The following is a 57,134-nucleotide window of genomic DNA, read 5'->3' on the forward strand; positions in this document are numbered from 1 at the left end:
ACTTGTGATGCTGATAATCTTGGCGACGATCAGTCCATACTCACAAGCACCCACACGAATTGCTTGATTCGATTGTTAAAGAGCGATTTGGTTAAGAGCGTTGTCTCAACCGAGGCCGCGCATTCTACGCTTTCCTCAAAGTCTGTCAAGCGTTTATTTCGAAGTTTCTTACGAGAAAGTCGTTCAACTTCAACCGCTTAACACGCTGCGATCTCTCGTAGCGGGAGGCGAATCATACAGCGTTAAAACCTGCTGTCAACTGCCTTTTTCACCGCTGCCGATCTGTGAGACCGAAGCCTTCCGATACTACCTGAACCGTTCAACTCATTGAATCTCAAGGAGTTTTGCGTTTCGACTGCGTCGGAAGTGGGGCGCATTATAGGCCCCTGAAACGGCGCGTCAACCGTTATTTTCAAAAAACTTCGATATTGCCGAAAAACAAAGCGGGGAGGCCTACCGGCCTCCCCGCTTGCGTCGCCTCTCTATATAGAAGCCATCTTCATTCAGCTTTCAGAGTAATGCGCGCGAAAGCCTTCTTGCCCGCCTGGCACACATGGGTGGCGCCGACCGCGAAGACAAAGCCACGATCGACCACGGCGCCATCCACCTTGACCCCACCAGCATTGAGCAGGTCGCGCGCAGCCGCCGAGTTCTTCACCAGGCCAGCCTTGTTCAGCACGGCAGCAATCGGCATATCCTCCGAGGCGGCCACTTCAACCTCCGGCAGATCTTCCGGCAGCTCACCATCCTTCATGCGGTTACCCGCAGCACGGTGAGCATTGGCCGCGGCCTCTTCGCCATGGAAGCGTGCCACGATCTCCTCAGCCAGCTTGATCTTGATATCGCGCGGGTTTGCACCTGCTTCGACATCGGCACGGAACTGGTTGATCTCGTCCATCGAACGGAAGCTCAGCAGCTCGAAGTAACGCCACATCAAGGTGTCTGGGATCGACACCAGCTTGCTGTACATCACCCCAGGCGCTTCCTGGATACCCACGTAGTTGCCCAGGGACTTGGACATTTTCTTCACGCCGTCGAGCCCTTCGAGCAGCGGCATGGTCACGATGTTCTGCGCCTCCTGCCCATAGGCGCGCTGCAGCTCGCGCCCCATCAACAGGTTGAACTTCTGGTCGGTACCACCCAGCTCGACATCAGCCTTGAGCGCTACCGAGTCGTAGCCCTGAACCAACGGATACAGGAACTCGTGGATCGCAATCGGCTGGTTGCTGCTGTAGCGCTTGTCGAAATCGTCGCGCTCGAGCATGCGTGCCACGGTGTATTGCGAAGCCAGGCGAATGAAGTCGGCCGGGGTCAGCTTGTCCATCCAGGTGGAATTGAACGCCACCTCGGTCTTGGACGGGTCGAGAATCTTGAACACCTGCTGTTTATAGGTCTCGGCGTTGTCCAGGACCTGCTCGCGGGTCAACGGAGGACGCGTGGCGCTCTTGCCGCTCGGGTCGCCGATCATGCCGGTGAAGTCGCCGATCAGGAAGATGACCTGGTGCCCCAGGTCCTGGAACTGGCGCAGCTTGTTGATCAGCACGGTGTGCCCAAGGTGCAGGTCCGGCGCGGTCGGGTCGAAACCCGCCTTGATACGCAGGGGCTGGCCGCGCTTGAGCTTCTCCACCAGTTCCGACTCGACCAATACCTCTTCCGCACCGCGCTTGATAAGCGCCAGCTGCTCTTCAACCGACTTCATAGACAGACCCGCAAGGCTCAGATTCAAGGGGAGCCAACCATACAAGATCGGCCGTCAAATACAAGTTTCGCAAAGGAATGTGACCCGAAAGGCGTATCGCGGCGTCTACGCGCCCTTGCGCGAAAATGGATTTGGTTATATTTTATACAGTTATTTCATCTTCATCATGTCATTCATCTTTTCCATTTCACTTTTTCAAAGTCACCTCACCTATGACCAACGAGACGCCTAAAGCGCCCCCGCTTTATCCGAAAAGCCATTTGTTGGCCGCCAGCGGCATCGCCGCCTTGCTCAGCCTGGCTTTGCTGGTATTCCCTTCCAGCGAGGTCGAAGCCAAGAAGACCACCCTTAGCCTCGAGCTGGAAACCCCGGCAGAGCAGCTGAAGGACGAGTCCAAGGCCGCCCCCCTGGTCCAAACCGAAGGCGACAAAGGCTCGCCCTTCGCCCAGATCGAGAACGCCGAGCCTGCGGCCACGCAAACCGCCGAACAGGCACCCGCTGCCGAGGAGAAGGCCGAGCAAAGCGCCGACGCCAAGCTTCCCGGTCATCGCGAAGTCACCGTCGCCCGTGGCGACACCCTGTCTACCTTGTTCGCCAAGGTCGGGTTGCCGAGCAATGCGGTCCATGACGTCCTGGCCAGCGGCAAGCAGGCCAAGCAGTTCAGCCGGCTCAAGCATGGCCAGGTACTGCAGTTCGAACTCGACAAGGACGGCCAGCTGGCCAGCCTGCACAGCAAGGTCAGCAACCTCGAGACCATTCGCCTGACCAAGACCGCCAAGGGCTACAGCTTCGATCGCGAGATCAGCAAGCCAGTGGTACGCACCGCCTACGCCCATGGCGTGATCAAGAGCTCGCTGTCGGCCTCGGCCAAGCGTGCTGGCCTGTCCCACAGCCTGACCATGGACATGGCGCGAGTGCTGGGCTACGACATCGACTTCGCCCAGGACATCCGCCCAGGCGACGAATTCGACGTGGTCTACGAGCAGAAGGTCATGGATGGCAAGGTGGTCGGCACCGGCAATATCCTTTCCGCCCGCTTCACCAACCGCGGCAAGACCTACACCGCCGTGCGCTACACCAACAAGCAGGGCAACACCAGCTACTACACCGCCGACGGCAACAGCCTGCGCAAGGCGTTCATCCGCACGCCGGTGGACTTCGCCCGCATCAGTTCGCGCTTCTCCGCGGGCCGCAAGCACCCGATCCTGAACAAGATCCGCGCGCACAAAGGCGTCGACTACGCAGCCCCTCGCGGCACGCCAATCAAGGCCGCTGGCGACGGCAAGGTCCTGTTGGCAGGCCGTCGCGGCGGCTACGGCAACACCGTGATCATCGCCCACGGCAACTCCTACAAGACGCTCTATGGTCACATGCAAGGCTTCGCCAAGGGCATCAAGACCGGCAGCTCGGTCAAGCAAGGTCAGATCATCGGCTACATCGGCACCACCGGGCTGTCCACCGGGCCACACCTGCACTATGAGTTCCAGGTCAACGGCGTGCATGTCGACCCGCTGAGCCGCAAGCTGCCCATGGCCGACCCGATCGCCCGTTCCGAGCGCCAGCGTTTCCTGCAGCAGAGCAAGCCCCTGATCGCCCGCATGGACCAAGAAAAGGCCACCATGCTCGCCGCCAACAAGCGCTGATCCATGGCGCTCTATCTGGGTGTGATGTCCGGAACCAGCCTCGACGGCCTGGACATCGCACTGATCGACCAAGGCGAGCAGACCCGTCTGCTCGCCACCCACTACACCCCCATGCCCGCCGACCTTCGCCAGGACCTGCTCGCCCTTTGCGCCAGCGGCCCTGACGAAATCGCCCGTGCCAGCCTCGCGGAAAACCGCTGGGCCACCCTCGCCGCCGATGGCATCGGCCAGCTCCTGGCCAGCCAAGGCCTGGAGGCCGGCGCCATTCGCGCGATCGGCAGCCACGGCCAGACCATCCGCCACGAACCTGCGCGCGGCTTCACCGTACAGATCGGCAACCCGGCCCTGTTGGCAGAGCTCACAGGCGTGTGCGTAGTAGGGGATTTCCGGCGCCGCGATGTGGCAGCAGGCGGCCAAGGCGCTCCCTTGGTGCCGGCTTTCCACGAAGCACTGTTCGGCCATCTGGGCCAACAGGTCGCCATTCTCAACGTCGGAGGGTTCAGCAACCTCAGCCTGATCGAGCAGAACAAGCCCGTTCATGGTTTCGACTGTGGCCCGGGCAATGTGCTGCTCGATGCCTGGATCGAACGCAAGCGCGGCAAGGCCTACGATGCCGATGGCCAGTGGGCAGCCAGCGGCAACGTTTGCAATGCCCTGCTCGCCCGCCTGCTCGCCGACCCGTTCTTCGCCGGAACCGGCCCCAAGAGCACCGGCCGTGAGGTGTTCAACCTCCCCTGGCTGGACACTCACCTGGCGGCACTGCCGAACTACCGGGACGAAGATATCCAGGCGACCCTACTGGAACTGACTGCCCGCAGCATCATCGATTCGCTACGCAGCGCCCAACCCCACACCGAAACCCTGTTGGTATGCGGGGGCGGCGCACGCAATGGCGCGTTGATGCGTCGGCTGGCAGCCTTGCTGCCATCGGCCCAGGTAGCTAGCACCGCGGCCTACGGCGTCGATCCGGACTGGGTCGAGGCCATGGCCTTCGCCTGGTTGGCCCATTGCTGTCTCGAAGGCATTCCAGCCAACCGCCCGAGCGTCACGGCGGCCAAAGGGCTGCGCGTACTCGGCGCGATCTACCCGGCTTGAAACCCACGCAGAAAACAAAACGCCGCGCATAAGCGCGGCGTTTTCATGACAAGCCCAGGCTCAGATCGAGAACGACGAGCCGCAGCCGCAGGTGGTGGTGGCATTGGGGTTCTTGATCACGAAACGCGACCCTTCCAAGCCTTCCTGATAGTCCACCTCAGCGCCCGCCAGGTACTGGAAGCTCATCGGGTCCACGACCAGGGAAACACCCTCGCGCTCGACCACGGTGTCGTCTTCGGCCACTTCCTCATCGAAAGTGAACCCGTACTGGAACCCCGAGCAGCCGCCGCCGGTCACGAATACACGCAGCTTCAGGCGATCATTGCCCTCTTCGGTGACCAGGGTCTTCACCTTGTGCGCTGCACCTTGGGTGAATTCCAAAGCCGTGGGGGTGAAGGTTTCGACGCTCATGTTGACTCTCCCGGCGCAGTGCCGCCATAAAACTCGATGACGCGCATTATCCGCTTCTCCGAGAAAATCGGTCAAGAATTGTGCGGCTTTGGTCGTGCTCGGCAAAAATGGGGGCGTTATGCCCCCATCACCTGTGGCTCGAGCCGTCGATCAGGGCAGCAGGCCCGCGTGCCCCAGGCCCATGCGCTCGTCCAGGCCGAACAGAATGTTCAGGTTCTGCACTGCCTGGCCGGAAGCGCCCTTGACCAGGTTGTCGATCACCGACAGCACGACCACCAGATCGCCGCCCTGTGGCCGGTGCACCGCAATGCGGCAGACATTGGCGCCGCGCACGCTGCGGGTCTCGGGGTGGCTGCCGGCCGGCATCACATCGACGAACGGCTCATCGGCATAACGCTTCTCGAACAGCGCCTGCAGGTCGACGCTGGTATCGGCGACGGTTGCATAAAGGGTGGCATGGATACCACGGATCATCGGCGTCAGGTGCGGGACGAAGGTCAGGCCGACGTCCTTGCCTGCAGCCAGGCGCAGGCCCTGGCTGATCTCCGGCAGGTGACGGTGCCCCTTGACCGCATAGGCCTTCATGCTTTCGCCTGCCTCGCAGAACAGCGAGCCCACTGCCGCGCCACGACCTGCGCCGCTGACCCCGGACTTGCAGTCGGCGATCAACCGCGATGGATCAGCCAGGCCGGCTTCCAGCAGCGGTAGGAAGCCCAGCTGGGTGGCAGTCGGGTAGCAACCCGGCACGGCGATCAGGCGTGCCTGGCGGATCTTCTCGCGATTGACCTCGGGCAAGCCATAGACCGCATCCTTGAGCAGCTCCGGCGCACCGTGGGGTTGGCCGTACCACTTGCCCCACTCCACCGCATCCTGGAGACGGAAGTCGGCAGACAGGTCGATGACCTTGGTTCCGGCTGCCAGCAGCTCGCCGGCCAGAGCATGGGCAACACCATGGGGCGTGGCGAAGAACACCACGTCGCAGGCGCCCAGGGTCTTGCTGTCCGGCACGCTGAAGGCCAGCCCGTCGTAGTGGCCGCGCAGGTTCGGATACATGTCGGCGACAGCCACGCCCGCCTCGGAGCGCGAGGTGATGACCGCGACCTCGGCCTGAGGGTGCTGTGCCAGCAGACGCAACAGTTCGACGCCGGTGTAACCCGTGCCGCCGACGATACCGACCTTGATCATAACGCTTGCCCCTTATCAACGAGCCAACTGGAAAACGCACGATAATAGGGGGCTGGGGTCTCTGTAACAACTCTTCGGATGCCCCGTCGAGCGCTTGGCCTTTACTATCTGACGACCGTGAAACCTGAAGGAACTTCCCAATGCTCTATCTATGGATCAAGGCCCTGCACATCATCAGTGTCGTTTGCTGGTTCGCCGGCCTGTTCTACCTGCCGCGGCTGTTCGTCTACCACGCCCAAAGCCAGGACAGCATCAGCCAGGAGCGCTTCATCACCATGGAGCGCAAACTGTACCGAGGCATCATGAACCCGGCCATGATCGCGACCTATGTCTTCGGCGGCTGGATGCTGTACCTCAACCCGGGCTGGCTGAGCCAGGGCTGGCTGCATGCCAAGCTCACCCTGGTGGCATTGCTGACCGTGTACCACCACATGTGCGGCACCCAGCGCAAACGCTTCGCCGCGGGCAGCAATACCCGCAGCCATGTGTACTACCGCTGGTTCAACGAAGTGCCGGTGCTGTTCCTGCTGGGCATCGTGGTGCTGGTTGTGGTCAAGCCGTTCTGAAGCCGCCCGTTCCGACCCAGGCGGCCGGGCCTGGCGCCAGGCCGGCCCTGACTGCATAAAGGCACCACCTTCCCTGGCCAAGCTGTACACTAGGCGCCCTCTTCAGCCCCCAGGAGCCTTGCATGACCCGTTACGCCATGATTACCGGAGCTTCCAGCGGCCTGGGCCTGGCCCTGGCGGAAGCACTGGCACGGCGCGGGCGCAACCTGATCCTGGTGGCTCGCCACCGTGAAACCCTCGAGCCTGTGGCCATCGAGCTGACCCAGCGTTTCGGTGTCGAAGTATTGTTCCGCGCCTGCGACCTGAGCCAGCCCCTGCGCCTGTCGGGCTTCGTGCTCGAGCTGGAGGAAGGCGAGCGGCGCATCGACCTGCTGGTGAATTGCGCGGCCCAGCGCACCTATGGCCCCTTCCTGGCCCATGAATGGGCAGACGAACAGGACCTGCTCGAGGTCAACATCCTTGCCCTGAGCCGCCTGTGTCACGCCATCGGCAACCTGATGGCCGTGCAGGGCGGCGGGCAGATCCTCAACGTCGCCTCCCTGGCCGGTGCGGCGCCAGGCCCCTGGATGGCTGCCTATGCGGCCAGCAAGGCGTATGTGGTGAGTTTCTCCGAAGCGCTGCGTGAGGAGCTCAAGCGCACCGGGATCAAGGTTTCCGTGCTGTGTCCCGGCCCGGTGCGTTCGGCACGCCGACGCATTCCCCGCCTCGAAGGCAGCACGCGCTGCCTGAGCCCCGAAGAAGTGGCGCTCTACACCGTGCGCGCGCTGGACCGGAATCGCGCCGTGATCATGCCAGGCCGGCGCAATCGCTGGCTGGCAGCGCTGCCACGCCTGATGCCACGCTGGCTGGTGCGCAAGCTCGCGGGCCTGGTCAATCGCCGCTATTGCCCTGTCGGCTTCCAATAGCCACTGGGCGAGCGCCGCCGCGCTGGGTACACTCGGCCCGACCCTCACCATGGAGCAAGTGCTGTGGAGACTCTCTTCACCAAGATCATCAACCGGGAGATCCCGGCGAAGATCATCTACGAGGACGACCAGGTTCTGGCCTTCCACGATATCGCCCCGCAGGCGCCGGTACATTTTCTGGTCATCCCGAAAAAGCCCATCCGCACCCTCAACGACCTGACCGAAGAGGACAAGGGTCTGGCCGGCCACATCTTGTTCACCGCGCAGCGCCTGGCCAAGGAGCTGGGCTGCGAGGAAGGCTTCCGCGTGGTCATGAACTGCAACGAGCAGGGCGGCCAGACCGTCTACCACATCCACATGCATGTGCTCGGCCAGCGCCAGATGCACTGGCCACCGGGCTGATCCAGGGCACCCCCCCTCCTGCCGATTGCGGTAAACTGTCGGGCACACTCTAGCGGAGGTGCCCGATGGCTACCGAACGTCACTACTCGCCGCTCGACCGCTTGTTGCTGCAGGCAGATACCGCCATGCGCACCTTGCTGCCCTTCAGCGGCCAACCCGCCCGCCCGTCCCCGGCCATCGTCCAACCGGATGCGGAACTGGACGAAAGCCAAACCCGCCACGTCGCCGGCCTGATGCGCATCAACCATACCGGTGAAGTTTGCGCCCAGGCGCTCTACCAAGGCCAAGCCCTGACCGCCAAGCTGCCGCAAGTGCGCAAGGCCATGGAACATGCCGCCGAGGAAGAAGTCGACCACCTGGCCTGGTGCGAACAGCGCATCCGCCAGCTGGGCAGCCACCCCAGCGTGCTCAACCCGTTGTTCTATGGCATGTCGTTCGGCATCGGCGCCCTCGCCGGCCTAGTGAGCGACAAAGTCAGCCTGGGTTTCGTCGCCGCCACCGAGCATCAGGTGTGCAAGCACCTGGATGAGCATCTGGAGCAGATCCCCCAGGAAGACGAAAAGTCCCGCGCCATCCTCGAGCAGATGCGTGTCGATGAAGAACAGCACGCCGAGTCGGCACTCGAAGCTGGAGGCTATCGCTTCCCGGCCCCCGTGCGCTTCGGCATGAGCCTGATGGCCAAGGTGATGACCAAGAGCACCTACCGCATCTAGGGAATATCCATGACGGAACGATTCAATGCCAGGGACCTGGCACGCGCCGTGGAAGCGGGCATCCTCCAGCCGGGCCAGGACCAGGCCCTGCTGGGCTTCCTGCGCCAACAACCGCAAAGCCGCGGCGCTTTCCAACTGGCCCACGTGGCGTTCTATTTCGGCGCTTTGTTGATCATGGCCGCCATGGGCTGGCTGCTCACCGAAGCCTGGATGCGCATCGGCGATGTGGCCCTGCTGGCCGTCGCCACTCTGTATATCGCCCTGCTGACTTCGTTCGCACTGGCCTTGCAGCGCCGTGGGCAGCCCATCGCCGGCGGTGTCCTGGCGGCGGTCGCGGTGAGCATCGTGCCGTTGGCCGTGTTCGCCATCGAACGTCTGGTAGGCTGGTGGCCACTCGACGACACCCAGTCGAACTATCACCAGTACTACACCTACGTGCAGGGTGGCTGGGTACTGATGGAGGCCGCCACGGTGGTCGCCGGCCTGCTAATGCTGCGCCTGGTGCCCTTCCCCTTCATCGTCATGCCCATTGCCGTGGCCTTGTGGTTCATGTCGATGGACCTGAGCGAATGGTTCTATGGCTCGCCGTTCAGCTGGGAGCAGCGGCGCACCGTCTCGCTGTGGTTCGGCCTGGTGTTGCTGCTGATCTTCATCGTGGTGGACGGCCGTACGCGTCGGGACTATGCCGGCTGGGGCTACCTGGCCGGGTTGGCCGCCTTCTGGGGCGGGCTGACGCTACTGGACAGCGGCAGCGAGCTGGACAGGGCGCTTTACTGCCTGATCAACCTTGGCCTGATGGGCCTGGCGGTGCTGCTTCGTCGGCCGGTATTCATGGTCTTCGGCGCCATGGGCGTAGCGGCCTACCTGGGCTACCTCTCCTATGAGGTCTTCGCCGAGTCGCTGTTGTTCCCGGTGGTGCTGACGTTGATCGGCCTTGGCGTGATCGGCCTGGGGCTGGTTTATCAGAAGCGGCGGGAGTACCTCAGTCAATCGCTGCGGGCGCGCTTGCCCGGGTGGCTGCGCCAAGCGCTACCGGCGCTGCGCGACTGAAACCTCTGCTTCCTGCCGAGGCTGGCGCCGCACCTGTAAGGGCGGCGCAAGCAGGGCGGCTCAACCCAGCTCGACGATTTCGTAACCGTGGGTGATTTCCACCCCAGCCCGATCGAGCATGATCGACGCCGAGCAGTATTTCTCTGCCGACAATTCCACCGCACGCTTGACCTGGGCTTCCTTGAGCCCACGCCCTTTGACCACGAAGTTCAGGTGAATCTTGGTGAATACCTTGGGGTCTTCGCTCGCGCGCTCGGCTTCCAGGAAGGCCTCACAGCTTTCCACAGCCTGACGGGACTTCTTCAGGATGCTGACCACGTCGAAGCTGCTGCAACCACCCAGGCCGAGCAGCAGCATTTCCATCGGGCGCACGCCCAGGTTGCGCCCGCCTGCTTCGGGAGGGCCGTCCATGACCACGACATGGCCGCTCCCCGACTCGCCGAGGAACATCGCTTCACCGGCCCACTGGATGCGTGCCTTCATGTATCTAGACTCCCTAAATATCAGAAAAGGCCGTCAGCTTAGTCCTTGTGACGCCGTCGGAAAAGCTCAAGACGCGTCGCATTCATGCCGATACAAAAGGCAACGTCTGATAAGCTGACGCCAAATGACTGGCGCGCGATGCCAGCATTCTATAAAAAGCCCATGCGTCGCATCGAACAGGATTTCGTGATGGTTGCTCCAGCCCTACCCGCCAAGATCAAGAACATCGACAAACTGCTGGCCCACTGCCAACGACGCCGCTACAACGCCAAGAGCAACATCATCTGCGCTGGCGACCGGGCGGAGACGCTGTCGTTCATCATCAAGGGTTCGGTGACCATCCTGATCGAAGATGACGATGGCCACGAAATGATCATCGCCTACCTCAACAGCGGCGACTTCTTCGGCGAGCTGGGCCTATTCGAGCCTGCAGGCCAGGTGCAGCAGCGCAGCGCCTGGGTTCGCGCCAAGACCGAATGCGAAGTGGCCGAGATCAGCTACGACAAGTTCCGCGACCTGGCCCGCCACGATCCGGACATCCTCTACGCCCTCGGCAGCCAAATGGCCCAGCGCCTGCGCAACACCACGCGCAAGGTCGGCGACCTGGCCTTCTTCGATGTCACCGGGCGCGTCGCCCGCTGCTTGCTGGACCTGTGCAAGCAACCCGACGCCATGACCCACCCGGATGGCATGCAGATAAAGATCACCCGTCAGGAGATCGGGCGTATCGTCGGTTGTTCACGGGAGATGGTCGGCCGCGTCCTCAAGGACCTCGAGGAGCGTAGCCTGGTGCAGGTCAAGGGCAAGACCATGGTGGTCCACGGCACCCGCTAGTCGCGCGGGATAGACGCGATCACCTCGGCGTAGGCCTGGCTGAGGCGCTCGAACCAGGGCGCCTGCGGCACCACCTCGTGCAAGGCGATATGGCTGTCGGCGCGGCAGCGCTGCTCCAGGCCGCAACACTCGTTGAAGCGGTTGACCGCCGCGACCATCGACTCCCGTTCGTTATCCAGCAGCAACGCGCCGTGCACCAACACCACTGCCCGCTTACCGCCCAAGCCCTGACGCCAGCGCTGGGCGGTGCCGACCAGCTTGCGACCGTTGAGGTTGACGTTGTAGCGACCATCGCAGAACGCACCCTCGATCTCCCCGACCGACGCCACACCGCCCCACTCGCGCAACACCTCGCACAACGGCAGGCATAGGCGTTCATAGGCGTTTTCGATGCGGCCATGATCGCCCTCGCTGCGCGGCGCCACATAGACCAACGCCACGTTCACCGTGGTGTGGGATTGCGGCACCGGCTCGCCGCCGGTCTCGCGCAACAGCACCGGCCACCCTGCAATCGCCAACTCCGCACAGGCGGCTTCGAAGTTGTCCAGGCGGCTCATGCGCCGTGGCATCACCAGGGCGTGGTCGGTGGGGCGCCAGAACAAGACACCGGAATCGCGTTCGCCGCGGCAGACGGCAGCCAGGAGCTCCTGCTCGGCGTGCAGGCCTTGTTCGACGGTCAGCGCCAAGGGTTGATCGGTCATCAACTTCACCTTCGATAGTGTTTTCGCCGACCCGATCACCGGGCAAGCTCCCAGCTCTGTGGGAGCGGGCTTGCCCCGCGATTGGACGCGTAGCGGCCCAATTACTTAACCGGCAGCCGGCTCCGGATTCGATCAGTCCAAGGCCTGACCCACGGTCTTCACCGCGCGCTCAGGGAAGAACAAACGCTGCAACTCCAGCCCCGGCTGCTCGGCGCGCATGAACGCCTCGCCCACCAGGAACGAGTACACCTCATTGATCTCCATCAGTTCCACGTCGGCACGATTGAGGATGCCACTCTCGGTGATGGCCAGCCGGTCACGCGGGATACGTGGCAGCAGGTCAAGGGTGGTTTCCAGGCTGACCTCGAAGGTGTGCAGGTTGCGGTTGTTCACCCCCACCAGCGGCGTATCCAGAGTCTTCAGGGCGCGCTCCAGCTCGTCGCCGTCATGCACCTCCACCAACACGTCGAGGCCGACGTCCTTGGCGGTGGCCGCCAGTTCGGCCATGCGCACGTCATCCAGCGCAGCGACGATGAGCAGCACGCAGTCTGCACCCAGGGCGCGGGCTTCCACGACCTGGTACGGGTCGATCAGGAAGTCCTTGCGGATCACCGGCAGCGCGCAGGCGGCGCGGGCCTGTTGCAGGTAGGCATCGCCGCCCTGGAAATAGTCCACGTCGGTCAGCACCGACAGGCAAGTCGCCCCGCCTTTTTCGTAGCTGACCGCAATTTCGGCGGGCACGAAATGTTCGCGGATCACGCCCTTGCTGGGCGAAGCCTTCTTGATCTCGGCGATCACCGCCGGCTGCTTGCGCTTGGCCTGCTCGATCAACGCCTGGGCGAAGCCACGCGGCGCATCGGCCGCCTTGGCCAGGCGCTCGACCTCGGCCAGGCTCACCCGGGCACTGCGTTCGGCCACCTCCTCGACCTTGCGGGCAAGGATCTTCTCCAGCACCGTCGGCACGCTCATGCTTCGTTCTCCTGCTTGAATACGGCGGTAAAGGCGCCCAGCTCCTGCAATTTCTCCCAGGCAAGGCCGGTGTGCAGCACATCATGAGCCAGCTCGACGCCGCCCTTGAGGGTCATCGCGTGATCGGCGGCATACAGCGCTGCACCGGCGTTGAGCACGATCATTTCGGCGGCCTTCTGGCCGTTCTCGGTCTTGCGCCGACCGAGGGCATCGCGGATCAGCTCTAGCGAAGCCTGCGGCCCCTCGACCGCCAGGCCATGCAGGCTCTGGCTTTTCATGCCGAGGTCTTCGGGCTCGACCCAGTATTCGATGATCTGGTCATTCTTCAGTTCGGCCACGAAGGTTGGCGCGGCGAGGCTGAACTCGTCCAGGCCATCCTTGGAATGCACCACCAGCACATGCTTGCTGCCCAGGCGCTGCAACACTTCGGCCAGCGGGCGGCACAGGGCCTGGGTGAACACCCCGACCACCTGATGCTTCACACCGGCCGGATTCGTAAGCGGGCCGAGCATGTTGAACAGGGTGCGCAGCCCCAGGTCACGGCGTGGGCCAGCGGCATGCTTCATGGCACTGTGGTGGGTCTGGGCGAACATGAAGCCGATCCCCAGGCTGTCGATGCAGCGGGCAACCTGGACCGGCGTCAGGTTCAGGTAGATACCGGCGGCTTCCAGCAGGTCGGCACTGCCGCTCTTGCCGGACACCGCGCGGTTGCCATGCTTGGCCACGGTGCAACCCGCTGCCGCCAGGACGAAGGACGAAGCGGTGGAGACGTTGAAGATGTTGGCTCCGTCGCCACCAGTACCGACGATGTCGACGACGCCGTCCAGAGTCTTGAGCTCGACCTTGTCGGCCAGCTCACGCATCACCGACACGGCACCGACGATCTCGTCGATGCTCTCGCTCTTCATGCGCATGCCCATCAGAAAGGCGCCGATCTGCGCCTCGCTGCACTGGCCGGTCATGATCTGGCGCATGACATCGCGCATTTCCTCGGTGGTGAGGTCCAGGTGGCCGACGATACGGCCCAGCGCGCTCTTGATATCCATGTTCGGTCCTTAGCGGCGGCCGCCGGTCTGCTTGAGGAAGTTGGCGAACAGTTCGTGCCCCTGCTCGGTAAGGATCGACTCGGGGTGGAACTGCACCCCCTCGATGTTCAGCGTCTTGTGGCGCAGGCCCATGATCTCGTCGACCGAACCATCGGCATGGGCGGTCCAGGCCGTCACTTCCAGACAGTCGGGCAGGGTGTCGCGCTTGACCACCAGGGAATGGTAGCGGGTCACGGTGAGCGGGTTGTTGAGCCCGGCGAACACACCCAGGTCGCGGTGCAAGACCGGGCTGGTCTTGCCGTGCATCACCTGGCGGGCACGCACCACGTCACCGCCGAAGGCCTGGCCGATGGACTGGTGGCCAAGGCACACGCCCAGGATCGGCAGCTTGCCGGCAAAGTGCAGGATGGCCTCGATGGAAACACCCGCTTCGCTCGGCGTGCAGGGCCCGGGAGAAACCACGATACGTTCAGGGTTGAGGGCTTCGATTTGGGCGACGGTCATTTCATCGTTGCGAATGACCTTGACCTCGGCACCCAGCTCGCCCAAGTACTGAACGACGTTGTAGGTGAAGGAGTCGTAATTGTCGATCATCAGTAACATCGGGTTGAACCTCTTGAATCTACTGACTTTGAATTCGAACCTTCCAGCGCCGGACGCAAAGGCGGGCTAGCGCGGGGTGCGCTCGGTGAAGCAACTGGAAGGCAAACGGGGACGGGCCGGACAGGCCGGCAGGAGATAAAGTCAGGCGCGCCAACGCCAACGGGCGTGGGCCTTGATAACGCGCATCAAGAGTTTGCTGACGATCAACACAGGATTAGGTCTCGCTCATACGTCACGGCACAGTAGCCTACCGGGACGGCGGGTGCAATATGCCCGTAAACACGGCGAAACGAATCCACTGGGGAATAATGACCACAGGTTTGCTAAGGTCAATCGGCTTGTCCTGATAAAAACAATGAAAAGGATCCTTCTCCATGCAAAAACCACCCTTTTTCCGCTCCTTGTTAGGCCTGCTGGCCCTTTCCTGCAGCCACGCCATGGCCGCACCCTCGCCCTACTCCTCGATGATCGTGTTCGGCGACAGCCTCAGCGATGCCGGGCAGTTCGGCATGCGCTTCACCAACCGCAACGCCGACGGCAGCTATGCACCGGTCACGCCGATGATCCTCGGCAGCCGGCTGGGCGTCGCGCCCGAGGAGCTGAACCCCTCCACCTCCATCGGCACCCGTCCCGATGGCAACAACTGGGCCGTCGGCGGCTACACCACGCAGCAGATACTCGACTCGATCACCGACACCTCACGCACCGTCATCCCGCCAGGCCGCCCGGGCGCGGGCCTGGTACTGCGTGAACGCGACGGCTACCTGGCCAATGGCAAGTTCGCCGACCCCAACGCCTTGTACTACCTGACCGGTGGTGGCAACGACTTCCTCCAGGGCCTGGTCAACACGCCGGCCGACGCCGCAGCCGCAGGTGGACGCCTGGCGGCGAGCGCCCAGGCACTGCAACAGGGTGGCGCACGCTACATCATGGTCTGGCTGCTGCCAGACCTGGGCCAGACACCCAACTACAGCGGCACGCCTCTCGAAGGCCCGCTGTCGCAGTTGTCCGGTGTATTCAACCAGTCGCTGCTGAACCAGCTCGGCCAGATCGATGCCCAGATCATCCCGCTGAACATCCCGGTGCTGCTCCAGGAAGCCCTGGCGAGCCCCGCCGAGTTCGGCCTGGCGACCGACCAGAACCTGGTCGGCACCTGCTACAGCGGCGAAGGCTGCGTGGGTAACCCGGTGTACGGCGCCAACGGCACCGCGCCAGACCCGACCAAGCTGCTGTTCAACGACTCGGTCCACCCGACCATCGCCGGCCAGCAGCTGATCGCCGACTACGGCTATTCGATCCTGGCCGCGCCTTGGGAGCTGACCCTGCTGCCAGAAATGGCCCATGGCAACCTGCGCGCCCACCAGGACGAATTGCGCAACCAATGGCAGACACCCTGGCAGGCGGTTGGCCAATGGCAACCGTTCGTCGCCACGGGGGGCCAGGATTTGGACTTCGACGGCCAACGCAGCGGCGCCAGCGGTGATGGCCGCGGCTACAACCTGACCTTGGGCGGCAGCTACCGGCTCGACGACGCCTGGCGCATCGGCCTGGCGGCCGGCGTGAACCGGCAAAAACTCGAAGCCGGCGAGCACGACTCGGACTACAAGCTCGACAGCTACCTCGCCACGGTATTCGCCCAGTATCGCCAGGGCCGCTGGTGGGGGGATGCGGCGTTGACCGCTGGGCACCTGGACTATCACGACCTCAAGCGCACCTTCGCGCTCGGCGCCGGCGAGCGCAGCGAGAAAGGCGATACCGATGGCGAAGCCTGGGCGGTCACCGGCCGGCTGGGTTACAACCTGGCGGCCGAACACAGCGCCTGGCAATTGTCGCCCTTCATCAGCGCTGACTATGCGCGGGTCAAGGTCGATGGCTACGAAGAGAAAAGCGGACGCTCCACCGCCTTGGCCTTCGATGACCAGGAGCGGACTTCGCGGCGCCTGGGGCTTGGCCTGCAAGGCAGCTATCAGTTCACGGCCGGCACCCGGCTGTTCGCCGAAGTCGCGCGCGAGCACGAGTTCGAAGATGATCGCCAGGACCTGACCATGCACCTGACCAGCCTGCCGGCCCACGACTTCACGCTCACCGGCTATACGTCGGACAGCAACCTGACACGGGCCAGCCTTGGGCTTACCCATGAGCTGGTGGCGGGGGTGCATGTGCGCGGGAACTACAACTGGCGCAACAGTGATGACGTGACCCAGCAAGGCGTAAGCCTGGCGTTGAGCCTGGACTTTTGAACGCAGGGGCCGCTGCGCGGCCCATCGCGGGGCAAGCCCGCTACATTGCAGGATTGCGGTAATCCTGTGGGAGCGGGCTTGTCCCGCGGTGGGTTGCAAAGCAGCCCCAAAAAGAAACGGCGCCCTTCCGGCGCCGTTCGATCATGCAAAGTCCATCAGGCTTGTGGCTTGGTCTGCTCCGCCAAGGCCACCGCACGGAACATCGCCCGGCGCTTGTTGATGGTTTCTTCCCACTCCAACGCCGGCACCGAGTCGGCCACGATGCCACCACCGGCCTGTACATGCAGCTCGCCGTCCTTGATCACCGCCGTGCGGATGGCGATGGCGGTGTCCATGTTGCCGTTCCAGGCAAAATACCCCACCGCCCCTCCATAGACGCCCCGCTTGACCGGCTCCAGCTCGTCGATGATCTCCATGGCACGGATCTTCGGCGCCCCCGACAGGGTACCGGCCGGCAGGATCGCGCGCAGCGCATCCATTGCGCTCAGCCCTTCGCGCAACTGGCCGGTGACGTTGGAGACGATGTGCATGACGTTGGAATAGCGCTCGATGACCATCTTCTCGGTCAGGCGCACGCTGCCGGTGGATGACACTCGGCCGACATCGTTGCGCCCCAGGTCGATGAGCATCAGGTGCTCGGCGATTTCCTTGTCGTCGGACAGCAGGTCGTCTTCCAACGCCCGGTCAGCTTCCTCGGTCGCGCCACGCGGGCGGGTACCGGCGATCGGCCGCACGGTGACCAGGTTGTCCTCGACCCGCACCAGCACTTCGGGAGAACTGCCGACCACATGGAAGTCGCCGAAGTTGAAGAAGTACATGTACGGCGTCGGGTTGAAGCAACGCAAGGCACGGTACAGGTCGATCGGCGCTGCCTTGAAGTCGATGGACATACGCTGGGACGGCACCACCTGCATGCAGTCGCCGGCCAGGATGTATTCCTTGATGCGCCCCACCGCGTTCTCGTAGTCCTCGCGGGTATAGCTGGAGCGGAATTCTGGCTCCGCGGCGAGCGGGTCGCTCAGGTCCAGGCCTTGGCGCGGGGTGATCGGCTCGCGTAGCTTGGCCAGCAGGCCTTGCAGGCGGGCCTGGCCCTGTTCGTAGGCCTGCTCCTGGGCTGGGTCGACCAGCACGATGGCGTGCATCTTGCCGGCCAGGTTGTCGAATACCACCACGGCATCGGAAACCATCAGCAGGATATCCGGCACACCCAACGGGTCCGGGTTCGGGCAGGCGCCCAGGCGCTTTTCCACATAGCGCACGCAGTCATAGCCGAAGTAACCGACCAGGCCGCCATTGAAACGCGGCAGGCCCGGGATGTCGGCAACTTTGTAGCGGTCCTTGAAGGCCTCGACGAAGGCTAGGGGGTCTTCCACCTCGTGGCTTTCCACCTGCTCGCCATCCTGCAGGATGCTCGCCTGGTAGCCATGCACCCGCAGCACGGTGCGCGACGGCAGGCCGATCATCGAATAACGGCCCCATTTCTCGCCGCCCTGCACGGACTCGAGCAGGTAGGAATTGGCCTCGTCGGCCAGCTTCAGGTAGATCGACAGCGGTGTGTCGAAGTCGGCCAGGGTTTCACAGGCCAGGGGAATGCGGTTATAGCCGGCAGCGGCCAGGCGCAGGAATTCTTCGCGGGTCATGGGTAGCCTCGTGGCAAGCAGCAATGGGGTCGGGCAAGCGGACGGGCCGGCAGGCGCCGGCGGGCAGGAGTCAGGCGCGCCAGCGCCAACGGGCCAGGGCCTTGATGACTTTCATCCAGAATTTGCCGGTAACCGCCACGGTGGACTCTCTGTCTTGTGAGGCCTGAAGGTCCGCCAACGTTATCCCAGTGGCCGGGACTAAGCAACCTGGCAACAGGGCGCGCAGGTCGTCGATGACCAGGCTGGGCGATTCTTCGTGGATCGGGCGCCCATGGTTGTAGCCGTAGGTCAGGCCCACGCACTTGACCCCGGCCGCCTTGGCCGCCAGTACATCGCTGCGCGAGTCCCCCACGAACAGCGATTGCTCGGGGCGTACGCCGGCCATCTTCATGACGAACAGCAGCGCTGCCGGGTCGGGCTTTTTCTGTGGCAGGGTGTCGCCGCCGATGATCCAGCGGAAGTAGCGGCCGATCTTCATCTGGTCGAGCAACGGGCCGACGAAGCGCTCGGGCTTGTTGGTGATCAGCGCCATCTCCACACCCTGCTTGCGTAGCCAGCGCAGGGTATCGCGCACCCCAGGGTAAACCACTGTCAGGTCGTGGCTTTCGCCATAGGCCTCCATGAACAGGGCCAGGCCCTGCTCGGCCAGCTCGTCGTCGACAGCGTCGTGCTCCAGCCCGCCGGCCAAGGCGCGGCGGACCAGGACCTGGGCGCCGTTGCCGACCCAGTGGCGTACGGCCTCAAGGCCTGCGGGCGAGCGCCCCAGCTGGAGCAGCATGCGATCCACGGCAGCGGCCAGGTCAGGGACCGAATCGATCAGGGTGCCATCCAGATCGAACATCACCAGCCTGGGCAGCGCTCCCGGGAACAGCTGCTCGAAGCCACTCATGGGCGGGCCTGGGCCAGCTCGGCGCGCATCTTGGCGATGACTTCCTGGTAGTCCGGCGCATTGAAGATCGCCGAACCGGCCACGAAGGTATCGGCGCCAGCGGCGGCGATCTCGCGGATGTTGTTGACGTTGACGCCGCCGTCGATCTCCAGGCGGATATCGCGGCCGCTGGCATCGATCAGGGCACGGGCTTCGCGCAGCTTGTCGAGGGTGCCCGGGATGAACTTCTGGCCGCCGAACCCTGGGTTGACGCTCATCAGCAGGACCATGTCGACCTTGTCCATCACATATTTGAGCGCATCCAGGCTGGTAGCCGGGTTGAACACCAGGCCGGCCTTGCAGCCACCGTCGCGGATCAGCTGCAAGGAGCGGTCGATGTGCTGGGAGGCTTCCGGGTGGAAGGTGATGTAGGTGGCGCCAGCCTCGATGAAGTCACCGATGATGCGGTCGACCGGGCTGACCATCAGGTGCACGTCGATCGGGGCAGTCACGCCGTACTTGCGCAGGGCGCTGCAGACCATCGGGCCGATGGTCAGGTTGGGTACGTAGTGGTTGTCCATCACATCGAAGTGAACGATGTCGGCCCCGGCGGCCAGTACCTTGTCGACGTCCTCGCCCAGGCGGGCGAAGTCGGCGGAGAGGATGGAGGGGGCAATAGCGTAGGGCTGCATGGCGCACCTGTTGGCAGAAATCACGGTGGCGCGCATTGTAACTCAGGGAAGCGGATGAGGGCTGATTGGTATCAATTAGTGTCTGCCAGGGGCGCTTCGCACCCGTTTCGCGACACAAGGGCGCTCCTACAAGGATTGCGATCTTCTGTAGGAGCGGCCTTGTGCCGCGAAAGGAGGGCAAAGCCCTCCCCCAAGGCTCAGGCCCGCTGCTGGGTGCGCAGTTTCTCGCTACGCCCGCGCAACCATTCCAAAGTCAGCAACAGGATTACCGAGAACGCGATCAGCAAGGTCGCCGCCGCGGCGATGGTCGGGCTCAGGTTCTCGCGGATACCGCTGAACATCTGCCGCGGCAAGGTCGCCTGCTCCGGGCCCGCCAGGAACAGCGTCACCACCACTTCGTCGAAGGAGGTGGCAAAGGCGAACAGCGCCCCCGAGATCACCCCAGGGGCGATCAGCGGCAAGGTCACCCGACGGAAGGTCAGCAACGGCGAGGCGCCCAGGCTGGCCGCCGCCCGCACCAGATTATAGTTGAAGCCCTGCAAGGTCGCCGACACGGTGATGATGACGAACGGCACGCCCAGCACCGCATGCACCAGGATCAACGAAATGAAGCTGTTGCCCATGCCCAGCGGCGCGAAGAACAGGTAGCTGGCCACGCCGATGATCACCACCGGCACCACCATGGGCGAAATCACCAGGGCCATCACCAGCGACTTGCCGGGGAAATCGCCTCGGGTCAGGCCGATGGCGGCCAGGGTGCCGAAGACCATGGCCAGCACGGTGGCTGCCGGCGCGACGATGATGCTGTTCTTCAACGCCCGCATCCATTCGGCCGAGGCGAAGAAGTCCTGGTACCACTGCAGCGAAAAGCCCTGCAGCGGGTACACCAGGAAGCTGCCGCTGTTGAAGGAAAGCGGCACGATCACCAGCACCGGAAGCACCAGGAACAACAGGATCAGGCCACAGAGGATGCGCAGGCTGTAGAACCAGACCCGCTCCACGGGCGACATGTAAGGGCTCAGCATGACAAGGGCTCCTCAGCTCAGGCGCAGGCGGCTGGCTCCGACCAGCCAGCTATAGATCAGGTACAGCAGCACGGTCGCCAGCAGCAACAGCCCGCCCAACGCGGTGGCCATGCCCCAGTTGATGCTGGTGTTGGTATAGAAGGCCACGAAGTAGCTGACCATCTGGTCGTTCGGGCTGCCCAGCAATGCCGGGGTGATGTAGTAGCCGATGGCCAAGATGAACACCAGCAGGCACCCGGCGCCGACACCCGCATAAGTCTGCGGGAAGTACACCCGCCAGAAGCTGGCGAATGGGTGGCAACCTAGGGAGATCGCTGCGCGCATGTAGCTGGGCGAAATACCCTTCATCACGCTATACAGCGGCAGAATCATGAACGGCAGCAGGATGTGGACCATCGAGATGTATACGCCGGTCCGGTTGAACACCAGCTCCAGCGGCTCATCGATGATGCCCATGGCCATCAAGGCACTGTTGATCAGGCCGCCCGACTGCAGCAGCACGATCCATGCCGCCACTCGCACCAGGATCGACGTCCAGAACGGCAACAGCACCAGGATCATCAGCAGGTTGCTCTGCCGGGTCGGCAGGTTGGCCAGCAGGTAGGCCAGCGGGTACGCCAGCACCAGACAGATCGCGGTGATCACCACGCCCATCCACAGGGTACGGGTGAAGATGTCCAGATAGATGGACTGGTCAGGGGTCGCCTTGGCTATTTCGCCCAGATCATCGATGCGGTGATCCAGCGCCGCCAGCAGGTAGAAGGGCGTGACCGTGCTGGTGTTGCGACGGATCGCCTGCCAGTAGGCAGGGTCGCCCCAGCGCTCGTCGAGCGCCTGCAAGGCGTCCTTGTAGGAAGCGGGCTCGGCCTTGAACGGCAATGCCCGGGCAGTCTTGGCTAACAGGCTGCGGTAGCCGGCCAGTTCCATGTTCAGGCGCTTGGAAAGATCGCCCAGGGTCTGCTTCTTGCGCGACTCGGCCAGGTCCTCGCTGAGCACCTTGTATACGTCCTCGCCTGGCAGGCCCTTGCCATCCCATTGGGCGATGGCCTCGACGGTGCGCGGCAGGCCAGTCACCACTTCAGGGTTGCCGACGCTCTTGTACAACAGCGCCGCGATCGGCACTAGGAACACCAGCAACAGGAACAGCGCCAGCGGCGCGATCAACGCCTGCGCCTTCCAACGGTTGACCCGCTCGGCACGTTTGAGGCGCTGCTTGAGGCTTGGACCTGCACCTTCGTTGAGGGGCACTGCAATGGCCATGGCGAACTCCGCGATATGAACTGAAAATGGGGCTGCTGCGCAGCCCATCGCCGGCAAGCCAGCTCCCACAGGTGCTGCGCTGGCTTCGAGGCTTCCGATCCCTGTGGGAGCTGCCCCCTACAGGTACTGCGCTGACCATGGGGATGGCGCAGTCTCTGTGGGAGCTGGCTTGCCGGCGGTGGGCCGCAACGCGGCCCCTACGCTGGTCGTTTACTTCTTCGCCGCCCAGGCGTTGAAGCGTTGCTCCAGCTGCTCGCTGTTGTCGGCCCAGAAGGCCACGTCGATCTGCACCTGGTTGGCGATGTTCTCAGGCGTGGTCGGCATGTCCTTCTTCACCGCGTCCGACAGCAGGCTGACCGCCTTTGCATTGGCCGGGCCGTAGGCGATGTTCTCGGAGTAGGTCTTCTGCTGCTCGGGCTGCACGCTGAAGGCGATGAATTTCTTCGCCTCCTCGACATCCTTCGCGCCTTTCGGAATGGCCCAGGCGTCGAAGTCGTAGATACCGCCGTTCCATACCACCTTGAGGTTGCTTTCCTTCTGCACTGCGGCGATCCGGCCGTTGTAGGCCGAGCTCATGACCACGTCACCCGAGGCCAGGTACTGGGGCGGCTGGGCGCCAGCTTCCCACCACTGGATGCTCGGCTTGATCTGGTCGAGCTTCTTGAAGGCGCGGTCCTGGCCCTCTTTGGTGGCCAGTACCTTGTACACGTCCTTGGGTGCCACGCCGTCGGCCATCAAGGCGAACTCGAGGGTGTACTTGGCGCCCTTGCGCAGGCCGCGCTTGCCCGGGAACTGCTTGGTGTCCCAGAAATCGGCCCAGCTGGTGGGGGCGGTCTTGAGCTTGTCGGCGTTGTAGGCCAGCACGGTGGACCAGACGAAGAAGCCTACACCGCAGGGCTGGATGGCGCCCGGCACGTAATCGGCCTCGTTACCGAACAGCGACGGGTCGAGTTCTTCGAACATGCCTTCGTCGCAGCCGCGCGCCAGTTCCGGCGACTCCACTTCCACCAGGTTCCAGGACACGCTGTTGGTGTCGACCATGGCCTTGACCTTGGCCATCTCACCGTTGTACTCGCCGGCGACGATCTTGCCCTTGCCCGCCTTCTCCCATGGCTCGTAGAACGCCTTGACCTGGGCGGCCTTGTTGGCGCCACCGAAGGACACCACGGTCAGGTCCGCGGCCAGGGCTTGGCCGGCGGCGAACAGACCAAGGGCCAGGGCGGTCAGTTTCAACTGCTTGTGCATTATTGTTCTCTCCACAGTTCAGGGTTGGTGAAGCAAACCTTCAATGGGCTTCGGCAATCGGATCGAGCGCGCGGGCGTGCTCCACCTCCCAGCCAAGCGGTACCACATCGCCCACGGCCAGGGCCGGGTCGAGTTCGGCGATCGGCTGCTTCACGAAGAAGTCGCCCTTGCCGCACACCTCCAGGCGTACCCGCACGTGGTCGCCCAGGTAGATGAACTCGGCGACCCGCCCGGAGAAACGGTTCACGCAGCTTTCGCTGTGACCATTGAGGCGCACGCGCTCGGGGCGGATCGACAAGGTCACCGGCTCGCCGGCCTGGCCGACATTCACCGCCAGGGCCTCGACCCGCTCCCCACGGGGCAATTGGACCTGGCAACGATCACCGTCGCGCATCAGCAAGGTGCCGTTCAAACGGTTGTTCTCGCCGATGAAGTTGGCGACGAAGGTGTTGCGGGGTTCTTCATAAAGGGTGCGCGGATCGGCGATCTGCTGGATCTCGCCCTGGTGGAACACCGCCACCCGGTCGGACATGGTCAGCGCCTCGCCCTGGTCGTGGGTTACGTAGACCACGGTCACGCCCAGGCGCTGATGGATGTGCTTGATCTCCATTTGCATGTGTTCGCGCAGCTGCTTGTCGAGGGCGCCGAGCGGCTCGTCCATCAGCACCAGCTGGGGCTCGAACACCAGGGCGCGGGCCAGGGCCACACGCTGCTGTTGGCCACCGGAAAGCTGGCCCGGGTAGCGCTTGGCGAACGCATCGAGCTGGACCATGGCCAGCACCCGCTTGACCCGCTCACTGATGTCGGTCTTGCTGAGGTTGCGCACGGTCAGGGGGAAGGCCAGGTTCTCAGCCACGGTCATATGCGGGAACAACGCGTAGTTCTGGAACACCATGCCGATGTCGCGCTTGTGCGGCGGCACGTTGTTGATCGAGCGCCCGGCCAGCTGGATCTCACCTGCGGTGGGGGTCTCGAAACCGGCGAGCATCATCAGGCTGGTGGTCTTGCCCGAGCCGGACGGGCCGAGCAAGGTGAGGAACTCGCCCTTGCGGATGTCCAGGTTGAGGTTCTTGACGATCAGCGATTCGCCGTCGTAGCTCTTCTGCACACCGCGGAAGCTGACCAGTGTCTCGCCAGCGTTCGAATTCGCCTCGCTCATGCCTGCACCTTCTTGTTGGAATGACTGCGTAGGCAAAGACTAGACAAGGCGCAAGCCCCCGGAAATCGGGGGTACTGAGAGAATGCCATCATCCGGATGGAAGATTTGCTGTAGGGATTGCCCTACAAGCGTGACGCATTCAGAACCCTCCACGCCTCCTGTAATTAAATGGACTCGCCCCGTGCTTGCGTCCGCTCAGGCGACCAGGTCGAGCCTGCTGCCGCTATCGCGGGGCAAGCCTGCTTCTACAGAGGCCATACGGGTCATCAACCGGACAGGTCGCAACCAGAACACTCACACCAACTTATGTTCCATGGCGTACTTCACCAACTCCGCCAGCGAATTCACCTTGAGCTTCTGCATCAACCGCGCCTTGTGGGTGCTGATGGTCTTGCTCGACAGCGCCAACTGCTGGGCGATGTCGTTGACGTTGGCGCCCTGGGCCAGGCGCTCGAACACTGAGAACTCCCGCTCCGACAACAGCGTGTGCAGCGGTCGGGTCTCGGTCAGGCCGACCTCGAAGACCATGCGGTCGGCCAAAGCCGGGTCGATATAGCGCCCACCACCGGCTACCCGGCGGATGGCGGTCAGCAGCAAGGCAGGGTCGCTGTCCTTGGTGGCGTAGCCCGCGGCACCGGCCTTGAGCGCCCGAGCGGCCATCTGCGCTTCGTCGTGCATCGACAGCATCAGGATCGCCGGCGGGTTGTGCTGGGCACGGATCCGCGGGATCGCCTCCAGGCCGTTCACCCCTGGCATGGAGATGTCCAGCAACACCACCTCGCATGGTGTCTGGCGCAAGGTTTCGAGCAGCTGTTCGCCGTTGCCGGCCTCCCCCACCACCTGCATGTCCTTGGCCAGGCCGATCAACTGTTTGATGCCCTCGCGGACAATGGTGTGGTCTTCAGCCACTAGCACACGTATCACGATCGTTCTCCCCTACCCCAATGCAATGGTCACGCTCAGGCTACAACCTTCACCCGGCTCGCTGTCCAGCTCCATGCTGCCACCGAGCATCAACACACGCTCGCGTACCCCCACCAGGCCGAACGAGGTGGGCCTGGCCTGGTCTTGCGCAAACCCCACGCCATCGTCGATGACGGTCATGCGCAAATGGTCGGCCTCACAGGCCAGCTCGATCTGCACGGTATGCGCCTGGGCGTGGCGCATCACGTTGGTCAGTGCTTCCTGAAGAATGCGGAACAGCCCGGTGGCCTTGGCGTCGCTCAACGCCGGCAGGTGGTCCGGCACCTGCACCAGGCATGGAATCTGGGTGCGTGCCTCGAAACGCCGCGCCTGCCATTCGATGGCCGAGGCGATACCTGCGTCGAGGATCGGCGGGCGCAAGGCGGTGGCGACATCGCGCACCAACTGGAACAGCTGGGCGATCAGGCGTTTCATGCTGGCCAGGCGCTCGTTCAGGCCGGGGTCCAGTTCGGCATAGGCCAGTTCGCACATCGAGACCTCGAGCTTGAGCACGGTGAGCATCTGCCCCAGCTCATCATGCACTTCCCGGGCGATGCGGGCCTTTTCTTCCTCGCGTACGCTCTCAAGGTGTGCCGACAGTTCACGCAATTGCTCCTGGGAGCGTGCCAGTTCGAGCTCGACCCGCTTGCTCTGGGTGATGTCCCAGACAATGCCATCCCAGACCACCCGGCCGTCGGCCAGCCGCCGCGTACTGGCCTTGATGTCGGCCCAGCGCTGCTCGCCCTGGCGCGTGAGTATCCGGCCTTGCCAGGACCAATCCTGGTCGGTGGCCAGGGCCAGGTCCTGGACCCGGTGATAGTCGGCGCGATCTTGCGGATGCACCAGGTTGCGCAAGCCCATGTCCGGTTGCTGGATCTGCGCTGGCGTGTACCCCACCAGCGCCTCGCTGCCCTCACTGATGTAGGGGAACTCCAGGTCACCTTCGGCCGGGTCGCGCTCCAGGCGGAACACCAGGCCCGGCACGTTGCCGGCAATCCCCTTGAGCCGGGCATCGCTCTCGCGCAAGGCCGCCAGAGCGCGGCGGCGCTCAGTGACATCGGTAAGGAACACCACCAGGTATTCGGCGTCACGAAAGCGCAGGAAACTCAGCGACAACTCCACCGGCAGCAGGCTGCCGTCGCTATGCAGGCACTGGGTCTCGAACTGCTCGGCACTGCCATCACCGCTGCGGACCCGCTTCCACAGCTCCAGCCAGCGGTCCATGTGCAGGTTCGGTTCGAAATCGATCAGCGGGCGGTCGAGCAGCTCACCTTCGCCACGGCCCAACATGCGTTCGGCTGCATGGTTGGCATAACGCACATGGCTGTCCCAGTTGACCCAGAGGATGCCGACCGTGCTCTGGTCAATCGAGAACTGGCTAAGGCGCAGCGCTTCCTCCCGGGCCTGGCGTTCGGCGAGGTTCTCCCGTGCGGCCAGCAGGTTGCGCTCCAGCTGATGCTGTTGCCGGCGCTGCCACAGCAACGTAGCCAAGGCGCAGATCAGCAGCAGGCCGAACAACAGCGCAAGGTTGCGCCAGAAGCCTGCGGTATCGCTCAGGCGTGGATACTTCGGCTGCAGCCAGCGCTGGTGCAACTGCTCCAGCGACTTGGCGGGGATGGCTTGCAGGCCTTGCTCCAGGACATCGGCCAGCATCGGCCAGTCGCGCCGCGAGCCGATGCGCAGCAATTGTGGCAAGCCGATGTCGCCGACCACGGCCAGGTCGCCGAACTCGCTCTCCCGAGACAAGCCGCTGAGCCTTGCTTCATCCAGTACTGCGTAGCTCGCCTGACCGCCCAGCACCAGCTGCAGGGCCTGGCGTTCACTGGGTACGCCTTGCAGGTTCAGGTTGCCGTAGTTGGCCCGCAGGTAATCGGCCAGGGCACTGGGCATGCGTACCGCGACGCGGTCATTGGCGCCGAGTTTTTCCAGCTCGACCGCCAGCGCCCCGGTGCGCAGCCCGACCACCAGTTGCGGCACGCGCATGTAGGGGTCGCTGAACGACCATAGGCGCAGGCCGGCCGGCGTCTGCGTAAGGCCCGGGGCGAAATCGACTTCGCCAGCGCGCAAGGCCTGTTCCAAGGTGGCCTGGTCGGGGAAGTTGCGCCATGTGAGGTCCAGTTCCAAGGTGCGTGCGAGCTGGTTCACCAGCTCCACGTTGGCGCCATAGAACTGTTGCAGGCGCCGATCGAACTGGGCATAGGGCGCCTGTAGGACCAGGCCGACCCGCAGGCTGCGATGGCTGTCCAGCCATTGCCGCTGGGCCGGTTCGAGCACCACCGAAGGCGCAGGCTCAGGCCGGGCCAGGGCGATCAAGGGCAGCAACATCCAGCCGATAACCAACAGGCGACGCACTCGCTTCATCTATACGCTCGTCTTGGCAAGGGCGGCCATCATGCATGGCCGTCACGGACAAATACTATTAGGCTGCCGGTATCATTCTGGCCTTGGGTAGATCCATGCTCACACTTTATCGCACGACGCTGGCAGTGTTCTGCCTCGCTTCGCTCCTACCGCTCGGCACACAGGCCGCCGACGCGCCAGCGCCCCAACCCGCCGAGGAATCGGCCACCGCCCCGGCACCCCGCCCGCCCCTGGCCGAACGCAGCCAGGAAGATGCCCAGGCGCTCGAACGTACGGTGCCCAAGGCTGAACAGCAAACCTTGCAGGCCGGCGCCGATAGCTTTCTGGCCCTATGGAAACCGGCCAATGACAGCGACCCCAAGGGGGCCGTGATCATCGTCCCGGGCGCCGGCGAGAATGCCGATTGGCCCAATGCCGTGGGCCCGTTGCGCCGCAAGTTTCCCGATGTCGGCTGGCACAGCTTGAGCGTGAGCCTTCCGGACCTGGTCGCCGACAGCCCGCAACCACGGGCCGACAGCACGCCTCCCGCCGAGCCTGACAAAGGCAAGGGCGAAGCGGCACCGGCCAAGGACACCCCGGAAGATGCCAATGCCAATGTCGCCCAGGCCACCGCGCCCGATGCCGACACGGCCGAAAGCACCGACGCCAAGGAGGCCAGCGAACAGAACGACCAGGCCGATGCCGAACGCATCTTCGCCCGCCTCGATGCCGCCGTGGCCTACACCCAGCAGCACGACGCGCGTAGCATCGTACTGATCGGCCACGGCAGCGGGGCCTATTGGGCCGCCCGCTACCTCAGCGAACGGCAACCACCGCAGGTGCAGAAACTGGTGATGGTCGCGGCACAGACACCGGCGCGGGTCGAACACGACCTCGAGAGCCTGGCGCCGACGCTCAAGGTGCCTACTGCCGATATCTACTACAGCACCCTGCCACGCGACCGACGCGCCGCCGAGCTGCGCCTGCAGGCCAGCAAGCGGCAGAGGGACACCCCCTACCGGCAATTGTCGCTGATCGCTGCGCCGGGCAACGCAGCGGCCAAGCAGGAGCAGCTGTTCCGGCGGGTACGCGGGTGGTTGATGCCTCAGGAATGAAGGGGCCACCTCCCCCTGTAGGAGCGCATGTCGTTTGAACGCCAACAAAGGGCCCGAGTAAGCCTAGAGTCCCCGCCGTTTTCGAACCATGGCATACGCCTGGTGCAGCTCACGCGTGCGCTCGGTCGCTTCCCGCACCCGCGCCTCGCTGGCACCACTGCCGGCCAACTTGTCCGGATGGTGCTTGCTGACCAACCGCCGATACGCCTGCTTCACCTGGTCGATGTCGGTGTCCGCCTCGATGCCGAGCAAGCGCAAGGCCGCCGAATACGTCATCACGCCACGTTCCGGAAGGGGTTTGCGCGGCTCGTATTCCAGCGCCAGCCCAAGGATCTGGGTTCGGCTCAGCCCCAGCTCGCGGCCCCACTCCAAAAGCAACTCGCGCTCGCGGGTCCCGGCCTTGCCATCGGCCCAGGCCATCCGGCAGCAGGCGCGCAAAGTGCCTTCGGCCGCATGGGGTTGCTGCCTGATCCGCTGCAGGTAACGCCCGAGCCGATCCTTGCCCGACTTGCCGCGGTTGAACGCGGCAATCGCCCGCAGCTTCGCAGGCTCGGCCATAGCCAACCGAGTCATTTCCTGGCGGGCCTGCTGGATATGCCCCTCGACCACCCGGCCATCGCTTTTCGCCAGGCGCCCGAGCAGCACGAACAACAACTCCTCGTCCCGCAGCGCCGGGCGCCCGCCCAGGCGTTCGCGTACATCGTCCCAGCTCTGCAGGCGCAGGCGCCGGTCCATGGCCTGGCCAAGCAAGGCGCCAAGCAGCGCGCCGGGAATGCTGGCGATGGCGAAACCGGCGCCGGCCCCGATCACTGTGCTCGGCCACCACATCTCAGGCGCGCTCAGCGATCAGGCGCTCGACTTCGGCCAGGCGCTCGAGAGTCCCGACATCGACCCATTGGCCCGTGTAGTGCTCGCCACCGACCTGCCCCTGGCCCATGGCCTTGCGCAGCAGGGGCGCCAGCTTGAAGGCGCCGGGTTGGCAGCCGTCGAACAACGCGGGGTCGAGTACCGAGATACCGCTGAAGGTCAGGGTGCCAGGAGCTTCGTCGCCATCCACGACCTGCTCGCCGGCCAGGCGGAAATCGCCCCGGCCATGATGGCCTGGGTTGTCCACCAGCACGAGGTGCGCAAGACCCGCCAACGGCGCGCGCAATCGGGCGAAATCGTAGTCGGTCCAGATATCGCCGTTGACCAGCAGGAACGGTGCCTCCCCGAGCAATGGCAGAGCCTTGAAGATGCCGCCACCGGTTTCCAGCGGCTCGCCTTCGGGCGAATAGCGGATGCTCAGGCCAAAGCGGGCGCCATCGCCCAGGTGGTCTTCGATCTGCTGGCCAAGCCAGGCATGGTTGATCACCACGTCGGTGAAGCCTGCACGGGCCAAGGCCCGCAGGTGGTATTCGATCAAGGGTTGGCCAGCCACCGGCACCAAAGGCTTGGGCGTGTGCAGGGTCAGGGGGCGCATGCGCTCGCCCTTGCCTGCCGCCAGGATCATCGCCTTCATGGTCGGGCTCCGGCCTGGAGCTCGGCGATCAGCTGGCCCAGCTCGGCCAGTTCAGGGCGACGGCTGATGACCTCGTCGATGTAGGCGAAGAAGCGCGGCACGTCGGACAGGTAACGCGGCTTGCCGTCACGGTGGCAGATACGGGCAAAGATACCGATCACCTTGAGGTGGCGTTGCACACCCATCAAGTCGCTGGCCCGGTGGAAGGCCTCGAAATCGGCCTGCACCGGGATACCCACCGCGCGCGCTTTTTGCCAGTAGTCGCGCAGCCAACCTTCGACGCGCGCCTGAGGCCAACTGACGAAGGCGTCCTTGAACAGGCAGGTGATGTCGTAGGTCACCGGGCCGTACACGGCGTCCTGGAAGTCCAGCACGCCCGGGTTCGGCGCGCTCTGCATCAGGTTGCGCGGCATGTAGTCGCGGTGCACCAGCACCTTGGGTTGGGCCAGGGCGCTGTCGATCAGCAGTTGGCTCACACGCTGCCAGCTCGCCTGCTGCGCCTCGGTGAAGGCCAAACCCAGCTCACGCCCTACGTACCATTCCGGGAACAGTTCCACTTCGCGACGCAGCAAGGCGTTGTCGTAGCTGGGCAGCGGCGCGGTCATCGGCAGACGCTGGAAGGCCAGCAGGGCCTCGATGGCATCGGCGAACAGGGCGTCGGCATTGTCCGCATCGATGATTTCCAGGTAGGTCTTGTGCCCCAGGTCACCCAGCAGCAAGAAGCCACGCTCTAGGTCCTGGGCATGGATGGCAGGGACATGCACACCGGCGCTGGCCAGCAAGTGGTCGATATCGACGAAGGGGCGGCAGTTCTCTTGGGGAGGCGGCGCATCCATGATCACGAAGCTGCGACCATCGCCCTGCCAGCGGAAGTAACGACGGAAGCTCGCATCGCTGCTGGCGGCGGTCAGGCTGCCTTCGGGCACCTTGCCCCAGGCGTTTTCACGGTAGAGAAGGTCAAGCTGCTCAGCGAGCCAGGCGGTCAGTTGTTGCAGGCGTACATCGTGATCGGGCATTACAAGGGTCTCCGACGGCCCTAGCCGTCAAGCGGGTCATGCTTTATTATCCAGCATCTTTTTCAGACCATCGAGAGGCGTGCGGCCCCACACGCGGGCAGATGGCACGCAGGAAGCCCGGACTAATAAGATGGCATTGAAATCCCCCGCGTTTCGTAGAAAGTTTCCGTTGCTGGTGACTGGCGGTCTGCTGGCCCTGCAACCTCTGGCCACGTCATACGTGGTGGCTGCCGAGCAGTTCGACTGCCAAGTGTCCGCCTCCGGTGGCTGGGACTGCAAGCCCAAAACCACTGTCAGCAACCTGCCACCACGCCCGGTGCATGAAGGTGCTGCGCTGAGCTCCGGCGGTGACGGCCAGGTGGCCGAAACCGATGCCGACGGCGAAGCCAAGCCGGTGCTGGTCACCGAGAGCAAGGGCCGTGGCCTGAAATCGCGCAGCGAAGACTACAGCCACCTGGACTGGGTCCCGCGTGACAAGCTCACCGCTGCCCAACTAGCCGAGACCGGCCCGTACTGCGGTGGCGCGTACATCGAGCCGTCGCGCCCAGGCATGGACGACACCACGCCCCAGGACGAGTCGCCGACCTACCTGAACGCCAAGGTTTCCCGCTACCAGCAGGAACAGCAGATCGCCACCCTCGCCGGTGACGTGGTCATGCGCCAGGGCAGCATGCAGGTCGAGGCCGACGAAGCCAACCTGTACCAGGCCGAGAACCGCGGCGAGCTCAAGGGCAACGTCAAGCTGCGCGACAAGGGTTCGCTGGTCGTCGGCGACCAGGCCGAGATCCAGCTGGACACCGGCGAGGCCAAGGTCGACAACGCCGAATACGTGATGCACCAGTCGCACATCCGCGGCAATGCGCTGTACGCCAAGCGTGGTGAAAACGCTATCATCCGCCTCAAGGACGGTACCTACACCACCTGTGAGCCGGGCAGCAACGCGTGGCAGCTCAAGGGCAACAACATCACCCTGAACCCGGCCACCGGCTTCGGCACCGCGACCAACGTCACCCTGCGGGTCAAGGATTTCCCGGTGTTCTATACACCGTACATCTACTTCCCGATCGACGACCGTCGCCAGTCCGGCTTCCTGCCGCCGTCGTTCAGCACCAGCAGCGACACCGGCTTCATGCTGGTTACGCCGTACTACTTCAACCTGGCGCCGAACTACGACGCCACCTTGTATCCGCGCTACATGGCCAAGCGCGGCTTGTTGATGGAAGGCGAATTCCGCTACCTGACCAAGTCCAGCGAAGGCCAGTTCGGTGCTGCGTACCTGAACGACAAGAACGACGATCGTAAAGAGCAGACCGACTACAAAGAAAAGCGCTGGATGTACAACTGGCAGCACAAGGGCGGGCTGGATTCGCGCTTGATGACTGAGGTGGACTACACCGATATCAGCGATCCGTTCTATTTCCAGGATCTGGAGACAGGGCAGATTGGGGTCGAGAGCAAGGATGTGGTCGACCAGCAGGGTGCACTCACCTATCGGGGTGACAGCTACCGTGCGCGCTTGAACCTGCATGCCTATGAAATGGCGACCATCTCGCGCATTACGCCATACGACAAGCTGCCGCAGATCACCTTCGACGGTATGCTGCCGTATCACCCAGGCGGTTTTGACTTCAGCTACAAGACCGAAGCGGTTCGCTTCGATCGCGACCTGAAGACTGGCCCTGTATTCGACGAAGACGGCAATCTGGACACCACCGCAGGTCTTGATGGACGCCGGCTTGACCAGAACATCTTCGGCCTGGCCCGTGCCAACGGTACTCGCCTGAACGTTGCGCCAGCCATCAGCTTGCCAATGGAAGCCAGCTACGGGTTCCTCAAGCCGACGCTGAAGTACGTCTATACCCATTACGATCTTGATCTAGATAGTGAGGGCAAGAACGATCTCGCCAATGCCAGTGCTGCAACCCGTGAGCTTCAGGGCGACTTCTCTAGCACTCAGAGCCGCAGCATCCCTGTCTTCAGCGTTGATAGCGGCTTGTATTTCGATCGCAATACGCAATGGTTCGGCAAGAGCTACCGCCAAACCCTTGAACCCCGCCTGTACTATCTCTACGTACCGTATAAAGATCAGAAAGACATTCCAGTCTTTGACACCGGCGAGTCCTATTTCAATTACTCCTCGCTGTTCCGTGACAACCGTTTCAGCGGTTCCGACCGTATCGGCGACGAGAACAAGCTTTCGCTCGGCGTGACCAACCGTTGGATCGAAGAAAACGGCTTCGAGCGTCAACGTTTTAGCATTGGCCAAGCGGTTTACTTCAAGGACCGTAAAGTGCAAATGCCAGGCGTAGACTGGCGTACTCGCGACAGCGCCCAATCGGACGTGTCGCCATATGCACTAGAGTATCAATACGCCTTCAACCGTGACTGGCGCCTGAATGCCGATTACAACTGGGACCCTGACAGCCGCAGCCCTCGCTCCGGCAGCGCTATGTTCCACTACCAGCCAGAAGACAATCCGAACAAAATCGTCAACTTGGGTTACCGCTATCGCAACGACCTAGTACGTTACAACTCCCTGACTGGCCGCTGGGAATATGGTGGCGATTATGGCAAACCAGGTGATCCGAACTACGTGAAGGACTACTACAAGATCGAGCAGCACGACTTCTCGGTCATCTGGCCAATCGTCCCTCAGTGGAGCGTGATCGCCCGCTGGCAGCATGACTACAACCGCAACCGCACCCTGGAAGCCATGGGCGGTTTCGAGTACGACAACTGCTGCTGGAAGCTGCGCCTGATCAACCGCTACTGGCTCGACTACGACGACTTCAGCCAGGCCGTTCCGCAAAACGAGAAAGGCGACCACGGCGTCTTCCTGCAAATCGTGCTCAAAGGCCTCGGCGGCGTTGTGGGCAACAAGGTCGAGTCGTTCCTCGACGAAGGCATTCAAGGTTACCGTACACGTGAAGACCAAGCTTATTGATCGCCTGCGCCCGCTGATGCTGGGCGCCGTATTGCTGAGCAGCGCAGTGCATGCCGCTGTTCCCCTGGACCACATCGTGGCCATCGTCGACAACGACGTGGTCATGCAGAGCCAGCTGGACCAGCGCGTGCGCGAAGTGCAGCAGACCATCGCCAAGCGCGGCGGCGGCGTGCCGCCGGCCGGCGCCCTGGAACAGCAGGTGCTGGAGCGCCTGATCGTCGAGAACCTGCAGCTGCAGATCGGCGAACGCTCCGGCATTCGCATAACCGACGAGGAACTCAACCAGGCCATCGGCACCATTGCCCAGCGCAACGGCATGTCCCTGGACCAGTTCCGCGCCGCCCTGGCCCATGACGGTCTTTCGTTCGACGACGCTCGCGAGCAGGTCAAGCGCGAGATGATCATCAGCCGCGTGCGCCAGCGCCGCGTGGCCGAGCGTATCCAGGTGTCCGAGCAGGAAGTGAAGAACTTCCTCAACTCCGACCTGGGCAAGATGCAGATGTCGGAGGAATACCGCCTGGCCAACATCCTCATCCCGACCCCGGAAGGCGCCAGCTCCGATGCCATTCAGGCCGCTGCACGCCAGGTCGGCGATGTCTACCAGCAGCTTCGCCAGGGCGCCGACTTCGGCCAGATGGCCATCGCCCGCTCCGCTAGCGAAAACGCCCTGGAAGGCGGCGAGATGGGCTGGCGCAAGGCCGGCCAGCTGCCGCCTGACTTCGCCAAGATGCTCAGCAGCATGTCGGTGGGCGACATCACCCAGCCGATCCGCATCCCCAACGGCTTCATCATCCTCAAGCTCGAGGAGAAGCGCGGTGGTGGCGAGAACGTGCTGCGTGACGAAGTGCACGTACGCCACATCCTGATCAAGCCAAGCGAGATCCGCAGCGAAGCTGCGACCGAGCAACTGGCCGAGCGCCTGTACGACCGCATCCAGAACGGTGAAGACTTCGCCGAGCTGGCCAAGAGCTTCTCGGAAGACCCAGGTTCCGCGCTCAATGGCGGCGACCTCAACTGGGTCGACCCGAACAGCCTGGTGCCGGAGTTCCGCGAGCAGATGGCCAATGCCCAGCAGGGCGTGGTGACCAAGCCGTTCAAGACCCAGTACGGCTGGCACGTGCTGGAAGTGCTGGGCCGCCGCGCCACCGACAGCACCGAGAAAGCACGCGAACAGCAAGCGCTGACCGTGCTGCGCAACCGCAAGTACGACGAAGAGCTGCAGACCTGGCTGCGCCAGATCCGCGACGAAGCCTACGTTGAAATCAAGCTGCCTGGCGCCGACCAGGCCGCCCAGTGAAGCCCCTGCGCTTCGCCGTCACGCCCGGCGAGCCGGCCGGCATAGGCCCTGACCTGTGCCTGCTGCTGGCCGCCGAGGCCCAGCCTTACCCCCTGATCGCCATTACCAGCCGTGACCTGCTCGCCGAGCGGGCCACGCAGCTGGGGCTGGCTGTCAGCCTGCTGCCGGTCAGCGCCGATGCCTGGCCCGACCAGCCGGCCCCCGCCGGCAGCCTGTACGTGTGGGATACGCCACTGGCGACGCCGGTGGTGCCCGGGCAACTGAACAAGGCCAATGCCGCCTTCGTCCTGGAAACCCTGACCCGGGCCGGCCAAGGCTGCCTGGACGGGCATTTCGCCGGCATGATCACCGCCCCTGTGCACAAGGGCGTGATCAATGAGAGCGGCATCGCCTTCTCCGGCCATACCGAATTCTTGGCCGACCTGACCCACACCAGCCAAGTGGTGATGATGCTGGCCACCCACGGCCTGCGCGTGGCGCTGGTGACCACTCACCTGCCCCTGCGAGACATTGCCGACGCCATTACCGCCGAACGCCTGGAGCGGGTCACGCGCATCCTGCACGCTGACCTGCAGGGCAAGTTCGGCATAGCCCAGCCCCGCATCCTCGTCTGCGGCCTCAACCCGCATGCCGGCGAAGGCGGCCACCTGGGCCGCGAAGAAATCGACATCATCGAGCCAGCACTGCAACGCCTGCGCGCCCAAGGCATGGACCTGCGCGGCCCGCTGCCGGCCGATACCCTGTTTACCCCCAAGTATCTGGAGCACTGCGATGCAGTGCTGGCGATGTACCACGACCAAGGCCTGCCCGTACTCAAGTACAAAGGCTTCGGCGCCGCCGTCAACGTGACCTTGGGCCTGCCGATCATCCGCACGTCGGTCGATCACGGCACCGCCCTCGACCTGGCCGGCACCGGCAAGGTCGACACCGGCAGCCTGCGCGTGGCCCTGCAAACCGCCTACCAGATGGCCGAGAACCGACCATGAACGAGCAATACCAACACCGGGCGCGCAAGCGCTTCGGCCAGAACTTCCTGCACGACGCCGGCATCATCGACCGCATCCTGCGGGCGATCAACGCCAAGCCCGGCGAGCACCTGCTGGAAATCGGCCCGGGCCAGGGGGCCCTCACCGAGGGCCTGCTGGGCAGCGGCGCACAGCTGGACGTCGTCGAGCTGGACAAGGACCTGGTGCCGATCCTCCAGCACAAGTTCGCCGGCCGCGACAATTTCCGCCTGCACCAAGGCGACGCCCTGAAGTTCGACTTCAACCAGTTGGGCGTGCCGGCACGCAGCCTCAAGGTGGTCGGCAACCTGCCCTACAACATCTCTACCCCGCTGATCTTCCACCTGCTGAACCATGCCGACCTGATCCGCGACATGCATTTCATGCTGCAGAAGGAAGTGGTCGAGCGCCTGGCCGCAGGCCCGGGTGGTGGCGATTGGGGCCGGCTGTCGATCATGGTGCAGTACCACTGCCGGGTCGAGCACCTGTTCAACGTAGGCCCGGGCGCCTTCAACCCACCGCCCAAGGTGGACTCGGCCATCGTACGCCTGGTACCCCACGAGACCCTGCCGCACCCGGCCAAGGATCCACGCCTGCTCGAACGCATCGTTCGCGAAGCCTTCAACCAGCGCCGCAAGACCCTGCGCAACACCCTCAAGGGCCTGCTCGACAGCCAGGCCATCGAAGCCGCCGGCGTCGACGGCAGCCTGCGCCCCGAACAGCTGGACCTCGCCGCCTTCGTGCGCCTGGCCGACCAGCTGGCCGAACAGCCCAGCGCCAGCTGAGTACGCCTGAGCGGCCCAATCGCGGGGCAAGCCCGCTCCCATGGAACGCATAACGATTTGATTTTGCGGGCTTTGTGGGAGCGGGCGGGGCCCGCGATCAGGCTGGGCCTGGTATCGCCCTAGATCGCGGGGCAAGCCCGCTCCCAAAGGGCGGGATGATCTCCCAGGTCTACCGCCGCCCTCGAAAAGACGAGGAATCTGTGGGAGCCGGCTTGCCGGCGATAGGGTCGGTACAGTCTGCAAACGACTCGAAGCCCTGTACAACTGGCCTATCCCCCCGCCAATGGCCTAGACTGCAACCATTGCAGTATTTGCGTCCGCTCCTCCAAGGCCCTTGCATGTCCGACCCCCGCTATCAGATCGACGTCAGCGTCGTGACCCGCTACCTCAAAGAACAATCTGACCCCGACAACAGCCGCTTCGCCTTCGCCTACACCATCACGGTGCAGAACAACGGCACGCTCAAGGCCCGGCTGGTTTCGCGCCACTGGCTGATCACCAACGGTGACGGCGAAGTGGAAGAAGTGCGCGGTGCCGGCGTTGTCGGCCAACAGCCGCTCATCGAGCCAGGCGACAGCCATACCTACAGCAGCGGCGCCGTGCTCACCACCCGCGTCGGCACCATGCAGGGCAGTTATCAGATGCTGGCCGGAGACGGCCAGCACTTCGACGCCACCATCGCGCCATTCCGCCTGGCCGTGCCCGGAGCGCTGCACTGATGGCGGTGTACGCCGTCGGCGACCTGCAGGGCTGCCTGCAGCCGCTCAAGTGCCTGCTCGACCGCGTGCATTTCGACCCGGCCGTGGACCGCCTGTGGCTGGTGGGTGACCTGGTCAATCGCGGCCCGGAGTCGCTGGAAACCCTGCGCTTCCTTTATTCCATCCGCAACGCGCTGGTGTGCGTGCTGGGCAACCATGACCTGCACCTACTGGCCGCCTGGCACAACGTCGAGCGCCTGAAGAAGGGCGACACCTTGCGCGAGATCATCGAAGCGCCAGACGCCGACCAGCTCTTCGACTGGCTGCGCCAGCAGAAACTACTGCACTACGACGAAACGCGTGGCGTGGCGCTGGTGCATGCCGGCATCCCTCCGCAATGGACGCTGGGCAAGGCGCTGGAGCTGGCAGCCGAAGTCGAGGAAGTACTGCGCGACGACACCCGCCTGAAGCTCTACCTGGACGGCATGTACGGCAACGAGCCGAAGAAGTGGAGCAAGCACCTGACCGGCATCGAACGCCTGCGGGTCATCACCAACTATTTCACCCGCATGCGCTTCTGCACCGCCGAAGGCAAGCTCGAGTTCAAGAGCAAGGAGGGCCTGGACAGCGCACCGAAGGGCTACAAGCCTTGGTTCGCCCACAAGGACCGCCGCTCGCGCCATGTGAAGATCATCTTCGGCCACTGGGCCGCCCTGGAGGGGCGCATCAATGTCCCCGATGTGATCGGCCTGGACACCGGCTGCGTCTGGGGCGGCGCCATGACCCTGTACAACGTCGACAGCGGCCAGTACCACCGCTGCGATTGCGCCGACGACGGCACCCTGCGCCAACCGGCATAACCGACTAGACTCAACGATCAGCCCCGAAGGAAACCACCCCCATGAGCGAATTCAAGCGCATCCCTCCCGAGCAGGCCCAGGCCCTGCGTGAGCAAGGTGCGGTGGTCGTCGACATTCGCGATCCCCAAGCGTATGCCGCAGGCCATATCAGCGGCGCCACTCATCTTGATAACCATTCGGTGGCCGAGTTCATTCGCAACGCCGACCTCGACGCACCGACCCTGGTGGTCTGCTACCACGGCAACTCCAGCCAGAGCGCGGCCGCCTACCTGGTCGGCCAGGGCTTCTCGCAGGTCTACAGCCTCGATGGCGGCTTCGAGCTGTGGCGCAACACTTACCCGGGCGAAACCGCCCAGGGCAGCGCCGAATAATTTTTTTCATTTTCCCGCAGCCCGCGCCACATGTGGGCTCGGGCCTTACCTGACGAACGGTCGTGAGTATCTTCTCGACCCCGCGCCCTTGACCTCTCGTATAACCAACTATCCTTAAGCCCAGGCCATCCAAAAAAGGGGAGAGCCGGTACACCGGCGTGCGGGTCATCGGTAGCGTTTCTACGGGTGTTCTGGGGGGTATACAGCAATCGGCCAGCCCGGTTGCATGCCAGCATCATGCTGACTGATCCGGCGTCGGCTCCACGTATCGAGCGAGGTGACGTCATGAGCATTTTTAGCCACTTCCAACAACGTTTCGAGTCAACCCGCCAGGAAGAACTCTCGCTGCAGGAGTACCTCGAGCTGTGCAAAGAGGATCGCAGCGCCTACGCTTCGGCGGCCGAACGCCTGTTGCTGGCCATCGGCGAACCGGAGCTGGTCGACACCTCAACGAACTCCAGGCTGTCGCGGATCTTCTCCAACAAGGTGATCCGTCGCTATCCGGCCTTTGCCGACTTCCATGGCATGGAAGAGTGCATCGACCAGATCGTGTCCTACTTCCGCCATGCCGCCCAAGGCCTGGAGGAGAAGAAACAGATCCTGTACCTGCTGGGCCCGGTGGGCGGCGGTAAATCGTCCCTGGCCGAGAAGCTCAAGCAGCTCATGGAGAAGGTGCCCTTCTACGCCATCAAAGGCTCACCGGTGTTCGAATCGCCCCTCGGGCTGTTCAATGCCGCCGAGGACGGCGCCATCCTGGAAGAAGAGTTCGGCATCCCACGGCGCTACCTGAACACCATCATGTCGCCTTGGGCCACCAAGCGCCTGCAGGAATTCGGCGGCGACATCTCCAAGTTCCGGGTGGTCAAGCTCTACCCGTCCATCCTCAACCAGGTCGCCATCGCCAAGACCGAGCCGGGCGACGAGAACAACCAGGACATCTCGGCCCTGGTGGGCAAGGTGGATATCCGCAAGCTCGAGGAATTCCCGCAGAACGACGCCGACGCCTACAGCTATTCGGGCGCGCTGTGCCGGGCCAACCAGGGCCTGATGGAATTCGTCGAGATGTTCAAGGCGCCGATCAAGGTCCTGCACCCGTTGCTCACCGCCACCCAGGAAGGCAACTACAACAGTACCGAAGGCCTGGGGGCGATCCCTTATTCCGGCATCCTGCTGGCCCACTCCAACGAATCGGAATGGCACACCTTCCGCAACAACAAGAACAACGAGGCGTTCATCGACCGGATCTACATCGTCAAGGTGCCGTACTGCCTGCGCGTCAGCGACGAGGTGAAGATCTACGACAAGCTGCTGGTCAACAGCTCGCTGTCCAAGGCCCATTGCGCGCCGGACACCCTCAAGATGCTCGCGCAGTTCACCGTTCTGTCGCGCTTGAAGGAGCCTGAGAACTCCAACATCTATTCGAAGATGCGCGTCTATGACGGCGAGAACCTCAAGGACACCGATCCGAAGGCCAAGTCGATCCAGGAATACCGCGACGCCGCCGGTGTTGACGAGGGCATGAACGGCCTGTCGACCCGCTTCGCCTTCAAGATCCTGTCCAAGGTCTTCAACTTCGACCCGCACGAGATCGCGGCCAACCCGGTGCACCTGCTGTATGTGCTGGAGCAGCAGATCGAACAGGAGCAGTTCCCCGCCGAGGTCCGCGAGCGTTACCTGCGCTACCTCAAGGAATACCTGGCGCCGCGCTACATCGAGTTCATCGGCAAGGAAATCCAGACCGCCTACCTGGAGTCCTACAGCGAATACGGCCAGAACATCTTCGACCGCTACGTGCTGTACGCCGATTTCTGGATCCAGGACCAGGAATACCGCGACCCGGAAACCGGCGAGATCCTCAACCGCATCGCCCTCAACGAGGAGCTGGAGAAGATCGAGAAACCGGCCGGCATCAGCAACCCGAAAGACTTCCGCAACGAGATCGTCAACTTCGTGCTGCGTGCCCGAGCCAACAACAACGGCAAGAACCCGAGCTGGCTGAGCTATGAAAAGTTGCGGGTGGTGATCGAGAAGAAAATGTTCTCCAACACCGAAGACCTGCTGCCGGTCATCAGCTTCAACGCCAAGGCCAGCAAGGAGGACCAACAGAAACACAACGACTTCGTCACCCGGATGGTCGAACGTGGCTACACCGACAAACAGGTTCGCCTGCTGTCGGAATGGTATCTGCGGGTCAGGAAATCGCAGTAAAAGCGGCAAGCTGCGAGCCGCAAGCCATGAGCCGGACGCGGTGTGCCCTGGCGCACCGCACGGCTCACGGCGGCGGCGACTGCTTTTACTTGCAGCTCGTAGCTTGAAGCTTGCAGCTGTACCCAGCTACCGGAGGGCCCATGAGCTACGTAATCGACCGACGCCTGAACGGCAAGAACAAGAGCACGGTCAATCGCCAGCGCTTCTTGCGGCGGTACCGTGAGCACATCAAGAAAGCCGTCGAAGAGGCCGTGAGCCGCCGCTCCATCATGGACATGGAGCATGGCGAGCAGATCAGCATCCCGTCTCGGGACATCGACGAGCCTGTGCTGCATCATGGTCGCGGCGGCAAGCAGACCATCATCCACCCCGGCAACAAGGAATTCACCGCCGGCGAGCACATTCCCCGGCCCCAAGGCGGTGGAGGCGGCGGCGGCCGTGGCAAGGCCGGCAATTCCGGCGAAGGCATGGACGACTTCGTGTTCCAGATCACCCAGGAGGAATTCCTCGAGTTCATGTTCGAGGACCTGGAGCTGCCCAACCTGGTGAAACGTCACCTCACCGGGGCCGACACCTTCAAGACCGTGCGTGCCGGTATCGCCAACGAAGGCAACCCGTCGCGCATCAACATCGTCCGTACCCTGCGCTCGGCCCACGCCCGGCGCATAGCCCTGACCGGCAGCAGCCGCGCCCTGTTGCGCGAAGCCCAGGCCGAGCTTGCGCGCCTGAAGGTCGAGGAGCCGGACAACTTCACCGATATCCAGGCGACCGAAGCCGAGATCGAGCGCCTGAAGGCACGTATCAACCGCCTGCCCTTCCTCGACACCTTCGACCTGAAGTACAACCTGTTGGTCAAACAGCCCAACCCGAGCTCCAAGGCGGTGATGTTCTGCTTGATGGACGTCTCGGGCTCGATGACCCAGGCCACCAAGGACATCGCCAAGCGCTTCTTCATCCTGCTGTACCTGTTCCTCAAGCGAAACTACGACCGCATCGAGGTGGTCTTCATCCGCCACCACACCAGCGCCCGAGAAGTGGACGAGGAAGAATTCTTCTATTCCCGCGAGACCGGCGGCACCATCGTGTCCAGTGCACTCAAGCTGATGCAGGAGATCATGGCCGATCGCTACCCGGCCAGTGACTGGAACATCTATGCCGCCCAGGCCTCCGATGGCGACAACTGGAACGACGATTCGCCGATCTGCCGTGAAATCCTCTCCAAGCAGATCATGCCCCATGTGCAGTACTACACTTACGTCGAGATCACCCCTCGCGAGCATCAGGCGCTGTGGTACGAATACGAGCGCATCGGCGAAGCCTTCCCCGACACCTTCGCCCAACAGCAGTTGGTATCGGCCGGTGATATCTACCCGGTCTTCCGTGAACTCTTCCAGCGCAGGTTAGCCACATGACCGCCAGAGAGCAGAGACGCCAGCCCATTTCCACCGGGTCCGAGTGGACGTTCGAGCTTATCCAGGCCTATGACCGCGAAATCAGCCGCCTGGCCGAGCGTTACGCCCTGGATACCTACCCCAACCAGATCGAAGTGATCACTGCCGAGCAGATGATGGACGCCTATGCATCCGTCGGCATGCCGCTGGGCTATCACCACTGGTCCTACGGCAAGCAATTCCTCAGCACGGAGAAGTCCTACAGCCGTGGCCAGATGGGCCTGGCCTACGAAATCGTGATCAACTCCGACCCCTGCATCGCCTACCTGATGGAAGAGAACACCATGTGCATGCAGGCACTGGTGATCGCCCATGCCTGCTACGGCCATAACAGTTTCTTCAAGGGCAACTACCTGTTCCGCACCTGGACGGACGCCAGCTCGATCATCGACTACCTGGTATTCGCCAAGCAGTACATCGCTCAATGCGAAGAGCGCCACGGCATCGATGCCGTCGAGGACCTCATCGACTCCTGCCATGCCCTGATGAACTACGGCGTGGACCGCTACAAGCGCCCCTACCCCATCTCCGCCGAGGAAGAACGCCGCCGGCAGAAGGAGCGCGAGGAACATCTGCAGCGCCAAATCAACGACCTGTGGCGTACCATTCCCAAGGGCTCGGAAAAAGGCAACGAACGCGATGATGTGCGGTTCCCCGCCGAACCTCAGGAAAACATCCTGTATTTCATCGAAAAGCACGCCCCCTTGCTCGAACCCTGGCAACGGGAAGTGGTGCGCATCGTGCGCAAGATCGCCCAGTATTTCTATCCACAACGCCAGACCCAGGTGATGAACGAAGGCTGGGCCACGTTCTGGCACTACACCCTGATGAATGACCTGTACGACGAGGGCCTGGTGACCGACGGCTTCATCATGGAATTCCTGCAATCCCACACCAGCGTCGTGTACCAGCCGGGCTTCGACAGCCCCTACTACAGCGGCATCAACCCCTATGCCCTGGGCTTCGCCATGTACACCGACATCCGCCGCATGTGCGAGAACCCCACCGAAGAAGACCGACGCTGGTTCCCCGATATCGCCGGCAGCGACTGGCTTTCCACCATCAAGTTCGCCATGAGCAGCTTCAAGGACGAAAGCTTCATCCTGCAGTACCTGTCACCGAAGGTAATCCGCGACCTGAAGCTGTTCAGCATCCTGGACGATGACCAGCGCGATGACCTGCTGGTACCGGCGATCCACGACGAAGCCGGTTACCGCATCATCCGCGAACAATTGGCCGCCCAGTACAACCTGGGCAACCGCGAACCCAACGTGCAGATCTGGAGCATCGACCGCCGCGGCGACCGCTCCCTGACCCTGCGCCACCAGCAACACAACCGCAAACCGCTGGGCGACTCTACCGAGGAAGTGCTTCGGCACCTGCATCGGTTGTGGGGCTTCGATATCCACCTGGAAACCGTCCAGGGCGACCAGGTCATGAAAACCCACCACATGCCGCCGCGAGGCGAGCAGAACGAGGCGGGCGAGTACGGCCGCATGGACCTGGCCGTGGTGCATCACCTGTAGAGCAGGCAGCCCTCCATCGCCGCCGACAGGGTATCCTGTCGGCAGTAATGGAGGTTTTCACATGCAGATCTACAAAGTCGGTGGCGCCGTGCGCGACCGCTTGCTCGGGCGCCCGGTCAGCGATATCGACTGGCTGGTGGTCGGCGCCACCGTCGAACAGATGCAAGCCTTGGGCTATCGCCCGGTCGGGGCTGACTTTCCCGTATTCATTCATCCCCATACCGGCGAGGAATATGCCCTGGCGCGCACTGAGCGCAAGAGTGGACGCGGCTATGGCGGTTTCACCTTCCATGCCAGCCCCGAGGTCACCCTCGAAGAAGACCTGATTCGCCGGGACCTGACCATCAATGCCATGGCCGAAGATGAGCATGGCACCCTATGCGACCCCTACAACGGCAAGGCGGACCTCGATCAGCGCATACTTCGCCATGTTTCCCCCGCGTTCGCAGAAGATCCTCTGCGAGTCTTGCGTGTTGCCCGCTTCGCCGCGCGCTATGCACCGCTGGGGTTTCATGTCGCCGACGCCACCCTCGAGCTGATGCGCCAAATCAGTGCCTCAGGCGAGCTGCAGGCACTGACCGCCGAACGCAGCTGGAAGGAAATCGAGCGCGCGCTGATGGAAGACCAGCCCCAGGTGTTCATCCAGGTGTTGCGCGATTGCAATGCACTCAACGAATTGATGCCGGAGCTGGACGCCCTCCTAAACAAACCCGGAGCTGACCCGTTGGCGGCATTGCAGCACGCGGCCCAGGCGCAGCTGGCATTGAGCGTGCGCTGGGCCTGCCTGCTGCATGGGCTGGATGACCTGAACCAGGTCAAGGCGCTTAACCAGCGCTTCAAGGCACCGCGGGAATGCCAGGAACTGGCGGCGCTGGTCGCCGAGAACCAGTCGCTGTGCCATCGCGCCCAAACCTTGAGCGCTGTCGCCTTGCTGGACCTGTTGCAGAAATTCGACGTGTACCGTCGACCACAACGCTTCGAGGATTTCATCGCAGCCTGTGAGATGGATGCGCGCGGTCGGTGGGAAAACCAGGCTTATCCACAGGCCGATTACCTACGGGGCGCGGCGTCCGTGGCCAAAGGCGTGAATGTGAAAGGTCTGGTGGACAAAGGCCTGACAGGGCAGGCACTGGGCGAGGCACTCAAGGATGAGCGCCTGAAAGCGCTCCAGGCCTACCAGGACCGCGCCTAGCACTGCGGCGCACCATCGCGGGACAAGCCCGCTCCCACAAGGCCCAAATTATTCACTGTACCTGGGGCAGTCCATATCTGTGGGAGATCACTCTGCCCTTCAGTGGCAAGCGCTGACCTCTGTGGGAGATTACCCAGCCCTTCGGGCTGCGCTGTCGCGCAGAGAACAAGCGGCTAGCGCCGCCCCCTGTGGGAGCGGGCTTGCCCCGCGATGGGCCAGCCCGGGCAACCACTAAATCCGGGTCAGCTGCAACCCGCGCCATTCGAACGGCACCGGCGCCAGCACCTGGTCGATGCTTGCCTCCTGCCACAGTTGCGCCATGGGTTTGCCCACACCCGGGTGCACCAGGTGCGGCGCGATCAACGACAACGGCCAGAGCACGAATGCATTTTTGAGAATCTCGGCCCTGGGCAGCACCAAGCCATCGAAAGTACCCAGCAGGTCGTCATACATCAGCACGTCGATGTCCAGCGGCAAGCCCTTGCGATCCGGCGCATAGCGGCCGTTGTCGGCTTCGATGAACTTGAGCCGGCGATCCAGCTCCAGCAGCGGCAGGTCGGTCTGCCCGGTCACCACCAGGTTGTAGAACGGCCCGCTCTTGATACCCACCGCCTGGCTTTCGAACACCGGCGAGCAGCGCATGCCTTGCAGGAAGCCCGCCAGCGCATCGAGCCCGGCGCACAGGTGCGCCTGACGGTCGATGTTGCTGCCCAGCCCCAAGTAAACCGTGCTCAAAGACATCCGCGCTCGATCTCCACGCCAACACCGCCACGGGCCGCCGGTACGGCGCCCGGCTTGGTCAGCTTCAGACGCACCCACGGAATGTTGAATTCTTCCATCAGCACCGCGACCAGGCGCTCGGCGAACGTTTCCACCAGCTCGAAGCGGGCCTGCTCGGCGAACGCCTGGACGCGTGCCGAAACACTGGCGTAGTCCAGGGCCAGTGCCAGGTCGTCACCGGCAGCCGCCGGGCGGTTGTCCCAGGCGAAACTCAGGTCCAGGCGCAGGCACTGGCGAATATCCCGCTCCCAGTCATAAGCACCGATAACGGTATCGACTTCCAGGCCTTCGATGAACACTCTGTCCAAGCACTTCTCTCCACAGCACGACAAGGGCGACTGGCGCCGTTAGAATCAGGGCGTCCTCGCCCGGAATAGTTAGCATGTTTTGGTTATTGGCGCTGCTTGCCTACCTGCTCGGCTCTCTGTCCTTCGCCATCGTCCTCAGCCGCCTCAGCGGCAGCCCGGACCCGCGCTCCAGTGGCTCGGGCAACGCCGGCGCAACCAATATGCTACGCCTGGCAGGCCGCAAGCTGGCGATCCTGACCCTGCTGGGCGACCTGTGCAAGGGCTTGTTGCCCGTACTGCTGGCCCAACTGGCCGGCCTGGGCCTACAGGAGCAAGCCTGGGTCGGCCTCTGCGCGGTGATCGGCCACCTGTTCCCGCTGTACTTCTGCTTCAAGGGCGGCAAGGGCGTGGCGACCGCGGCCGGCATGCTCATGGGCCTGTACTTCCCCGCCGCGCTGCTGGCCATCGCCGCCTGGCTGCTGACCTTCTACCTCACCCGCACCAGCTCCCTGGCTGCGCTGATCGCCACCCCGCTGACCCTGCCCTTGCTGGCCTGGCGCGAGCCGGAGGCGCTGTTGCCGATCACCGTGCTCACGGTACTCATCGTCTGGCGCCATCGCAGCAATCTACGCGACCTGTTTGCCGGTCGCGAACGGCATTTCTAACCCTACAAGCCAGCGTTACACCGCCGGCAGTTGCTCCATCGGCCAGCGCGCCTGCACGGCGATGGCAAGGTCCTGGCGCTGCCCGGCCAGCAGACGCTGGCAACCGGCGTAGGCGATCATGGCGCCGTTGTCGGTGCAAAATTTCGGCCGCGCGTAGTACACGTTGCCCTTGAGGCTGGCCAGCATGCTTTCCAGCGAGGCCCGCAGGGCCTTGTTGGCGCTCACGCCGCCGGCGATGACCAAGCGCTTGAGGCCGGTCTGCTTGAGGGCGCGCTTGCACTTGATGGTCAGAGTCTCCACCACCGCCTGCTGGAACGCCAGGGACAGGTCGCAACGGGTTTGCTCGCTGTCGTCACCGGCATCGCGGCATTGCTGCCAGGTGTTCAGGGCGAAGGTCTTGAGGCCGCTGAAGCTGAATTCCAGCCCCGGGCGGTCGGTCATCGGCCGCGGGAACACGAAGCGCCCGGGCACGCCCTGCTCGGCCAGGCGGGCGATTTCGGGCCCGCCTGGGTAATTCAGGCCGATCAGCTTGGCCGTCTTGTCGAATGCCTCGCCCGCCGCATCGTCCAGGCTCTCGCCCAACAATTCGTACTGGCCGATGCCGTCGACCCGCACCAATTGGGTGTGGCCGCCGGACACCAACAAAGCGACGAACGGAAACTCCGGTGGCGTTTCCTCGAGCATGGGCGCCAGCAGGTGGCCTTCCATGTGGTGCACACCGATCGCCGGGATGTCCCAAGCGAACGCCAATGCCTGGGCGCACGAAGCCCCGACCAGCAGGGCGCCGACCAGGCCAGGGCCGGCAGTGTAGGCAATGGCGTCGATCTCGGTGGCGACGCAGCCGGCCTCGGCCAGCACCTGGCGAATCAGGGGCAGCATGCGCTTGACGTGATCACGCGAGGCCAGCTCCGGCACGACGCCGCCATAGACGCGGTGCAGGTCGATCTGGCTGAACAGCGCGTCGGCCAGCAGGCCGCGTTCGCTGTCGTATAATGCGACGCCAGTTTCGTCGCAGGATGTTTCCAATCCCAGTACTAGCATGGGTCCGTGCCTTGTGGAGGCTGAATTCGAAGGCGCGCATGATAGTCTCCGTACCACATGCCGACCAGCGGTTTTCGATCAGAGGCTTTGCATTCCGGCCAGCTAAGGGTTAACATCCGCAACCCTTGAAAACCGACGTTCTCCAGCACACCTTTTGTTTTGCCAGGAGCACGTCTACCCCGGTAATGAATTAAGGTAGCCCTGGATGCCAGCCGTCAAAGTTAAAGAGAACGAACCCTTCGACGTAGCTCTGCGTCGTTTCAAGCGCTCCTGCGAAAAAGCCGGTGTACTGGCTGAAGTTCGTAGCCGCGAGTTTTACGAGAAGCCGACTGCCGAGCGCAAGCGCAAAGCCGCTGCCGCTGTAAAGCGTCACGCCAAGAAGGTTCAGCGCGAACAGCGCCGCGCCGTTCGTCTGTACTGATACAGGCGTTCAACGCAAAGCTTCTGCCCGCCCGGCCTCGTGCCGGGCTAATGGCAGCAGTTGTTTCAAACCTCCGGCCTCGGCCAGAGGCGCCCTTCGCAACAGCGCATGGGCAACCTGCCTGAACACGTCAGAGCTGGTCCCCGACCAGTCGTGCACGTCCTGACTGACGAGCCATTCGTGGCTGACGAGCACACTCTTCCTCACACTTCCCGCATCAACTGCTCGCCCTCAACCGGCGCGTAGCGATTAGACTTGCCAGCTGCCAGATGATGAGACTGCCATGGCCGGGCTGATTCCCCAAAGCTTCATTGACGACCTTCTCAACCGCACCGACATCGTCGATGTGGTGAGCTCGCGCATCCAGCTCAAGAAGACCGGCAAGAACCTTTCCGCCTGCTGCCCGTTCCACAAGGAGAAAACACCCTCCTTCACCGTCAGCCCCGACAAGCAGTTCTACTACTGCTTCGGTTGCGGTGCCGGCGGCAACGCGCTCGGTTTCGTCATGGACCACGACAACCTGGACTTCCCCCAGGCGGTCGAGGAACTGGCCCGAGCCGCCGGCATGGAAGTCCCCCGGGAAGAAGGCCGCCGCGGGCAGAAGCCCCGTCAACCCACCGACTCGCCCCTCTACCCGCTGCTGGAAGCCGCCGCCGAGTTCTATCGCCAGGCCCTGCGCGGGCACCCGACCCGCAAGGCAGCGGTGGACTACCTCAAGGGCCGCGGCCTCTCCGGCGAAATCGCTCGCGACTTCGGCCTGGGCTTCGCCCCGCCGGGCTGGGACAACCTGCTCAAGCACCTGGGCGCAGACAGCCTGCAACAAAAGGTGATGATCGACGCAGGCCTGCTGATTGAAAACGCCGAGAGCGGCAAGCGCTACGACCGCTTCCGTGACCGGGTGATGTTTCCCATCCGCGACAGCCGTGGCCGGGTCATCGCATTTGGCGGACGAGTCCTGGGAGACGACAAGCCCAAGTACCTGAACTCCCCGGAAACCCCGGTGTTCCACAAGAGCCAAGAGCTCTACGGCCTGTACGAGGCGCGCAAGCATAACCGCAACCTCGACGAGATCATCGTGGTCGAGGGTTACATGGATGTCATCGCCCTGGCCCAGCAAGGCCTGCGCAATGCGGTAGCGACCTTGGGTACGGCAACCAGCGAAGAGCACCTCAAGCGTTTGTTCCGCGTGGTGCCGAGCGTGCTGTTCTGCTTCGATGGCGACCAGGCCGGCCGCAAGGCTGCCTGGCGCGCCCTGGAGTCCACGCTGGCCAGCCTGCAGGACGGCCGCCGTGCCCGCTTCCTATTCCTGCCCGAGGGCGAGGACCCGGACAGCCTGGTCCGCGCCGAAGGCACCGATGCCTTCATGGCCCGCATCAACCAGCACGCCCAACCGCTGGCCGACTATTTCTTCGAGCAGTTGGGCAACGAAGCCGACCCGCGCTCGCTGGAAGGCAAGGCGCACATGGCGACCCTGGCCGCACCGTTGATCGAAAAGATCCCCGGCGCCAACCTGCGCCAGCTGATGCGCAACCGCCTGAAGGAAATCACCGGGCTCGACCCTCAGCAGGTCGAACAGCTGGCTCAGCACGCACCGGCACCCAGCACCCCGGATTACGACCCCGGCTATGACTACGACGCCATGGCCAGCTACACCCCTGACTACGGCGAAGCGCACCTGCACGACTATGCACCTGCCCAGCAGGAGCAGCGCCCATGGACGCCGAACAAAGGCGGCAAGAAACAATGGGATGGCAAACCCTGGGACAAGAAAGGCGGCAAGCCCTGGCAGCGTGACGGCCAGCGCGGCGAAGCGCCACCCAGGGTGCCCGCACCGGTGGAGCCGCCGACATTGTCGGCCCTGCGCACCCTGCTGCATTACCCGCTGCTGGCCGGAAAAGTGGAAGATGCCAGCCACTTCGCCGACGAAGACCACCTCTACAGCCAGCTGCTGGTGGCCTTGATCGAAGCCGCGCAGAAGAATCCTAAGCTAAGCTCAATGCAGTTGATCGCGCGTTGGCACGGCACCGAACAAGGCCGCCTGCTGCGGGCCCTGGCGGAAAAGGAATGGTTGATCGATGCCGACAACCTTGAACAACAGTTTTTCGACACTATAACTAGTTTGTCCGCCCGCCAACGCGAGCGCAGCCTGGAACATCTGCTCAGGAAAGCACGTCAAAGCGAGTTGAGCAGCGAGGAAAAATCGCAGCTCCTTGCCCTGCTGAGCCGGAATGTTCCCGCACAAACCCCGACCTCATCTGGCGCGTGAGGTCCATGCTCGGGTATAATCCTCGGCTTGTTTTTTGCCCGCCAAGACCTTCAGTGGATAGGGTGTTATGTCCGGAAAAGCGCAACAGCAATCTCGTATCAAAGAGTTGATCACCCGCGGTCGTGAGCAGGGCTACCTGACTTACGCGGAGGTCAACGACCACCTGCCTGAGGATATTTCAGATCCGGAACAGGTGGAAGACATCATCCGCATGATCAACGACATGGGGATCAACGTATTCGAGAGTGCTCCGGATGCGGATGCCCTGCTGTTGGCGGAAGCCGACACCGACGAAGCCGCAGCCGAAGAAGCTGCCGCAGCGTTGGCGGCAGTTGAAACCGATATCGGCCGCACGACCGACCCGGTGCGCATGTACATGCGCGAAATGGGTACCGTCGAGCTGCTGACCCGCGAAGGCGAGATCGAAATCGCCAAGCGCATCGAGGAAGGCATTCGCGAAGTCATGGGCGCCATCGCCCATTTCCCGGGTACTGTCGACTATATCCTCAGCGAATACGACCGCGTCACCACCGAAGGTGGCCGTCTGTCCGATGTCCTCAGCGGTTACATCGACCCTGACGACAACATCGCCGCCCCGACCGAGGAAGTGCCGATCCCTGGCGCCAAGGCCGCGGCTGCCAAGGAAGAGGAAGACGAAGAGGAAGACAGCGAAGAAAGCGGTGACGACAGCGAGGACGAGGGCGAAAGCGGCCCGGATCCGGAAGTTGCCCGTCAGCGTTTCGGCGCCGTCGCCGACCAGCTCCAGGCCACCGGCAAGATCCTGAAGAAGCACGGCCGCAGCGGCAAGGAGAGCGTCGAAGCCCTCCAAGCCCTGGCAGACCTGTTCATGCCGATCAAGCTGGTGCCCAAGCAGTTCGACGCTCTGGTCGAGCGCGTGCGCAGCGCCCTGGAGCGCCTGCGCGCTCAGGAACGCGCCATCATGCAGCTGTGCGTGCGTGATGCCCGCATGCCGCGTGCCGACTTCCTGCGCCTGTTCCCGAGCAACGAGACCGACCAGACCTGGTCCGGCGACCTGGCCAAGCGCAACACCAAGTGGGCTGCCGCCCTGGGTGAAAAGGACGCCGCGATCGTCGCCTGCCAGCAGAAGCTGATCGACCTCGAGACCGAGACCGGCCTGACCGTCGCCGAAATCAAGGAAATCAACCGTCGCATGTCGATCGGCGAGGCCAAGGCCCGCCGCGCCAAGAAGGAAATGGTCGAGGCCAACCTGCGTCTGGTGATCTCCATCGCCAAGAAATACACCAACCGTGGCCTGCAGTTCCTGGACCTGATCCAGGAGGGCAACATCGGCTTGATGAAGGCGGTGGACAAGTTCGAATACCGTCGTGGCTACAAGTTCTCGACTTATGCCACCTGGTGGATCCGCCAGGCGATCACCCGTTCGATCGCCGACCAGGCACGCACCATCCGTATCCCGGTGCACATGATCGAGACGATCAACAAGCTCAACCGTATTTCCCGCCAGATGCTGCAGGAAATGGGCCGCGAACCGACCCCGGAAGAGCTGGGCGAGCGCATGGAAATGCCTGAGGACAAGATCCGCAAGGTATTGAAGATCGCCAAGGAACCGATCTCCATGGAAACCCCGATCGGTGACGACGAAGATTCGCACCTGGGCGACTTCATCGAGGACTCGACCATGCAGTCCCCGATTGACGTGGCCACGGTCGAAAGCCTCAAGGAAGCCACCCGTGACGTGCTCTCGGGCCTGACCGCACGCGAAGCCAAGGTGCTGCGCATGCGTTTCGGCATCGACATGAACACCGATCACACCCTCGAAGAGGTCGGCAAGCAGTTCGACGTGACCCGTGAGCGGATCCGTCAGATCGAGGCCAAGGCGCTGCGCAAGCTGCGCCACCCGACGCGAAGCGAGCATCTGCGCTCCTTCCTCGACGAGTGATGACGAACCCCGGCCCAGGCCGGGGTTTTTCTTTTCAGCCATTGCGCCCTGCAACTGCAGGCGCCGCGATGATTGACCCGCAAAACCTGAATCACCCGTCGCGCTTTGCCCGTCTACACTCGTTTCATACCCCTTGAACGAGAGGCCGCTATGTCCTTTGTGCCGGCCATTCTGTTGTCGATCCTGCTCGCCTGGACCACAACGGCCGGCGCCTTGACCCTGACGGATGAAGAGAAAGCCTGGCTCGGCGCCCACCCCCAACTACGCCTGGGTATGGACGCCACCTGGCCACCTTTCGAGTTCCGCGACCAGGAGGGCCGCTACCAGGGACTGGCCGCCGATTACATCGCCCTGATCCAGGAACGCCTGGGCATCGTGCTCGAGCCTATCGAACCCAGGAGCTGGACCGAAATCCTGCAGCAAGCCAGGGAAAGCCGCCTGGACCTGCTTCCAGGCATCATGTCGACCCCGGAACGCCAGAACTACCTGTACTTCACCCGCCCCTACCTGGATTTTCCCATTGTCATTCTCGCTCATGAGGGTGGGCCGCAACCCCGCACACTCAAGGACCTGTATGGCCTAAAGGTCGCCGTGGTGGAGAACTATGCGCCCCACGAGCTGCTGCGCACGCATCACCCGGACCTGAACCTCGTCGCATTGCCCAACGTCAGCTCCTCTCTCCAGGCCCTGGCCACCGACGAGGTCGACGCCGTGGTCGGCGACCTCGCCTCGAGCATCTGGGCCCTGCGCCAGCTCAAGCTGGATGGCCTGTACGTCAGTGGCGAGACGCCCTACCGCTACCAGTTGGCGATGGCCGCACCCAGGGGCAACAAGGTCCTGGTCGGCATTCTCGACAAGGTCATGGCCGACATGAGCCCCGGCGAAATCAGCCAGATCCAGCAGCGCTGGGTCGGCAATGTCGTCGACCAACGCTCGTTCTGGAGTGACATGCTGCTCTATGGCTTGCCCGCAGTCTTGCTGCTCATGGCCATCCTCGCCGTGGTGATCCGTATCAACCGGCGGCTGAGCTCGGAAATCTCCCGGCGTATCGCCCTCGAGCAGGAACTGCGCAGCAGCGAATACCACTACCGCAGCCTGGTCGAAAGCCTGTCCGCCATCGCCTGGGAGGCCGATGCCAACGATTTTACCTACAGCTATGTCTCACCCCACGCCGAGGACCTGCTCGGCTACCCGCTGGGCGATTGGCTCAAGCCGGGGTTCTGGCGCAGCATCCTGCACCCTGAGGATGCACTCTGGGCCCAGGCCTTCTGCGACAGCGAGACCGCCGCCGGGCGCGACCACAGTCTCGACTACCGGGTGATCCGCGCCGATGGCCAGGCTCTGTGGGTGCGCAATATTGTCAGCATGATCGAACACGGGCACCGCCCGCTGCTGCGTGGCCTGATGATCGACATCAGCGAAACCAAACGCACCGAAGATGCCCTGCGCCTGTCGGAGCAGAAGTTCGCCTCAGTGTTCCAACAATGCCCGGACATCCTGGTAATCGCCCGACACAGCGACGGCTGCCTGCTGGAAGTCAACGAAGCCTTCGAAGAACAGATCGGCCTGAGCCCGAGCCAGGTGATCGGTCGCACCGCCACCGAACTGGACCTCTGGGCGGTCGCGGGTGCCGGGGCCGCCCTGCTGGAGCGCCTGCAGCGTGGTGCCATCCGTAATCTGGAGACCAAATTCCGACGCAGCAACGGCCAGATGTTCACCGGCCTGATCTCCGCCGAAACGTTCGAACTCGACGGCACCCGGGCGCTGGTAGTGGCCGTGCGGGACATCAGCCAGCTGAAGGAAACCCAGCAACAACTGCAAACCTCCGAGGAGAAGTTCGCCAAGGCGTTCCACGCCTCCCCCGACGGCCTGCTGCTGTCGCGCCAGAGCGATGGCCTGTTGCTGGAGGTGAACGAAGGCTTCTGCCGCCTGACCGGCTACGACATCAACCCCGCCAGCGACCAGACCTCCCTCGACCTGGGCATTTGGGTCGACCTCAACGAACGCAAGCGCCTGGTCGACCAGCTCCAGCGTGACGGCTTCGTGCGCGACTTCAGTTGCCATATTCGCCGCAGTGACGGACAGATCCGCCTGTGCGAGCTGTCAGCCCGGCCGCTGCCGATCGCCGGCACCGACTGCATGCTCACCATCGTCCGAGACATCACCGAGCGCAACCTGATGCAGGAAAAACTGCAACTGGCTGCCACCGTGTTCGAGAACACCGCAGAAGGCGTACTGATCACCGACCCGGAGCAACGCATCAGCGCGGTGAACCGCGCCTTCAGCGAAATCACTGGCTACAGCGAAATCGAAGCCCTCGGGCAAACCCCGCGCCTGCTTGCCTCCGGCCAACACGACAGCGCGTTCTACGCCGCCATGTGGCACCAGCTCACCGCAGAAGGCCACTGGCAGGGCGAGATCTACAACAAGCGCAAGAACGGCGAGCTCTACCCTGGCTGGTTGACCATCAGCGCCGTGCGCAACCGCGAGCATGAAATCACCCACTTCGTCGCCGTGTTCGCCGACATCTCCAGCCTCAAGCTTGCCCAGGCCAAGCTCGACTACCAGGCCCACCACGACCCCCTCACCGGCTTGCCCAACCGCGCCCTGTTCGAAAATCGGCTGCTGGCCGCCCTTACCTGCCCCCAGGAAGCCAACCGTCAGGGCGCGGTTCTGTTCCTCGACCTGGACCGCTTCAAGCACATCAACGACAGCCTCGGCCACCCCGTGGGCGACCTACTGCTCAAAGGCATCGCCCACCGCCTGAAGGAACAGGTGCGCGACCTCGACACCGTGGCCCGCCTGGGCGGCGACGAATTCATCATCCTCCTGCCCGGCCTGCATCGCCCCAGCGATGCCAACGCCATCGCCAACAAGTTGCTGGCCTGCTTCCATGCCCCTTTCCAGGCCGGCGAGCATGAGTTCTTCACCAGCGCGAGCATCGGCATCAGCCTTTACCCACAGGACGGCAGCGACGTCGCCAGCCTCATCCGCAACGCCGATGCGGCCATGTATCGCTCCAAGGCCAAGGGCCGCAACCGCGTCGAAGCCTATACCCGCGACCTCACCGCCCAGGCCAGCGAGCGTATCGCCCTGGAACACGAACTGCGCCGCGCCATCGAGCGCAACGAAATGAGCTTGTGCTTCCAACCCAAGTTCAGCCTCAAGACCCAGAGCCTGGTAGGCGCCGAGGCCCTGGTTCGCTGGCGCCACCCAACCTTCGGCAAGGTGCCGCCGGAACAGTTCATCCACCTGGCCGAGGAGAACGGCACCATTCTGCAACTGGGCGATTGGGTAATGGAGCAGGCCTGCCGTCAGATGTTCACCTGGAAGGCCCTCTACAAACCGTTCGGCCCCCTGTCGATCAACCTCGCCGGCGCCCAGTTACGCCAACCGAGCCTGGCCAGGCGCATCGAACACCTGCTCAAGGTATACCAACTCAAGGCCGGCGACCTGCAACTGGAAATCACCGAGAACTTCATCATGAGCCAGGCCGAGGAAGCCCTGGCCATCCTTCACCAGCTCAAGGACCTGGGCGTGCAACTGGCCATCGACGACTTCGGCACGGGCTATTCGTCACTGAGCTACCTCAAACGCTTGCCGCTGGACATCCTCAAGATCGACCAATCCTTCATCCGCGGCCTGCCCGACGACCCTCACGACGCCGCCATCACCCGCGCGATCATCGCCCTGGGCCGCAGCATGCAGTTGACCATCATCGCCGAGGGCGTCGAGAACCAAGACCAGCAACGCTTCCTGGCCATCGAAGGCTGCGAGCAGATCCAAGGTTACATCGTCAGCCCGCCCCTGCCCCCGGAGGAATTCGCAGCGACCTTTCTTCGTATAGCACTATCAGATCTTTCAGATGGCACCCACCTCAAACCCTCGTTATAATCCCCGCCACCTCTGGGGCCTATAGCTCAGTTGGTTAGAGCAGAGGACTCATAATCCTTTGGTCCACGGTTCGAGTCCGTGTGGGCCCACCAACCTTGAAGCCGCGCTAATGCGCGGCTTTGCCGTTTTTGCGGCCTCACATTTACGCGGATAT

49 protein-coding genes and 1 tRNA gene are annotated in these 57,134 nt (G+C 63.4%); 27 read left to right on the forward strand and 23 right to left on the reverse strand.

Annotation, left to right across the window (positions count from 1 at the left end; genetic code table 11):
* Positions 1 to 499 precede the first annotated feature (499 nt).
* Positions 500 to 1,699: a tyrosine--tRNA ligase gene (tyrS, locus tag IRZ56_RS17540; protein ID WP_196146097.1), complete on the reverse strand. Its 1,200-nt coding sequence runs from the start codon at positions 1,697 to 1,699 to the stop codon at positions 500 to 502.
* Between the two features lie 212 nt (positions 1,700 to 1,911).
* Here tyrS and IRZ56_RS17545 point away from each other — a divergent pair, with 212 nt between their 5' ends.
* Positions 1,912 to 3,342, forward strand: a complete 1,431-nt coding sequence (locus IRZ56_RS17545) for a peptidoglycan DD-metalloendopeptidase family protein (protein ID WP_196146098.1) — start codon at positions 1,912 to 1,914, stop codon at positions 3,340 to 3,342.
* Positions 3,343 to 3,345: 3 nt separating this feature from the next.
* A complete protein-coding gene (locus IRZ56_RS17550; protein WP_196146099.1) occupies positions 3,346 to 4,437 on the forward strand; it encodes an anhydro-N-acetylmuramic acid kinase in 1,092 nt (363 codons plus the stop codon).
* 60 nt (positions 4,438 to 4,497) lie between these two features.
* On the opposite strand, the gene erpA is transcribed toward IRZ56_RS17550, so the two are convergent.
* Together erpA and argC are read right to left on the reverse strand one after the other, a co-directional pair.
* On the reverse strand, positions 4,498 to 4,848 hold the full coding sequence (erpA, locus tag IRZ56_RS17555; protein WP_084856129.1) for an iron-sulfur cluster insertion protein ErpA: 351 nt from the start codon (positions 4,846 to 4,848) through the stop codon (positions 4,498 to 4,500).
* Positions 4,849 to 4,998: 150 nt separating this feature from the next.
* A complete protein-coding gene (argC, locus tag IRZ56_RS17560; protein WP_196146100.1) occupies positions 4,999 to 6,033 on the reverse strand; it encodes an N-acetyl-gamma-glutamyl-phosphate reductase in 1,035 nt (344 codons plus the stop codon).
* Between the two features lie 140 nt (positions 6,034 to 6,173).
* Between argC and hemJ the strand changes: the two genes are divergently transcribed.
* The 5 genes from hemJ to IRZ56_RS17585 all read left to right on the forward strand — a co-directional run bounded on the left by hemJ (position 6,174) and on the right by IRZ56_RS17585 (position 9,669).
* Positions 6,174 to 6,599: a protoporphyrinogen oxidase HemJ gene (hemJ, locus tag IRZ56_RS17565; protein ID WP_196146101.1), complete on the forward strand. Its 426-nt coding sequence runs from the start codon at positions 6,174 to 6,176 to the stop codon at positions 6,597 to 6,599.
* A 122-nt stretch (positions 6,600 to 6,721) separates the two neighbouring features.
* A complete protein-coding gene (locus IRZ56_RS17570; RefSeq protein WP_196146102.1) occupies positions 6,722 to 7,504 on the forward strand; it encodes an SDR family NAD(P)-dependent oxidoreductase in 783 nt (260 codons plus the stop codon).
* Positions 7,505 to 7,567: 63 nt separating this feature from the next.
* Positions 7,568 to 7,906 (forward strand): histidine triad nucleotide-binding protein, encoded by a 339-nt coding sequence (locus IRZ56_RS17575; protein ID WP_196146103.1) that lies wholly within the window; start codon positions 7,568 to 7,570, stop codon positions 7,904 to 7,906.
* A 65-nt stretch (positions 7,907 to 7,971) separates the two neighbouring features.
* Entirely contained in the window at positions 7,972 to 8,619 is a 648-nt protein-coding gene (gene coq7 / locus IRZ56_RS17580; RefSeq protein ID WP_196146104.1) for a 2-polyprenyl-3-methyl-6-methoxy-1,4-benzoquinone monooxygenase, read from the forward strand.
* 9 nt (positions 8,620 to 8,628) lie between these two features.
* The gene (locus IRZ56_RS17585) at positions 8,629 to 9,669 is read left to right on the forward strand and encodes a DUF2157 domain-containing protein (RefSeq protein ID WP_196146105.1); all 1,041 of its coding nucleotides are present in this window, start codon (positions 8,629 to 8,631) and stop codon (positions 9,667 to 9,669) included.
* A gap of 60 nt (positions 9,670 to 9,729) precedes the next feature.
* Here the strand turns inward: IRZ56_RS17585 and IRZ56_RS17590 are convergent, their stop codons facing one another.
* A complete protein-coding gene (locus IRZ56_RS17590) occupies positions 9,730 to 10,152 on the reverse strand; it encodes an OsmC family protein (protein WP_028689009.1) in 423 nt (140 codons plus the stop codon).
* 189 nt (positions 10,153 to 10,341) lie between these two features.
* Here IRZ56_RS17590 and crp point away from each other — a divergent pair, with 189 nt between their 5' ends.
* Complete coding sequence (gene crp, locus IRZ56_RS17595; protein ID WP_196146138.1) at positions 10,342 to 10,986, forward strand: cAMP-activated global transcriptional regulator CRP; 645 nt, start codon at positions 10,342 to 10,344, stop codon at positions 10,984 to 10,986.
* Here crp and IRZ56_RS17600 read toward each other — a convergent pair.
* From IRZ56_RS17600 to IRZ56_RS17615, 4 genes are all read right to left on the reverse strand, one after another.
* Entirely contained in the window at positions 10,983 to 11,687 is a 705-nt protein-coding gene (locus tag IRZ56_RS17600; protein WP_196146106.1) for a lipoate--protein ligase family protein, read from the reverse strand. The genes crp and IRZ56_RS17600 overlap by 4 nt on opposite strands.
* 132 nt (positions 11,688 to 11,819) lie before the next feature.
* Positions 11,820 to 12,656 carry an indole-3-glycerol phosphate synthase TrpC gene (gene trpC / locus IRZ56_RS17605; RefSeq protein ID WP_196146107.1) on the reverse strand — a complete coding sequence of 279 codons (837 nt, stop codon included), beginning with the start codon at positions 12,654 to 12,656 and terminating at the stop codon, positions 11,820 to 11,822.
* On the reverse strand, positions 12,653 to 13,702 hold the full coding sequence (gene trpD / locus IRZ56_RS17610) for an anthranilate phosphoribosyltransferase (RefSeq protein WP_196146108.1): 1,050 nt from the start codon (positions 13,700 to 13,702) through the stop codon (positions 12,653 to 12,655). Before trpD ends, trpC begins: the two co-directional genes overlap by 4 nt.
* Positions 13,703 to 13,711: 9 nt before the next feature.
* Complete coding sequence (locus tag IRZ56_RS17615) at positions 13,712 to 14,305, reverse strand: aminodeoxychorismate/anthranilate synthase component II (protein ID WP_196146109.1); 594 nt, start codon at positions 14,303 to 14,305, stop codon at positions 13,712 to 13,714.
* Positions 14,306 to 14,679: 374 nt separating this feature from the next.
* Here IRZ56_RS17615 and estP point away from each other — a divergent pair, with 374 nt between their 5' ends.
* The gene (gene estP, locus IRZ56_RS17620) at positions 14,680 to 16,545 is read left to right on the forward strand and encodes an esterase EstP (RefSeq protein WP_196146110.1); all 1,866 of its coding nucleotides are present in this window, start codon (positions 14,680 to 14,682) and stop codon (positions 16,543 to 16,545) included.
* A 155-nt stretch (positions 16,546 to 16,700) separates the two neighbouring features.
* Here the strand turns inward: estP and trpE are convergent, their stop codons facing one another.
* The 9 genes from trpE to IRZ56_RS17665 form a co-directional block, all read right to left on the reverse strand.
* On the reverse strand, positions 16,701 to 18,185 hold the full coding sequence (trpE, locus tag IRZ56_RS17625) for an anthranilate synthase component I (protein ID WP_196146111.1): 1,485 nt from the start codon (positions 18,183 to 18,185) through the stop codon (positions 16,701 to 16,703).
* Between the two features lie 70 nt (positions 18,186 to 18,255).
* Positions 18,256 to 19,074, reverse strand: coding sequence for a phosphoglycolate phosphatase (locus tag IRZ56_RS17630; RefSeq protein WP_196146112.1), 819 nt, complete (start codon positions 19,072 to 19,074; stop codon positions 18,256 to 18,258).
* Positions 19,071 to 19,745 carry a ribulose-phosphate 3-epimerase gene (gene rpe / locus IRZ56_RS17635; RefSeq protein ID WP_133327269.1) on the reverse strand — a complete coding sequence of 225 codons (675 nt, stop codon included), beginning with the start codon at positions 19,743 to 19,745 and terminating at the stop codon, positions 19,071 to 19,073. The genes IRZ56_RS17630 and rpe overlap by 4 nt, the downstream gene beginning before the upstream one ends.
* A 197-nt stretch (positions 19,746 to 19,942) precedes the next feature.
* Positions 19,943 to 20,770 (reverse strand): ABC transporter permease, encoded by an 828-nt coding sequence (locus IRZ56_RS17640; RefSeq protein ID WP_196146113.1) that lies wholly within the window; start codon positions 20,768 to 20,770, stop codon positions 19,943 to 19,945.
* A gap of 12 nt (positions 20,771 to 20,782) precedes the next feature.
* A complete protein-coding gene (locus tag IRZ56_RS17645) occupies positions 20,783 to 22,030 on the reverse strand; it encodes an ABC transporter permease (RefSeq protein ID WP_196146114.1) in 1,248 nt (415 codons plus the stop codon).
* Between the two features lie 210 nt (positions 22,031 to 22,240).
* Positions 22,241 to 23,275 carry an ABC transporter substrate-binding protein gene (locus tag IRZ56_RS17650; RefSeq protein ID WP_196146115.1) on the reverse strand — a complete coding sequence of 345 codons (1,035 nt, stop codon included), beginning with the start codon at positions 23,273 to 23,275 and terminating at the stop codon, positions 22,241 to 22,243.
* Between the two features lie 40 nt (positions 23,276 to 23,315).
* On the reverse strand, positions 23,316 to 24,434 hold the full coding sequence (locus IRZ56_RS17655; RefSeq protein ID WP_196146116.1) for an ABC transporter ATP-binding protein: 1,119 nt from the start codon (positions 24,432 to 24,434) through the stop codon (positions 23,316 to 23,318).
* 294 nt (positions 24,435 to 24,728) lie between these two features.
* Positions 24,729 to 25,361: a response regulator gene (locus IRZ56_RS17660; protein ID WP_196146139.1), complete on the reverse strand. Its 633-nt coding sequence runs from the start codon at positions 25,359 to 25,361 to the stop codon at positions 24,729 to 24,731.
* A 9-nt stretch (positions 25,362 to 25,370) separates the two neighbouring features.
* Complete coding sequence (locus IRZ56_RS17665; RefSeq protein WP_196146117.1) at positions 25,371 to 27,758, reverse strand: PAS domain-containing sensor histidine kinase; 2,388 nt, start codon at positions 27,756 to 27,758, stop codon at positions 25,371 to 25,373.
* A gap of 95 nt (positions 27,759 to 27,853) precedes the next feature.
* Between IRZ56_RS17665 and IRZ56_RS17670 the strand changes: the two genes are divergently transcribed.
* The gene (locus IRZ56_RS17670; RefSeq protein WP_196146118.1) at positions 27,854 to 28,852 is read left to right on the forward strand and encodes an alpha/beta hydrolase family protein; all 999 of its coding nucleotides are present in this window, start codon (positions 27,854 to 27,856) and stop codon (positions 28,850 to 28,852) included.
* 63 nt (positions 28,853 to 28,915) lie between these two features.
* Here IRZ56_RS17670 and IRZ56_RS17675 read toward each other — a convergent pair whose 3' ends face one another.
* From IRZ56_RS17675 to IRZ56_RS17685, 3 genes are read right to left on the reverse strand one after another with little or no spacing between them, the layout of a single operon-like run.
* The gene (locus tag IRZ56_RS17675) at positions 28,916 to 29,680 is read right to left on the reverse strand and encodes a TerB family tellurite resistance protein (RefSeq protein ID WP_196146119.1); all 765 of its coding nucleotides are present in this window, start codon (positions 29,678 to 29,680) and stop codon (positions 28,916 to 28,918) included.
* Position 29,681: 1 nt separating this feature from the next.
* A complete protein-coding gene (gene murU, locus IRZ56_RS17680; protein WP_196146120.1) occupies positions 29,682 to 30,353 on the reverse strand; it encodes an N-acetylmuramate alpha-1-phosphate uridylyltransferase MurU in 672 nt (223 codons plus the stop codon).
* A complete protein-coding gene (locus IRZ56_RS17685) occupies positions 30,350 to 31,369 on the reverse strand; it encodes an aminoglycoside phosphotransferase family protein (RefSeq protein WP_196146121.1) in 1,020 nt (339 codons plus the stop codon). The genes murU and IRZ56_RS17685 overlap by 4 nt, the downstream gene beginning before the upstream one ends.
* 130 nt (positions 31,370 to 31,499) lie before the next feature.
* Here IRZ56_RS17685 and IRZ56_RS17690 point away from each other — a divergent pair, with 130 nt between their 5' ends.
* The 11 genes from IRZ56_RS17690 (at position 31,500) to IRZ56_RS17740 (ending at position 45,705) form a co-directional block, all read left to right on the forward strand.
* Positions 31,500 to 34,313, forward strand: coding sequence for an LPS-assembly protein LptD (locus IRZ56_RS17690; RefSeq protein ID WP_196146122.1), 2,814 nt, complete (start codon positions 31,500 to 31,502; stop codon positions 34,311 to 34,313).
* A complete protein-coding gene (locus tag IRZ56_RS17695) occupies positions 34,294 to 35,610 on the forward strand; it encodes a peptidylprolyl isomerase (RefSeq protein WP_196146123.1) in 1,317 nt (438 codons plus the stop codon). Before IRZ56_RS17690 ends, IRZ56_RS17695 begins: the two co-directional genes overlap by 20 nt.
* Complete coding sequence (gene pdxA, locus IRZ56_RS17700) at positions 35,607 to 36,596, forward strand: 4-hydroxythreonine-4-phosphate dehydrogenase PdxA (protein WP_196146124.1); 990 nt, start codon at positions 35,607 to 35,609, stop codon at positions 36,594 to 36,596. Before IRZ56_RS17695 ends, pdxA begins: the two co-directional genes overlap by 4 nt.
* Complete coding sequence (rsmA, locus tag IRZ56_RS17705) at positions 36,593 to 37,399, forward strand: 16S rRNA (adenine(1518)-N(6)/adenine(1519)-N(6))-dimethyltransferase RsmA (protein ID WP_196146125.1); 807 nt, start codon at positions 36,593 to 36,595, stop codon at positions 37,397 to 37,399. Before pdxA ends, rsmA begins: the two co-directional genes overlap by 4 nt.
* A gap of 338 nt (positions 37,400 to 37,737) precedes the next feature.
* Positions 37,738 to 38,118 carry a Co2+/Mg2+ efflux protein ApaG gene (gene apaG, locus IRZ56_RS17710; RefSeq protein ID WP_084856180.1) on the forward strand — a complete coding sequence of 127 codons (381 nt, stop codon included), beginning with the start codon at positions 37,738 to 37,740 and terminating at the stop codon, positions 38,116 to 38,118.
* Complete coding sequence (locus tag IRZ56_RS17715) at positions 38,118 to 38,957, forward strand: symmetrical bis(5'-nucleosyl)-tetraphosphatase (RefSeq protein ID WP_196146126.1); 840 nt, start codon at positions 38,118 to 38,120, stop codon at positions 38,955 to 38,957. Before apaG ends, IRZ56_RS17715 begins: the two co-directional genes overlap by 1 nt.
* Positions 38,958 to 38,998: 41 nt before the next feature.
* Positions 38,999 to 39,328 carry a thiosulfate sulfurtransferase GlpE gene (gene glpE, locus IRZ56_RS17720; protein WP_196146127.1) on the forward strand — a complete coding sequence of 110 codons (330 nt, stop codon included), beginning with the start codon at positions 38,999 to 39,001 and terminating at the stop codon, positions 39,326 to 39,328.
* Between the two features lie 285 nt (positions 39,329 to 39,613).
* Positions 39,614 to 41,536 (forward strand): PrkA family serine protein kinase, encoded by a 1,923-nt coding sequence (locus IRZ56_RS17725; protein ID WP_084856186.1) that lies wholly within the window; start codon positions 39,614 to 39,616, stop codon positions 41,534 to 41,536.
* A 140-nt stretch (positions 41,537 to 41,676) separates the two neighbouring features.
* Entirely contained in the window at positions 41,677 to 42,948 is a 1,272-nt protein-coding gene (locus IRZ56_RS17730; RefSeq protein ID WP_084856188.1) for a YeaH/YhbH family protein, read from the forward strand.
* A complete protein-coding gene (locus tag IRZ56_RS17735; RefSeq protein ID WP_196146128.1) occupies positions 42,945 to 44,513 on the forward strand; it encodes a SpoVR family protein in 1,569 nt (522 codons plus the stop codon). The genes IRZ56_RS17730 and IRZ56_RS17735 overlap by 4 nt, the downstream gene beginning before the upstream one ends.
* Positions 44,514 to 44,574: 61 nt before the next feature.
* Positions 44,575 to 45,705 (forward strand): multifunctional CCA addition/repair protein, encoded by a 1,131-nt coding sequence (locus tag IRZ56_RS17740; RefSeq protein ID WP_196146129.1) that lies wholly within the window; start codon positions 44,575 to 44,577, stop codon positions 45,703 to 45,705.
* A gap of 231 nt (positions 45,706 to 45,936) precedes the next feature.
* Here the strand turns inward: IRZ56_RS17740 and folK are convergent, their stop codons facing one another.
* Both folK and folB read right to left on the reverse strand, forming a co-directional pair.
* Positions 45,937 to 46,446 (reverse strand): 2-amino-4-hydroxy-6-hydroxymethyldihydropteridine diphosphokinase, encoded by a 510-nt coding sequence (folK, locus tag IRZ56_RS17745; protein WP_196146130.1) that lies wholly within the window; start codon positions 46,444 to 46,446, stop codon positions 45,937 to 45,939.
* Positions 46,437 to 46,793: a dihydroneopterin aldolase gene (gene folB, locus IRZ56_RS17750; protein WP_084856197.1), complete on the reverse strand. Its 357-nt coding sequence runs from the start codon at positions 46,791 to 46,793 to the stop codon at positions 46,437 to 46,439. Before folB ends, folK begins: the two co-directional genes overlap by 10 nt.
* Positions 46,794 to 46,867: 74 nt before the next feature.
* Between folB and plsY the strand changes: the two genes are divergently transcribed.
* Positions 46,868 to 47,437, forward strand: a complete 570-nt coding sequence (gene plsY / locus IRZ56_RS17755; RefSeq protein ID WP_084856199.1) for a glycerol-3-phosphate 1-O-acyltransferase PlsY — start codon at positions 46,868 to 46,870, stop codon at positions 47,435 to 47,437.
* Positions 47,438 to 47,452: 15 nt separating this feature from the next.
* Here plsY and tsaD read toward each other — a convergent pair whose 3' ends face one another.
* Positions 47,453 to 48,478, reverse strand: a complete 1,026-nt coding sequence (gene tsaD, locus IRZ56_RS17760; protein WP_196146131.1) for a tRNA (adenosine(37)-N6)-threonylcarbamoyltransferase complex transferase subunit TsaD — start codon at positions 48,476 to 48,478, stop codon at positions 47,453 to 47,455.
* A gap of 205 nt (positions 48,479 to 48,683) precedes the next feature.
* Between tsaD and rpsU the strand changes: the two genes are divergently transcribed.
* The 5 genes from rpsU to IRZ56_RS17785 all read left to right on the forward strand — a co-directional run bounded on the left by rpsU (position 48,684) and on the right by IRZ56_RS17785 (position 57,072).
* On the forward strand, positions 48,684 to 48,899 hold the full coding sequence (rpsU, locus tag IRZ56_RS17765) for a 30S ribosomal protein S21 (protein WP_003255575.1): 216 nt from the start codon (positions 48,684 to 48,686) through the stop codon (positions 48,897 to 48,899).
* Positions 48,900 to 49,182: 283 nt separating this feature from the next.
* On the forward strand, positions 49,183 to 51,165 hold the full coding sequence (dnaG, locus tag IRZ56_RS17770; protein WP_196146132.1) for a DNA primase: 1,983 nt from the start codon (positions 49,183 to 49,185) through the stop codon (positions 51,163 to 51,165).
* 67 nt (positions 51,166 to 51,232) lie between these two features.
* On the forward strand, positions 51,233 to 53,086 hold the full coding sequence (gene rpoD, locus IRZ56_RS17775) for an RNA polymerase sigma factor RpoD (RefSeq protein ID WP_196146133.1): 1,854 nt from the start codon (positions 51,233 to 51,235) through the stop codon (positions 53,084 to 53,086).
* Positions 53,087 to 53,236: 150 nt separating this feature from the next.
* The gene (locus IRZ56_RS17780; RefSeq protein ID WP_196146134.1) at positions 53,237 to 56,980 is read left to right on the forward strand and encodes a bifunctional diguanylate cyclase/phosphodiesterase; all 3,744 of its coding nucleotides are present in this window, start codon (positions 53,237 to 53,239) and stop codon (positions 56,978 to 56,980) included.
* Positions 56,981 to 56,995: 15 nt separating this feature from the next.
* Positions 56,996 to 57,072, forward strand: a tRNA-Ile gene (locus tag IRZ56_RS17785).
* The last annotated feature ends 62 nt before the right edge of the window (positions 57,073 to 57,134 follow it).

This window comes from Pseudomonas guariconensis (genome assembly GCF_015680235.1).
Taxonomy (GTDB): Bacteria; Pseudomonadota; Gammaproteobacteria; order Pseudomonadales; family Pseudomonadaceae; genus Aquipseudomonas; species Aquipseudomonas guariconensis_A.

Excerpts from the sequence above, each read along its gene's own strand:
- tyrS (WP_196146097.1), bottom strand. The coding sequence starts at position 1,699 with ATGAAGTCGGTTGAAGAGCAGCTGGCGCTTATCAAGCGCGGTGCGGAA.
- IRZ56_RS17545 (WP_196146098.1), top strand. The coding sequence starts at position 1,912 with ATGACCAACGAGACGCCTAAAGCGCCCCCGCTTTATCCGAAAAGCCAT.
- IRZ56_RS17550 (WP_196146099.1), top strand. The coding sequence starts at position 3,346 with ATGGCGCTCTATCTGGGTGTGATGTCCGGAACCAGCCTCGACGGCCTG.
- erpA (WP_084856129.1), bottom strand. The coding sequence starts at position 4,848 with ATGAGCGTCGAAACCTTCACCCCCACGGCTTTGGAATTCACCCAAGGT.
- argC (WP_196146100.1), bottom strand. The coding sequence starts at position 6,033 with ATGATCAAGGTCGGTATCGTCGGCGGCACGGGTTACACCGGCGTCGAA.
- hemJ (WP_196146101.1), top strand. The coding sequence starts at position 6,174 with ATGCTCTATCTATGGATCAAGGCCCTGCACATCATCAGTGTCGTTTGC.
- IRZ56_RS17570 (WP_196146102.1), top strand. The coding sequence starts at position 6,722 with ATGACCCGTTACGCCATGATTACCGGAGCTTCCAGCGGCCTGGGCCTG.
- coq7 (WP_196146104.1), top strand. The coding sequence starts at position 7,972 with ATGGCTACCGAACGTCACTACTCGCCGCTCGACCGCTTGTTGCTGCAG.
- IRZ56_RS17585 (WP_196146105.1), top strand. The coding sequence starts at position 8,629 with ATGACGGAACGATTCAATGCCAGGGACCTGGCACGCGCCGTGGAAGCG.
- IRZ56_RS17590 (WP_028689009.1), bottom strand. The coding sequence starts at position 10,152 with ATGAAGGCACGCATCCAGTGGGCCGGTGAAGCGATGTTCCTCGGCGAG.
- crp (WP_196146138.1), top strand. The coding sequence starts at position 10,342 with ATGGTTGCTCCAGCCCTACCCGCCAAGATCAAGAACATCGACAAACTG.
- IRZ56_RS17600 (WP_196146106.1), bottom strand. The coding sequence starts at position 11,687 with ATGACCGATCAACCCTTGGCGCTGACCGTCGAACAAGGCCTGCACGCC.
- trpC (WP_196146107.1), bottom strand. The coding sequence starts at position 12,656 with ATGAGCGTGCCGACGGTGCTGGAGAAGATCCTTGCCCGCAAGGTCGAG.
- trpD (WP_196146108.1), bottom strand. The coding sequence starts at position 13,702 with ATGGATATCAAGAGCGCGCTGGGCCGTATCGTCGGCCACCTGGACCTC.
- IRZ56_RS17615 (WP_196146109.1), bottom strand. The coding sequence starts at position 14,305 with ATGTTACTGATGATCGACAATTACGACTCCTTCACCTACAACGTCGTT.
- estP (WP_196146110.1), top strand. The coding sequence starts at position 14,680 with ATGCAAAAACCACCCTTTTTCCGCTCCTTGTTAGGCCTGCTGGCCCTT.
- trpE (WP_196146111.1), bottom strand. The coding sequence starts at position 18,185 with ATGACCCGCGAAGAATTCCTGCGCCTGGCCGCTGCCGGCTATAACCGC.
- IRZ56_RS17630 (WP_196146112.1), bottom strand. The coding sequence starts at position 19,074 with ATGAGTGGCTTCGAGCAGCTGTTCCCGGGAGCGCTGCCCAGGCTGGTG.
- rpe (WP_133327269.1), bottom strand. The coding sequence starts at position 19,745 with ATGCAGCCCTACGCTATTGCCCCCTCCATCCTCTCCGCCGACTTCGCC.
- IRZ56_RS17640 (WP_196146113.1), bottom strand. The coding sequence starts at position 20,770 with ATGCTGAGCCCTTACATGTCGCCCGTGGAGCGGGTCTGGTTCTACAGC.
- IRZ56_RS17645 (WP_196146114.1), bottom strand. The coding sequence starts at position 22,030 with ATGGCCATTGCAGTGCCCCTCAACGAAGGTGCAGGTCCAAGCCTCAAG.
- IRZ56_RS17650 (WP_196146115.1), bottom strand. The coding sequence starts at position 23,275 with ATGCACAAGCAGTTGAAACTGACCGCCCTGGCCCTTGGTCTGTTCGCC.
- IRZ56_RS17655 (WP_196146116.1), bottom strand. The coding sequence starts at position 24,434 with ATGAGCGAGGCGAATTCGAACGCTGGCGAGACACTGGTCAGCTTCCGC.
- IRZ56_RS17665 (WP_196146117.1), bottom strand. The coding sequence starts at position 27,758 with ATGAAGCGAGTGCGTCGCCTGTTGGTTATCGGCTGGATGTTGCTGCCC.
- IRZ56_RS17670 (WP_196146118.1), top strand. The coding sequence starts at position 27,854 with ATGCTCACACTTTATCGCACGACGCTGGCAGTGTTCTGCCTCGCTTCG.
- IRZ56_RS17675 (WP_196146119.1), bottom strand. The coding sequence starts at position 29,680 with ATGTGGTGGCCGAGCACAGTGATCGGGGCCGGCGCCGGTTTCGCCATC.
- murU (WP_196146120.1), bottom strand. The coding sequence starts at position 30,353 with ATGAAGGCGATGATCCTGGCGGCAGGCAAGGGCGAGCGCATGCGCCCC.
- IRZ56_RS17685 (WP_196146121.1), bottom strand. The coding sequence starts at position 31,369 with ATGCCCGATCACGATGTACGCCTGCAACAACTGACCGCCTGGCTCGCT.
- IRZ56_RS17690 (WP_196146122.1), top strand. The coding sequence starts at position 31,500 with ATGGCATTGAAATCCCCCGCGTTTCGTAGAAAGTTTCCGTTGCTGGTG.
- rsmA (WP_196146125.1), top strand. The coding sequence starts at position 36,593 with ATGAACGAGCAATACCAACACCGGGCGCGCAAGCGCTTCGGCCAGAAC.
- apaG (WP_084856180.1), top strand. The coding sequence starts at position 37,738 with ATGTCCGACCCCCGCTATCAGATCGACGTCAGCGTCGTGACCCGCTAC.
- IRZ56_RS17715 (WP_196146126.1), top strand. The coding sequence starts at position 38,118 with ATGGCGGTGTACGCCGTCGGCGACCTGCAGGGCTGCCTGCAGCCGCTC.
- glpE (WP_196146127.1), top strand. The coding sequence starts at position 38,999 with ATGAGCGAATTCAAGCGCATCCCTCCCGAGCAGGCCCAGGCCCTGCGT.
- IRZ56_RS17725 (WP_084856186.1), top strand. The coding sequence starts at position 39,614 with ATGAGCATTTTTAGCCACTTCCAACAACGTTTCGAGTCAACCCGCCAG.
- IRZ56_RS17730 (WP_084856188.1), top strand. The coding sequence starts at position 41,677 with ATGAGCTACGTAATCGACCGACGCCTGAACGGCAAGAACAAGAGCACG.
- IRZ56_RS17735 (WP_196146128.1), top strand. The coding sequence starts at position 42,945 with ATGACCGCCAGAGAGCAGAGACGCCAGCCCATTTCCACCGGGTCCGAG.
- IRZ56_RS17740 (WP_196146129.1), top strand. The coding sequence starts at position 44,575 with ATGCAGATCTACAAAGTCGGTGGCGCCGTGCGCGACCGCTTGCTCGGG.
- folK (WP_196146130.1), bottom strand. The coding sequence starts at position 46,446 with ATGTCTTTGAGCACGGTTTACTTGGGGCTGGGCAGCAACATCGACCGT.
- plsY (WP_084856199.1), top strand. The coding sequence starts at position 46,868 with ATGTTTTGGTTATTGGCGCTGCTTGCCTACCTGCTCGGCTCTCTGTCC.
- tsaD (WP_196146131.1), bottom strand. The coding sequence starts at position 48,478 with ATGCTAGTACTGGGATTGGAAACATCCTGCGACGAAACTGGCGTCGCA.
- rpsU (WP_003255575.1), top strand. The coding sequence starts at position 48,684 with ATGCCAGCCGTCAAAGTTAAAGAGAACGAACCCTTCGACGTAGCTCTG.
- dnaG (WP_196146132.1), top strand. The coding sequence starts at position 49,183 with ATGGCCGGGCTGATTCCCCAAAGCTTCATTGACGACCTTCTCAACCGC.
- rpoD (WP_196146133.1), top strand. The coding sequence starts at position 51,233 with ATGTCCGGAAAAGCGCAACAGCAATCTCGTATCAAAGAGTTGATCACC.
- IRZ56_RS17780 (WP_196146134.1), top strand. The coding sequence starts at position 53,237 with ATGTCCTTTGTGCCGGCCATTCTGTTGTCGATCCTGCTCGCCTGGACC.